Source organism: Streptomyces sp. NPDC020917 (assembly GCF_044333795.1).
In the GTDB taxonomy this organism is placed as follows: domain Bacteria; phylum Actinomycetota; class Actinomycetes; order Streptomycetales; family Streptomycetaceae; genus Actinacidiphila.
Map to the genome: position 1 here is coordinate 634,385 of NZ_JBIRRR010000003.1, position 57,671 is coordinate 692,055.

Sequence of the window (57,671 nt, forward strand, 5' to 3'; positions counted from 1 at the left end):
AAGTACAAGGGCGTGCCGGTCCTCGGCGGCCAGTACGTCGTCCGCATGACGAAGAAGGACGGCAGGCGCACCGTCACCGGCACCTCCGGCAACTACTTCACCCAGCTGAAACTGGACACGGTCACCCCGCAGGTGTCCGAGCAGACCGCGATCCAGCGTGCGATCACCGCCGTCGGCTCGCAGCTCGGCGCCGCCCCGCTGCACGTCCCGGCCAAGGGCGAGAAGCCCGGCAAGGCGGCGCTCACCGGCAAGGCCGTGGGCGTGACGATCCTTCCGCAGGGCACGGGCGTGCTCACCCGGCACATCACCGTCACGGGCACCGACCCGGCCGACGGCACACCGGTCGAGCAGGAGGTGTACGTCGACGCCCACTCCGGCTTCGCGGTGATGCAGTACAGCGGCATCCAGACGTTCGCGGCGACGGGCACCGCCACCGGTGGCACCGAGAGCTCGGCGACGGGCACGGACGACGCCTCCACCGATACCGCCCCGCCGTTCGTCGTGCAGGGTTCCGGCACCCGCTACAACGGCGAGAAGGCCGACCTCAACCTGTACAAGGGCTCCGACGGCTCCTACCAGATGATCGACTACGGCTTCCGGACCGCCGACACCCCGTACACCGGCCCGATGCTGAAGACCTACGACGCGCGAGGCCGTGACGTCTCCACCGCGTCCGGCGCCTGGCCCAGCGGCATCGACGTCTTCAAGTCGGCCACGCCCGACTTCGGCGCCGACGCCACCAACGCCGGTGCGGTCGACGCCCACTGGGCGGCCAACAAGGTGTACGCCTACTACAAGGACCACTTCGGCCGTAAGGGGCTCGACGACAAGGACGGGTTCATCTACTCGCTCGTCGGCGTCACCGCCAACGGCCAGCCGTACAACAACGCCTTCTGGGACGGCTCCAAGATGGTGTACGGCCAGGGCGGCGGCGACTACCGCACCTTCTCCGCCGACACCGACGTCGTCGGTCACGAGATGACGCACGGTGTCACCGAGCACACGGCGAACCTGGTCTACGCGGGCCAGTCCGGTGCGATCAACGAGGCGATATCCGACTACTTCGGCAACGCCATCGACCTCGAGGCCAGCGGGCAGTCGATGGACGACCCGGACTCGGGCCTGCTCGGTGAGGACCTGTGCACCACGCTGAGCCCGCGCGAGTGCGCGCTGCGCGACCTCGACAACGACTCGACCACGCAGAAGGACTTCGTGGGCGTCACCTACCGCGGTGACAACGGCGGCGTCCACCTCAACTCGCCGATCTTCTCCGGCTCCCTGTGGGACATGCGCCACGCCCTCGGCGGCGAGCTCTCCGACCAGATCGTCTACCGCGCCCTGACCGCGTACATGACGCCGCTGGACGGCTTCACCGAGGGCCGCGCGGCGGTCCTCGCCGCCGCCCAGGAACTCGGCGCCACCAAGGCCCAGGTCAAGGCCATCGAGGCCGCGTTCGCCAAGCACGGCGTCGTGCCCGGCTGGGAGACGAAGCTCGGCGTCGACACCGACACCCTGCTGCCCAAGGTCAACGTCGCCGGTACGGGCGTCAGCGCGGCGGGCGGCACCTACGCCGTCTCCCGCTCCAACGAGGACGGCAGCGAGCCGTACTCGGTGTGGACGGGCAGCACCGATGGCAAGGGCACCCCGCAGCAGCAGAGCCCGAACAACGGCAACTACAACGTCTACGCCAGCACGGACGGCAAGAACGTCGCCTGGGCCGAGTTCGCGTCGAGCGCCGTGTACTTCCACGTACGCCCGATCAGCGGCGGCGTCGACAAGGTCGTGGGCGGCACCGCCAGCAACGTCTCCGGGATCGTCCTGAACGGCGACATCCTCGCCTACACCGCGCCGGACCCGTACTACGGTCTCCCCCACGTCGTGTACATCAACATCAAGACCGGCGAGATCAAGCAGGTCAACAACAGCTACGCGGTGGCCACCGCGCTGCCGTCCGTACGGGACGGCAAGATCGCCTACGCGAAGATGTGGGCCGAGTCCGACGGCTACAAGCTGGGCGTCGAGGTGCTCGACACCGCCACGGGCACGACCACGCTGATGCCCGTCGACAAGAACACGACGAACGGCGTCGGCCAGACCGCCCTTTCCGACGACGGCGTGTACTGGATCGAGGACGGCGACGCCACCGACAGCGGCCAGGCCGCCGTCAAGCGCGCCGCGCTGGACGGCTCGGGCCTGACCACCGTCACACCGGAGTCCGGTGCCGGGTCCCTCTACGCCTACTCGCTGACCGCCTCCGACGACGCGGTCACCGTCACCACGCTGCCGCCGGCCACGTCGTGGGCCAACGAGACGCTGCCGAAGCTGTACCAGGTCGCGCCCGACGGCAAGGGCGGCGCGCAGCGCGTGTCCTGCAACCGCGGTGACCAGGTGTTCGCGGCGGCCGACACGGGCCGGCGCGTGCTGTGGCTGGACGGGACGACCGGCTACACGAACCTGGTGAAGCGGGACCGTCCGGCGGGCAGGTGCTGACCTGACACGCCCACAGCGAAGGCGGCCGGACTCCCCGAGGGGGGAGTCCGGCCGCCTTCGCTGTGGGCGAGGGCAACGATCAAGCGTGGTCAGACCCCGCCGGTGTCGGCGGCGCTCGCGTCCAGTGCTGCTAGCCGGTCCACGGCCCGGCGGGTGAACTCCTCGGACGGCAGCCCCGCGCACTCCTTCAGGTCGGCGCGGGCGCCGGAGTGGTCGCCGACCTGGTCACGGCAGGCGGATCGCTCGTCCGAGTCCAACGTCGGCGTCAGCTCGAACAGGGCCGCGATCGCCGCCGCCAGCTCCTGACGCGGGATCACCGCCTCGATCTGCTCCCACATCGTCAAGACGATCAAGCTCTTCGCGACCTGGCACGTCCTTCCCCACCTGCGGGAACGGGCCGATCGGAGGCACATCACACCGAGCGTCCGCGGCTTCGCAGCCGACCAGATCAAGCACGCGACCACCTTCCTGCAGTGGCTCAGCACTCGGGACAGCACCCTCTCGTCCTGCGGCCAGCTCGACATCGACGCCTGGTTCCCGGACATCCACACCCCCTGTCCATCCCGACTATGAAGATCTCCAGACGACCCGCTCTGAGCGAGGACGAACGCCTGGCCGCACTCGGCCGACTGCTGACCGACACAGACACCCCGATGCGCCTCCGTGTCGCCGGCGTCATCGTCCTCCTCTACGCGCAACCCCTGACCCGGATAGTCCAGTTGACGGTCGACGACGTGCTCCACGACGGAGGGACCACGCTTCTGCGGCTCGGGGAGCCCGCCTCTCCCATACCCGAACCAGTGGCGGCCCTGCTACTGGCATACATCGCAGACCGCGACAACATGAACGCCGCCACCAACCAGGCATCCCGCTGGCTCTTCCCCGGCCGCCGGGCCGGACGGCCGGCCCGTCCCGACCACATGTCCTCACGACTGCGCGAGATCGGCATCCCGGTCGCAGCCGCCCGCGGCGCCGCCATCCGGCAGCAACTCCTCGAACTGCCCGCCCCCGTCGTCGCGGACGCCTTCGGCTACCACGACAAGACCATCAGCCGCCTCCTCAGAGAAAGCGGCGGGACCTGGAGCCGACACGCCGCAGGCGACCACAGCCGGTCACCGTCCGGCCGGGCTCCCAAGGGAACCCGCGACAGTTGAATACAAGAGCCCACCAGTAAACCCCCGGTCAGGCCCCTACACCGTGGTGATCTTGCCGTCCCACTCGCCGCCCGCCGGGACGGACGCGTGCTGGTGGATCAGCTCCCAGCCGTTCTCTCGCCGTGCGAAGCAGTCGGTCTGCCGGGCCATGACGTGCTTCGTGGCACCGCTCTTAAGCACGATGTTCGTGCTCTGCACCGTGCACACGATGCCCATGTCCCCGTTGACTGTGGCGTCCAGTTCGAGGATGTCGACCTTGCAGGACTCGAAGTTGGCGAAGGTGTCGTCGAACAGCTTCCGCGCCGGCGCCACACCCCTGGACGCGAACGGGGGAATGTCGAACCACAGCACCTCCGACGCCCAGTGCCGCGTGCTCTGCTCCCCGGTCATCGACTCCGCCATCTCACGAACGATGGAGATGATGGCTTCCTTGTCTTGCTCTGCCGTCGTCATGACTCTGCTCCCTGGGAACGGCGGGTCCGGTCGACCGCCTCGAAACCAGCCTGCGAGGTGCCCTTCGGGGAGGTGCAACACCGCGCGCAGACGTGCACCTCCCCCAGGGGGAGGTGGGACAGTGACGGGTATGGACGCCACCCTGCCTATTGGGGACTTCGCCCGCGCCACGCACCTGAGCGTGAAGACGCTGCGGTACTACCACCGCGTGGGTCTGCTGGAGCCCAGCGAGGTGGACCGGCACACCGGCCACCGGCACTACACTACTGCCCAGATCCCGACCGCGCAGATCATCCGCCGCTTCCGCGCCCTGGACATGCCGGTCGAGCAGATCGCGCATGTGCTGGCCGCCCCCGACCTCGACACGCGCAACGCCCTGATCACCGCACACCTGAACCAGATGGAACAGCAACTCGCCCACGCCCAGAACGCCGTCACCTCGCTGCGCGACCTGCTCACAGGCCCGCAGGGCGGCACCCGGGCCGAGATCGGCCGTCGCAGCGTCCCGGCCACGCCCGCGGCCGCGGTCACCGAAACGGTGGACGTCGCCGAGGCGCTGACCTGGTACCAGGGCGCGCTCGGCGAAATCTATGCCATGCTCGACGCCCAGGGTCTCGCCTCCGACGGACCGGCCGGTGGGATCTTCAGCACCGACCTGTTCACCCACGAGCGCGGACCGGCGACGATCTTCGTGCCGTGCACCAGGCCGCCGCGCATGGGCCGGGTCGACGCGCTGGTCATCCCGCCGGTCGAGCTGGCCACGATCGTGCACCGCGGCCCGCACACAAACATCGACCTGGCCTACGGAACCCTCGGCGCCTACGTCGCAGACCACGCCCTCGCCGTCGACGGCCCGATCCGCGAGTACTACGTCGTCGCACGCCGCGAGAGCGCGGACCCGGCAGCGTGGCGCACCGAGATCTGCTGGCCGATCTTCCACACCGGACCGTTCCCCGGCGAACCCGCGACGCCCACTGATAGCGACGGCGGCCGGTAAAAGGGGCGTCCGGAACTGGCAACCTCGTGCGGCATTCGCATGACCGAGCCCCTCCCAGCCGCAGATCTGGCCACGACCGTGGCACCTCCTGTCCCAGGCTGAGGCTGCGCAAGAGCTAGGCGTAGGGTGCGGCTGGCGAGCCGTCGGTGGAGGTACTCCTCGATGCCGCTGCCGACGCCCTGGCCCGCACCGGGCAGCCGGGCACCAGCCATTCGCTGGCGGCCGAGCTGGAGCGGCGCGGCGATGAGGCCGTGTGGGAGACGGTGCAGCTGTGTCTAGGCCTGCTCGCGTCCCGACCGGTCTGGGGCCTGGAAGGGCGGCAGGCGAGCACGAGGTGGTTGAGGATCTGCGCCGCACCGCCCGCGCAGCGGATCCGGCAACCGCGGTGGTCCTGGACGTGCTCGCCACCCACCGAGAGCGGGGCGGCCAGGCGGCACGCCCGATCTGGGACCAGGCCGCCAGCGTCGTGCGCGAGATGGCACTCATGCAGCTGCTCCGGAGATCACCTACAGTCACCATCAGATTGATCACCACGGAGAACTGGCGACAGTTGAATATGCGAGCCCACCAGTATCAAGCCCCAACCCGTCGGGCATGCCCGTCTGGGGTACGCCCGTGCGTCCACTGCCCGGCAGTCCCTCGACTCCCAGGTCGACTCGCTCGCCGAAGCCGGGGTCACCCGGATCTTCTTCGAGAAGATTCTCCACCCGCGCCATCCAGCGCCCTGAACTGGACAAGGCCGTCGCCCACGCCAGCGAACTGCGCGCCTCCGGGGTTCGCGTCACGCTCGTCGTGCAGAGCACAAGCGGCTCGGCCGCGGCATCGAACCTGCGGCCCTGGCTGAGGAACTGAAGGCGGCTGACGTCGGCCTGGAGTTCCTCACCGGCGAACTCCAGGGCTCGCACGACCCGTCCGGCGTCGTGTTCACCGTGCTGGCCGCCCTGTCCGGCATGGAACGCGAGTACATTCGCGACCGCACTCTGGAAGGCCACGAACCCGCCCGCAAGCGCGGCAAGACCATCGGCGGAGCGGGCGTCACCGAGAACCACATGCTTTCCATGGCCCTTCACCTGCGCGAGCAGGAGATGAGCCTGCGCGACATCACCACGAAGAAGGGACAGCACCCCTCGCCCGCGACCGTCATGCGCATGCTGCGCGAGCACGACGAACGCACCACCGCGCCGTTCGCCTGGTAGGTAATTGGCTGCCCTCCACCTCCGGCGAGGGGGCAAGATCGTCCCTATGACCGCTGAACGAAAATTCGCCGACGCCGAAAGCCTGACCCCGGTGATGCGCGAGGTCTTCGGCACCGACCGCCGCATCGCCGCCGTCGACCGCCTGCTCAACGGCACCAAGAAGGGCGTCTACCGTGTCACGCTGGACGACACCACGAGCACGATCGTCTATGTCTGGAACGCCGACGAGGACTACTGGGACGGGCTTCTTCCGGACGGTCACGACGACCCGTCGAACCCGTTCGCCCACGCCTCCGGCATCGAGTTCTTCGAGGGTGCCACCCGTCGGCTGGAAGCGGTAGGAGCTCGTTCACCGCGGCTGTTGCTCGCCGACCGCAGCAGGAATCTCTACCCGGCCGACATCGCCGTCGCCGAGGACGTCCGCGGCGGAACGCTGGAGGCGCTGCTGGAACACGATCCGGACGCCGGCCGGCGAACGCTCGCGCAGCTCTCGGACATGCTCCGGCGCATGCACGCCTACCGCGCGCCGGCGTTCGGGCGGGTGGCGTGGATCGATGGTGGGGGTGCGCCGCCGGACATGACCTGCGAGCAGGCCTACCTGGAGCGCACGCTGGTCAACATCGCCACCGCCGTGCCCCGTGACGTCCGCGCGGCCGAAGGCGAGGCGATGCTGGAGGAGAAGCTCCGCGCTCTGCACGCCGCACTCGAACCGCGCGCAGAACTCGGCGTGGTTCACGGCGAACTCTGCGCGGAACACACCCTCGTCGGTCCGGACGGAGAGCCCGTCATCATCGACATCGAGGGCCTGATGTACACCGATGTCGAAGTGGACCACTGCTGGATGCGGATGCGCTTCGGCCCGCACTACGAGGCACTCCGCAACCCGGACCTCGACCCGCGACGCGTCAAGTACTACCAGTACGTCATGCATCTGGACCTGGTCGGCGGCCCGCTGCGCATCGCCGAGGGCGACTTCCCGAACCGCAAGTGGATGCTCGACGTCGCAGACTTCCATCTACAGAAGGCACTCGCCTACGAGGCATGATGCCGCCGTAGGTCTTCGGCCGATCGCGGCTTCCCACCGGCGCGGTGGGAAACAGCGCTCCGGGGGCCAGGCGGCCGGGCTCCGGCGCGGTGGCCCAACAGACGCCACCGCGCCTGGTGGCCTCACGGAGTGGGGGACAGGTCGGCATCCGGCGCTGCGGCGTGGGTGTCGGACAGTGCCGCCAGGTAGCGCTCGGCGTCCAGAGCTGCGGCGCAGCCGGTGCCGGCGGCGGTGATGGCCTGCCGGTAGGTGTGGTCGACGACGTCGCCCGCGGCGAAGACTCCGGGCAGGCTGGTGGCGGTCCTCGGGGCCTGGACCTTGATGTAGCCCTCGGCGTCGAGATCGAGTTGGCCGGTGAACAGCTCGGTGCGCGGGTCGTGGCCGATGGCGATGAACAGCCCCGTCACGTCCAAGCGGCGGGTCTCCTCGGTGAACACGTCGCGCAGGGTCACGCCGGAGAGCATGCCGCCGCTCTCGTGCAGTTCGGCGATCTCACTGTCGAAAGCGAAGGAGATTTTGTCGTCGGCGAAGGCGCGGTTCTGCATCACCTGCGAGGCGCGCAGGCGGCTGCGCCGGTGCACGATCGTCACCGAGCGGGCGAAGCGGGTGAGGAAGGTCGCTTCTTCCATGGCGGTGTCGCCGCCGCCGACCACGACGATGTCGCGTTCCTTGAAGAAGAAGCCGTCGCAGGTCGCGCACCAGGACACCCCGCGGCCGGACAGCTCCTCCTCGCGGGGCAGGCCGAGCTTGCGGTAGCCGGAGCCGGTGGCGATGATCACGGACCTGGCGCGGTGGACGGTGCCGGCGGAGTCGGTCAACTCCTTGATGTCACCGGTCAGGTCGACGGAGACGATGTCGTCGTCGATCATCTCGGCACCGAAGCGTTCGGCCTGGGCGCGCATGTTCGTCATCAGGTCGGGGCCGTCGATCCCGGCGGGGAAGCCGGGAAAGTTCTCGACCTCGGTCGTCGTGGTCAGGGATCCGCCGACGAAGATGGAGCTGCCGAACAGCAGCGGCTTGAGCTGGGCGCGGGCGGTGTACAGGGCCGCGGTGTATCCGGCGGGGCCAGAGCCGATGACGACGACCTCGCGCACCTTGTCGGTGGGGCTCATGCGGTCGGCTCGGGGGCGATCTCGGCGATCAGGCCCTCGATCAGAACCTTGATCTCGTCGCGGATCGGGCGGACGGCGTCGATGCCCTGGCCGGCCGGGTCGTCGAGCTTCCAGTCGAGGTAGCGCTTGCCGGGGAAGACCGGGCAGGTGTCGCCGCAGCCCATGGTGATGCACACGTCGGACTCGCGGACCGCGTCGATGGTGAGGACCTTCGGCACCTCGGCGGAGATGTCGATGCCGACCTCCCGCATCGCTTCGACGGCGGCGGGGTTGACCTGGTCGCCGGGCTGGGAGCCGGCGGATCGGACCTCGACGCGGTCGCCGGCCAGGTGGGTGAGCCAGGCGGCCGCCATCTGGGAGCGGCCGGCGTTGTGGACGCAGACGAACAGCACGGAGGGCTTGTCAGACACGGGATGTCGGTCTTTCTGCTCAGCGGAGAGGGGACGGTCAGTGGTCGGGCAGGAGTTCGGCCAGCAGGGCAGAGGTGCGGATGTCCAGGTCGTCGCGGACCTCGTAGACCTCCCGGCGGCCGGCACCGGACGGGTCGGGTACGGGCCAGTCCACAACGGCCAGGCGGGCGACCGCGGTCCGCAGACGATGGTCGGGGACAGCGGGCGGGGCGGGTGCGGGCATCGGGCCCTCCGGCAGGGGCAGGGCGGCCCCGGGCATGCGGGTGCCAGGAACCGGGCGGGGCTGGCATCAGCACCCACTGATGTGAAAGTATCACCCCATGCTGACGTCAGTCGACACTGATCTGATCCGGGTTCTGGGCGACCCCCTGCGCCTGCGGATCGTGACCCTCCTTGCCCGCGAGACCCTGTGCACCACGCACCTGGTGGAGGAGACCGGCGCCAGACAGACCAACCTGTCCAACCACCTGAAGGTGCTCCGCGAAGCCGGAGTGGTGGAGACCGAGCCGTGCGGCCGCTTCACGTACTACAAGCTGCGCCCCGAGGTGCTGGAATCCCTGGCCGGGTCCTTCACGGAACTGGCTGCCGCCGCGCGGCAGACCACCGAGAACAGCGTCAAGCGTTCCTGCCCGTGACCGGGCGTCCCGCGTAAAGCCCTGCCCTGTCCCCGAACCCCGCCTTTCTGGAGTCTTGTTGAGCGCCATCGACGCCGGCACCGCTGCCTCGCCGCAGCCCGCAACACCTCCCGCCGCAAAGCCGTCGTCCCAGCCCCAGCCCGCGCCCGGCGCAACGCCTCCGCGGGCGCCGCTGGCCGCACGGGCGGCAGCCGAGCTGGTCGGCACCGCAGCGCTCGTCACCATCGTGGTCGGTTCGGGTATCCAGGCCACCGGGCTCACGCACGACGTGGCACTGCAACTGCTGGCGAACTCCACCGCCACCGTCTTCGGCCTCGGCGTGCTGATCGCCTTGCTCGGACCTGTCTCCGGCGCCCACTTCAACCCCGTGGTCACCCTGGCCGAGTGGTGGACCGCACGCCGCGGCGGTCCCGGCGTCACCCTGCGGGAAACCGCGCTCTACGTGCCCGCACAGATAGCCGGCGCGATTGCCGGATCCATCCTGGCCGACGCGATGTTCGGCAAGGCGCTGGTGAAGTTCTCCACCCACGACCGCTCAGCGGGTCACCTGCTGCTCGGCGAGGTCGTCGCCACCGCCGGCCTGATCCTGCTGATCTTCGGTCTGGCCCGGACGAACCGGCTGCACATGGCGGCCGTTGCGGTCGCCTCCTACATCGGCGCCGCCTACTGGTTCACCTCCTCGACGTCCTTCGCCAATCCCGCGGTGACCATCGGCCGTGCGTTCACGGACACGTTCGCGGGTATTGCGCCGGGCTCGGTCGCGGGGTTCGTCGGCATGCAGCTCATCGGCGCGGTCGTCGGGCTGGCCCTGGTGGGGCTGATCTTCATGCCCGGACGGGCGGCCGAGGAACAGCCGACCGCATGACGAACGCCTCGCAGGTGGTGGTGATCGGCGGGGGCCAGTCCGGGCTCGCAGCCGGCTACCACCTGCGCCGTCTCGGCGTGGACTTCGTCATCCTGGATGCCCAGAGCGGGCCCGGCGGGGCCTGGCAGCACACCTGGGACTCCCTGCACCTGTTCTCGCCGGCGGCGTACTCCTCGCTGCCCGGGCGGTTCATGCCGCCGCAGACCGGCCGGACCTACCCCGGTGCGCAGCACGTCGTGGAGTACCTCAGCGACTACGAGAAGCGCTACGAGCTGCCCGTTCAGCGGCCGGTACGCGTCCAAGAGGTGCGCCGCGAGGGTGAAGTCCTCTGCGTGGAGACCGACTCGGGCGCCTGGCAGGCCCGCGCCGTGATCAGCGCGACCGGCACCTGGTGGCGCCCTTTCCTCCCCGCGGTCCCGGGGCGTGGGGACTTCGGCGGCCGGCAGTTGCACACCGTCGAATACCGGCGTCCGCAGGACTTCGCCGGGCGGCGGGTGATCGTGGTCGGCGGCGGCAACTCCGGTGCCCAGATCGCCGCGGACCTCGTCTACGACACAGAACTGACCTGGGTCACCCAGCGCCCACCGCGCTTCCTGGCCGACGACATCGACGGCCGTGCCCTGTTCGATGCGGCCACCGCTCGCCGCCGCGCCCTGGATGAAGGCCGCTCCGACACCGGAGGTGTCGCCTCACTCGGCGACATCGTCGCCGTCCCTCCCGTCCGCGAGGCCCGTGACCGCGGCCTTCTCAAGGCCGACCCGATGTTCACCCGGCTCCTGCCCGGTGGCGTCGAGTGGGCTGACGGCGCCCGCGCCGAGGCCGACGCCATCATCTGGTGCACCGGCTTCCGTCCAGCCCTCTCCCACCTCGCACCACTGCAACTGCGTGGTCAACGCGGTCGCATCGCCACCGTGGGCACGCGTGCGGCGGACGAGCCGCGGCTGCATCTGCTCGGCTACGGCGACTGGACCGGCCCCGCGTCTGCCACCCTCGTCGGCGTCGGGCGCCCCGCCCGTGAAGCAGCCCGAGAGATCGCCGCCGTGCTGACGTAGCGCGTGGTCAGGCTGCGGTCGATGCAGTGGTGAGCAACTGGCCCATCGCGGCGAGCACGGACGGCTCGACCCGGTAGTACACCCACGTGCCGCGCCGCTCGGAGGTGAGCAGGCCCGCTTCGCGGAGCTTCTTCAGGTGATGGGAGACCGTCGGCTGGGACACGCCGACGTCCTGGATGTCGCACACGCACGCCTCGCCGCCCGGATGCGAGGCGATGCGGGAGAACAGGCGCAGACGGACCGGATCGGACAGGGCCTTGAACATCGCCGCCATCTTCTCCGCGTCGGCCACCGACAGCTCCCCGGCGGTGATCGGCGGGCAGCACGGCACGACCTCGTCCTGCAGGACCGGCAGCTCGACCAACGGCGATGATGACTTCGACATGCTTCTATGTTGACACTCGTCGATGCGTGAGGCAACCTCGGAGACATCGACAAACATCGAAACAACGGCCGGGCTCACCACCCGGCCGCCTGGAGGAAGGGCACCGCCATGTCTGCTCACCCCACCGGCGACCTGCCGGTCGTCGTCATCGGCGCCGGCCCGGTCGGGCTCGCCGCCGCCGCGCACCTGGTCCAGCGCGGCCTGACCCCGCTGGTCCTGGAGGCCGGCCCGCAGGCCGCAGCCGCGGTGCGCGGGTGGGCACACGTGCGACTGTTCTCCACCTGGGCCGAACTGACCGACCCCGCCGCCGAGAAGCTGCTGGCCCCCGCCGGCTGGACCAAGCCCGACGCCGCCACCTACCCCACCGGCGCCGACTGGGCCGAGCAGTACCTGCAGCCGCTCGCCGACGTCCTCGGCGACACCGTGCGCTACGACGCCACCGTGACCGGGGTCTCCCGCGTCGGCCGCGACCGGATCGTGGACGCCAACCGCGAGAACCAGCCCTTCACCGTCGACTACACCACCGCCGACGGCCGTGAGCAGCGCGCCCTGGCCCGCGCCGTGATCGACGCCTCCGGCACCTGGACCCTGCCCTCTCCCGCGGGCGGAAACGGCCTGCCGGCCCTCGGCGAGCGTGCGGCAGCCGACCGCATCTCCTACCGCGTGCCCGACCTGACCGATCCGGTCGTGCGGACGCGGTACGCCGGAAAGCGCACCGCCGTCATCGGCTCCGGCGCCTCCGCCTTCACCGCACTGGCAGCCCTGGCAGAACTCGCCAAGGAAGCCGACGGCACGCACGCTCTGTGGGTGCTGCGCCGCGGCATCTCAGGCTCCACCTTCGGCGGCGGCACCGCCGACCAACTCCCCGCCCGCGGCGCCCTCGGGTTGGCCGCCAAGGCCGCCGTCGACAACGGGCACGCCGACGCCGTCACCGGCTTCCGCACCTCCGCGATCGAGTCCGACAGCAAGGGAAGCCTCGTCCTGGTCGGCGACGACGGCACCCGCCTGGACGCCGTTGACGAAGTGATCGTCCTGACGGGCCTGCGCCCGGACCTGTCGTTCCTGTCCGAGATCCGGCTGGGTCTGGACGAGCGCCTCCAGGCCCCGCCCGCGCTTGCCGAGGAGATCGACCCCAACCAGCACTCCTGCGGCAGCGTCAGCCCGCACGGCCACCGCGAACTCGCCCACCCCGAGGCCGACTTCTACCTGGTGGGCATGAAGTCCTACGGCCGCGCACCCACCTTCCTGGCCATGACCGGCTACGAGCAGGCCCGCTCGGTCGCCGCCGCCGTCGCCGGCGACATCGAGGCAGCCGACCGCGTCGAACTCACCCTCCCCGAGACCGGGGTATGCGGCGGCTCCGGCCTGTTCGACGACCCCAACGCCCAGGCCAGCGGCGGCTGCTGCGCCCCCACCCCACAGCTCGTCCAACTCGGCATCGGCTCCGCCGCCGCAATCGAGATCGACAACAACTCCAAGCCGTCCGGCGGCTGCTGCGGCTGACCGCTCATGTCCCGCACGGACCTCAGCGGGGCCGCGACCAGAAGCGGGGACTGGTCGCGGCCCCGCGCCGCCCTACCCGCCCTCTGCCTGACACAGATCGTCGGCTGGGGCACGGTCTACTACGCCTTCCCCGTCCTCAGCCCCGCCATCACCCAAGACACAGGCTGGCCCGCCACCGCCACCACCGCCGCGTTCTCCGCAGCCCTGCTCGTCTCGGCGATCGCCGGAATCGTCGTCGGCCGCACCCTGGACCACCGCGGTCCCCGCACCGTGATGACCGCCGGATCAGCCCTCGCCGTCGCCAGCCTCCTCATCGTCGCCGCAGCACCTGACCTGGCCGTCTTCACAGCCGGGTGGCTCCTGGCCGGAGCAGCCATGGCCGCGACCTTCTACCAGCCCGCTTTCGCAGCCCTCACCCGCTGGTACGGCCCCCACCGGGTCCGCGCCCTGACCACCCTCACCCTCGCCGGCGGCCTCGCCTCCACCGCCTTCGCGCCCCTGACCGCCACCCTCAACCAGCACCTGGGATGGCGCGGCACCTACCTCACCCTGGCCGCGATCCTCGCATTCCTCACCATCCCCACCCACGCTCTCGCGCTCAACGCACCATGGCCCAAGGCCCCACAGTCACCCGCCCCCATCGAGGAAACCACCGCCGCCTGCGTCGCACGGGGCCGCCCCTTCCTGCTCCTGGCCGCGGCACTGACCCTGTCAGCGTTCGCGATGTACGCCGTCGTCATCGCCCTCGTGCCCCTCCTGACCACCCGCGGCGCGACCACCACCCAAGCCGCCTGGGCCCTCGGACTCGGCGGCGCCGGACAAACCGCCGGCCGCACCCTCTACGCCGCCCTCGCCCGCCACACCCCACCCGCTGCCCGCACCGCCTGCCTCATCGCCGCCGGCGGCGCCACCACCACAGCCCTGGCCCTCACCTCCGGCCCCTACCCGCTGCTGATCGCGCTCGCCATCGCAGCAGGCATGGTCCGCGGCAACCTCACCCTCCTCCAAGCGACCGCCATCACCGACCGCTGGGGCACCACCCACTACGGGCACCTCTCCGCCCTGCTCGCCGCCCCCACCACCACCGCCAGCGCCCTCGCCCCATTCGCCGGAGCAGCCCTCGCCTCACCGCTCGGTGGCTACCCCCACCTCTTCCTCCTGCTCGCCACCCTCTCGGTCCTCGGCGCTGCTCTTGCCCTCACCACCAGTACCAGCGGCATCGGAACCCGGCGCAGCCGCCGCCATCCAGTGGCTCGTAGCCAACGCGGCAACTGACGCTGCAGTACGTGGATTTCCGCCTTGCGCCGACAGGTTCCACCGTGGTTCGAGCCCGAAATTCCGCGAACCCGTTCAGTTCGCCGCCGGATCTCCCCGGTGTCCCGGTCCACCCGTTCCAGGACCGCCCACACGTCGTCGGTCGGCGCGACGTTCCAGCTCCGTTCCCACGCCAGTTCCTCGAGCGGCGGGTCGGAATGGAACAACCGGGTGAGCTGCGCCGGGCTTCGCGTGGAGACGTATCGGCCGCACATGCTCCCCACCCTGCCACGCCCTATCTGCGACGGCCGGGCACCAAGACGGCTGACACACGTGTTCCTCCCCCACGTCGCCGGCCGTGGCCACCGGGCTGCAGCACGCGTGCCGCCCCGGGTGCGGGTCCTCTTCGGCGCTGATCTGCGGTCTCCAGGTGGTGCACACTCAACTCACCAGCCCACGACCCGGCCTCAGCAAGATCCCCACCCCCGACAGCACCAATGATCGACCTGCCCACCCGTCACGCCAAAGACCGTTGCAGTACCAGCCAGTGCTGTGACCGGGATAATCCACCGTGATCGGAAGGCGGCTCGCGGGACGAGCGCACGCACAATGGCTGGTATTACTGGGGCATGCAGGAAGAGACGGCACGCTCCGCGATCGACACGTTCATCTCCGCATTCAACGCCTCGGACGACAACTATGTGACTGACTTGCTCTCCCAGGCCCTGACCTCAGACGTGGTCTTCTGGGGGCCGTTGGGTCGCAGCGAAGGACTCGCGGCGGTCGAGCGGTTCGTGCTGGACATCCGGCGCCACCCGGCGGGGACCGGCACGATGGTGCGCTGCTCAGCGGTGGACATGCCTGACGAATGGGCCCGGTACCAGTGGGTCTTCACCACGCCGGATGGAGGCCCCCGCCTGGCGGGAACCGACGTCGTGCATCTGCGGCGGAGCCTCATCGACCAGATCATCGTCTTCGCGGGGGAGATCGAGCCGTCCGCCTCCTGAGAAGCCGTGATCAAAGCGATCCTGAGGCGTGGGGGTCGGACAGGGGTTCGGTTCTCGGTCCCGTCCGGGTGATCGCGTACCGGCCGGCGCATGGAGGAAGGGCCTCCTGCACAACCCGGAGATGTCGAGTCACCGGAGTGCGGACAGGCCCCGATGTCCCAGTCTGTCGCGTTCGCGGGGTCAGCGTCCAACTCCGTTGTGCCGGGCTGTGATTGCCTGGAACACCGGTTCGGCAACGCCGCCGACCGCAAGGACCGCGAGCGCTGCTGCCCGAGCGACCTCACCGACGCCGGGTGGGCCGTGGTACGCGACGCGCTGCCGCTGCCGCTGCTGGCTGGTGGGCCGGGGCCGCCGCCCGGAGGGCTACTGCCATCGCATGTGGTCGACGTGCGCACGCCGCCCGGCTTCACCGACGAGGAAGTGCGCGCCGCGCTGGTGATCCGACGCCAGTATCCGCGTACCGCCGTGCTCCTGCTGTCGCAGTACGTGGAGGAGCGGTACGCCGCCGATCTGCTCGCCGCCAACACCTCGGGCGTCGGCTATCTGCACAGCGATCCGCTCGACCGGCTGACACCGCGCGAGCGGGAGGTGCTGGAGCTGATGGCGGGCGGCCGGTCCGGCTTTCCCCACGATCGCTGAGCAGCGACGTCCACGCGCAGACGGGCGGCCGGTTGCTCAGCGGATGCTGGTGCCGGCGCGGGGGAGCTTGCCGGTGGCGAGGTCGTCTTCGAGGCGCCGGCCCTCGATGTCCGGGTCCGGGATGTGCCGGGAGAACCAGCGGGGGTGGTACCAGAGCCTGGCCCCGACGATCGCCATGACGGCCGGGACGAGGGTGAGACGGACGACGAAGGCGTCGAGGAAGACGCCGGCCGCGAAGCTGAAGCCGATCGCCTTGATGGTGGGGTCGTTGGTGAACATGAAGGCCACGAAGATGAAGAACATGATCAGTGCCGCGGCGGTGACCACGCGCGCCGAGACCCCGGTGCCGCGCTCGACCGCGCGGCGGGCGTTTCCGTTCTTGGTGTAGTCCTCCTTGACCCGGGAGACGACGAACACCTCGTAGTCGCTGGACAGTCCGAAGATGATCGCCAGCATGATGAGCGGCAGGAAGCTGATCGTCTCGGACGGGGTGATCCCGAAGATGTGGCGGCCCCAGCCCCACTGGAAGACCGCGACCGAGGCACCGAGGGCCGCGGCCATCGACAGCAGGAAGCCGAGGATCGACTTGATCGGCACCAGGATGGTGCGGAAGGCGAAGGTCAGCAGGATGAAGGCCAGGCCGACCACCACGACCAGGAAGACCGGAAGTGCGCTGGAGAGCTTGGCGGAGACGTCGATGTTGGACGCGGTGGTGCCGCCGACCAGGATGTGCGTGCCGGTGGTGCCCTCGATCGATGCGCGGTCGTGGCGCAGCCTGTGGACGAGCGAGGTGGTGGACGGGGCGTTCGGCCCGGATTTCGGGATCAGCCGGATCAGCGAGGTGCCGTTCATGGCGGCCACCGGCGTCACCTTCTCGACATCGGGCTCCTTGGCAAGGGCGCCGGCGACGCGCAGCGTGTCCGACGGCTGTCCGACGTTCTGGACGACGATCAGCAGCGCTCCGTTGAAGCCGGCGCCGAAGCCCTCGGTGGTCAGGTCGTACGCCTTGCGTTGGGTGTTGCTCGTCGGCTTCGACGCGCCGCTGGGCAGGCCGAGCCGGATGCTGAGGGCCGGGATCGCCAGTACCCCGAGCAGAGCGACGCCGCCGACGAGCACGAGGATCCGGCGGCGGACGGCGAAGCGGGCCCAGCGGGCGCCGGCGGGACTGCCCGGATCGGCGGCGGACTTGCGGGCGACCCGCTCGACATGCTTGCCCGGTGGCAGCCGGGTGAACGTGGCCACCTTGAGCCCGGCGAAGCCCAGCATCGCGGGCAGGAACGTCAGCGCGATGAGCAGGGCGACGGTGACGGAGGCCGCGGCGGCCAGGCCCATCACCGTCAGGAACGGGATGCCCACGACGGTCAGCCCGCACAGCGCGATGATCACGGTGAGGGCGGCGAAGACCACGGAGCTGCCCGCCGTGCCCATGGCCATCGGCACCGACTCCTCGGGCGTCATGCCGTTGAGCAGGTTGGTGCGGTGCCGGTACAGGATGAAGACGCCGTAGTCGATGCCGCAGGAGAGGCCGAGCATCAGTGCGACCGTGGTCGACGCGGAGGCGATCGTCACCACGGACGCGATGGCGGTGACGCCCATCAAGGTGGTGATCACGCCGATGATGGCGCCCAGAATGGGCATGCCGGCGGCCGCGAAGGCCCCGAAGGTGATCATGAGGATGATGAACGCGACGATCAGGCCGACCAGTTCGGGCAGCTCGGAGACCACCACCCGCCAGCCGGGATAGACACTGCCGTTGTACTCCACCTGGACGCCGGCGGCCTGTACCGGTTTCATCGCGTCCTTGACCAGGTCGAGGTTGGCGTCCTTGACGTCGGCGGGCTGCGCTGTCCACTGCACCTGCCCGAGCGCGATCTGGCCGCTCGGCGACACCAGTCCACTGCGGTACGGATCCAGGACGTTCGAGACCTGCGGCACGGTCCGGACCTTGCCGAGGCCCGTCTCGATCGCCGCCTTGAGCGCCGGGTCGGTGACCTTGGCACTGCCGTGAGTGGCGAACACGATCGTGGTCTGGCCGCCGCCGAAGGCCGGAAGCTCGGTCTTGAGAACGTTGGACGCGTTCTGCGCCTCGGTACCCGGGATGGTGAAGTTGTCGTTCGTCTTCCCGCCGCTTGCCCGGGCGACGGCGACAGCGGCGATGGCTGCTGCCAGCCACAGTACGAGGACGAGTCTCCGTCGCCGGAAAGCGAACTGAGCAAGTCGGTACAAATAGCTGGACATGGACATATTTTGCATCATTGCGGCGAAAGCAGGCAGAAGCCGGGCCCGAGGTGGCCTGCCGCGGCGGAGACGAAGCGTGGGAAGGAGCCCGGCGGCCCTTCTTGCTCGGGGCCGCCGGGCAACGCGTCCTCAGCCGGCGGGCGCCTTGGGCAGGATGCCGTTGTTCAACCACGCTCACGCGGCTCCCGCATCGTCGACGACGAGGTAGTCGGCACGACCATCACCGTTGACGTCGGCGACACCGAAGGCGATCTGCCCCTGGTACTGCCAGCCGAAGCCACCGTTGCCACCGGGAGCCGGCCTGGCCGACCCGCTCCAGCCGGCCCTGCGCGATCACCATCCCGTACGGCGCCGACTACCCGGACCTTAGGGCAACACTTGTATCTACAAGATGCCGTCCTGCGGCGGCCACCCGCGGTCCGGTCCGAGCCCCGGATTGAGCACGCCGGATCGGAACGCTGCGGTCTCCACGGCCCCTTCGTCGAATCCGGCCGCTGCCAGGACCCGGGGCAGGCCGGGCACGGCGGTGACCGCCGGGAGGGAATCCGCGGGTACCTCGATACGCGCCCGCCCTCGTCCCAGATCGCGGACGCGCAGATCAGTGACGGCGATGCCCGCGGCGGCCAGGGCCGCGCGGACCGCGGACTCGGCCCGGTCCACACGCGCCAGTCGCGGGCCGGAGATCGTCAGGCCGTAGGCGATCCGGCTGGCGAGGCAGGGCGTCGCCGGCTTGTCCCAAGTGGGCAGCGACCAGTGCCGGCTGAGCCGGCGGACGCGGGCCTTGGTCAGCCCGGCTCCACGCAACGGCGTGAGGACTCCCCGCTCCTGCCCTGCCCGGATGCCGGGGCGGAACGGATCGAGCGCGTCGTCGGCGTTGGTGCCGGTGGCGACGTTCGTCACGCCGCGCTCGGCGGCCAGCGCGGTGATGGCACCGAGCACCTCGGACTTGCAGAAGTAGCACCGGTCGGCGCCGTTGGCGCGGTATCCGGCCCGCTCCAACTCCCTGGTGTGCGGCGTGAGGTGCACGACGCCGAGTGACGCGGCAAGGTCCCGGGCAGGGCGGAGTTCCGTCGACGCGAGGCTTTCGGACACGGCGGTGACCGCGAGCACCCTGTCCGCCCCAAGAGCGCGCACCGCTGCCGCGAGGACGAGCGCGGAGTCCGCGCCGCCCGAGTAGGCGACGGCGAGCGAGCCGGTCCCGGCGAGCCGCGCGAGGAGCGCGGCGCCGTCGTCCTCTGCTTCGGTCCCGCTCCGCTGATTCCGCGTCATATCCGCTCCTCGGCATCCCGTGCGGCGTCGAGCGCGCGCTCCGCCACCGCCAGCAGGGGCAGTCCCAGCACCGCAGCGGCGGCCGCCACGTCGTCGTGTTCGGGTTTGGCTCGGTACGGGCCGTGCTTGACGCGGACGGCCGTGCCGCCGACGTCCACGGTCCCGGTACGCCGCGGCAGCGTGCCGCGGGTGGTGCCGATGCGGCGGACGCCGAGCGTGCCGGTCTCGGCGAAGATCAACTCCTGGAGGGCGTCGCGCCGTTCGTCATCGGTCAGGCAGTGGAGCACATGGCCGGGCCGGCCTTTCTTCATGATCGCGGGCGTCACCCAGACGTCCAGCGCTCCGGCTCCCCGCAGGGACGTCATGACGTGGGCGAGGGTCTCCCCCGTCACGTCGTCCAGATTGGTCTCCAGCACCGTGACGTGCTCCTCACATCCGTCCGCCCGGGCGGCCAGGGTGGCAGTGCAGACGTTGGGGCGGTCGTCCAGGACGCGGGTACCGGCGCCGTATCCGGTCCTGCCCAGCGCAACCGGCGGCATCCGCTGGTAGCGGGCTCCCGCCGCCACCAGCACGGCGGCCGCGGTCGGGGTGACGGTCTCGCCCGGCACGGTGGTGCCGGTCGCCTGGGCGCCTTCGAGCAGGGCGAGGGTGGCCGGCGCGGGCGCGGGGATGATGCCGTGCGCCGAGTGGCAACTCCCGGTGCCCAGCGGGAGAGGGGCGCACACCACGTCGCTGACATCGAGGTGATGGAGGGCGGCGCCGATGCCCACGATGTCGACGAGCGTGTCGTGGCCGCCGAGTTCGTGCAGGTGCACATCGTGCGGGGGCACGCCGTGGATGCGACCCTCGGCGGTGGCGATGGCGGACACGGCGGCGACCGCGAAGTCGGCGACCGGGCCGGGGGCAGCCCGGGAGGCCAACTCCAGCAGGTCGCCCGCGGAACGTTCGGCGGCCGGATCGGTGACCCGCACGTCGACACGAAGTGCGAACAGCCCGTGGCTGGTGACGCGGTCGACCGTCAGTTCCCAGCCGGTCATCCCGGTGGCGGCGACGGCGTCGCGGACGGCGTCCAGCGGGGCGCCCGCGTCGACGAGCGCGGCCAGGAGCATGTCTCCGGCCAGGCCGGCGAAGGGATTGATCCAGCAGATCACGAGCTCGCTCCCCGGGCCTGGGCGATCCGGTGCACGGCCATCGCGGCGCCGAAGCCCGAGTCGATGTTGACCACGGTGATGCCCGCGGCGCAGGACGCGTGCATCGCCAGAAGGGCGGTGACCCCGTTCAGCGATGCCCCGTAACCGGTGGACGTCGGCACGGCGATGACAGGGCACGCCACCATCCCGCCGATGACGGAGGCGAGCGCGCCCTCCATGCCGGCGATGACGATCACCGCGTCCTGCGCCCGCAGGAACTCCTTCACGGCCAGCACCCGGTCCAGGCCCGCCACTCCGACGTCGTGGACGGCGCTGACGGCCAGTCCCGTGCTCGTGGCGACGGCGTACGCCTCCGCCGCGACGGGCCGGTCGGAGGTGCCGGCGGCCACCACGGCCACGGTGAACCTGCCGCGTTCCGCCGGCCGCCAGGTCATCAGGCGGGCTTCGCGCTCGACAAGCGCTCCCGGCACGGCGTCGGCCACGGCCTCGGCCTGTGCAGGCTCGACGCGGGTCGCCAGCACCGGGCCGGTGTTGTGTTCCAGCAGGGCGGCGACGATGCCGGAGATCTGCTCGGCGGTCTTCCCCGGGGCGTAGACGACTTCGGCGAGCCCTTGCCGGGATTCCCGGTCGACGTCGGGGCGGGCGTAGTCCAGGTCGACGGAGTGCGGGTTGTGCATGGTGGCCTCGTTCGTTTCGGGTCCGGTCACGGCGCGGCTGTCGGTGACGACCGCGCCGACGGCACCGGTGCCAGATAGGGGATCGTCTGCGGGCCTTCGGGCAGGACGCACAATCGTGCTTGCGGGCCGGCCGCGGCGAGAGCGCGGGCGACGGTGCCGGAGATGTCGTGGGTCTGCCGCAGGTGCGCCGTGGCGAGCTCGTCGTCGCCGAGGTGGTTGGTGTGCATCACCACGTCGGTGCGGGCCTGGATGCGTGCCTGGATCTGGACCTGCCACTGGTCGGGCACGGTTTCGGCGGCAGACCGGGCCTCGATGACGTCGAGCAGGTGCTGGGGTGAGGGTGCGGAAGCCAGGACCGACCGGTAGGAGCCGTGGTCGGGGAATCCGTCGCGGCACTCGGCGGCGCACACGATCGTGCCTCCGGGGCGTGTGACCTGGAAGGCGGCCGACATGCCCTTGACCGACTGGTAGAGGTTCTGGTCCAGCGGGAAGCCGGCGTTGGTGGTCACCACGACGTCGAACGGCCGCGGCACCGGCCGCATCGACAGGCGTTTGGCGACGGCGGTCGCCGCGGCGTGCATGGGGAGCAGGTCCCCACCGAACGCGGTCACGATGTCCTGGTCCCGGTTGAGGATGACGTCCACCGCGTAGGTGACGCCGGTGGCCTGGGCGATGGCGCGCACGTCGTCGTGGACGGGATTGCCGTGGGTGATGCCCCAGGTCGCCCGGGGGCTGGCTATGCGGGCGGCGTCATGGAGGACCAGCACGGTCTCCAGCGCGGCCAGTCCCGGGGCCACGAGCTTGGGGCCGCCGGAGAAGCCGGCGAAGAAGTGGGGTTCGACGAAGCCGGTGGTGATCCGCACATCCGCCCGCACCCAAGCGGTGTTCAGCCAGACCGGTACGCCGCTGCCGACGGTGCCCATCCAGGTCAGCTCGTCGCGGTTGCGCGCGTCGTGGTTGACGATCCGCACATGGTCGACGATCTCGTCGCCGAACATCTGCCGGAGTTCGGCATCGGTGTTGCCGCGGTGGGTGCCGGTGGCGACCAGGATGACGACGTCCTCCGGGCGGACGAGGCCGTCGAGTTCGGCGAGGATCGCGGGGACCATCAGGTGCCTCGGCTGGGGGCGCGTGCCGTCGCACACCGAGATCGCCACGGTCTGGCCCGGGCGGACGCGCTCGCGCAGCGGCGGGCCGGCGACCGGGTCCCGCAGCGCGGCGCCGACGGCGGCCACCTGGTCCGGCGCCGCATGGTGGTGGACGGGGCGCACGACAGTGGTCACGGACGGATCGACGTCGATGTCCAGGCCGCTTGCGCCGTAGGCGAGGTGAACGATCATGACCTGCGTTCCTCGATGCGGTGGATGCGGAGGCCCTGCCGCCGAAGGCGTCTTCCCGCTCGGCCGGGCGCCCGCGGGACCCCGGCCGCCGCCGGAAGGTCCGGAGCGGGCTCCTGCGCCGCCGGCCGGAGCCGGACGGCGACGGAAAGCGGTGGAGAGCGGCGGATCAGTCGAGCGCGGCCGCGGTCCGGTCCCGCCCGTCGGCGTTCAAGTGGTCGCGCAACCACCGGTCCGTGGTGTTCACGTGCATCAGTGCGGCCGCCTGCGCGAGCGCGGCGTCGCCTGCGGCAAGCGCGCTGTAGATCGCCCGGTGCTCGGCGATCGTCCGCTCCCCCGCATTGTCGTCGAGCAGACCGCGCCAGACCCGGACCCGCACGGTTCTGCTGGAGATGCCGTCCAGCAAGGTGGCCAGCGTGGCGTTCCCGGTGGCGGCGATCACCGCCCGGTGGAAGGCGGCGTCGTACTCGTTGAGGCGCTCCACGTCGTCGCGTGCCTGGACCATCGCGTCGAGATGGCGCTTGACCTCGGCCAGTCCGTCCTTTGAGATCCGGCTCGCGGCAAGACCGGTCGCCGCCGGCTCGAACAGCCGGCGTACCTCGGTCAGTTCCAGCGTCGTGTCGCCGCGCAGCAGTTCCACGGCCGAGCCGAGCCCCTCGAGGAGGAGGGCCGGCTCCAGACTGGTGACGTACGTGCCGTCGCCGCGCCGGATCTCCAGGACACGCGCCACGACCAGGGCCTTGACCGCCTCGCGCGTCAGGTTGCGCGACATGCCCAGTTCGGCGGCGAGTTGCGGCTCGGGCGGCAACCTGCTGCCCGGCTCCAGTTCACCGTCCTGGATCAGCTCCCTGATGCGGGCAATCGCCCTGTCGGTCAGTGACATCGGTCGGACCACGCTCCCTTGCTCGTCCAGCGGACCCTAGCAGGACATCCCATGTCTGGGAACCCATGGGGGGTGAGTTCACGCATCGCAGACCTCCACCGCCGCGCAAGAGCATGCGCCCCACCGGGACATTCTTAGAAATGCCGCACGCACCTCTGGACAGTCGCCAACCCAGCCCCCTATAAATCCATCCCATGTAAGCGCGGGCTCCCGTGCGGCTCCCCCAGGGCCGGCAACGGCGTCGAGGCCGTCCGGGCCCTGGCCGGCTGGTCGTACATCCCTCGCCGTCGACGGCCACGTGAGCGGTCTGCCAGTACGTCCCTGGGCCGCCTGGATCCCGAGTGGCGCCTGTACCGGTCTCCCCATCCACCTTTGACATCGGAGTGCTCAGGATGAACCTCCCCGATCCCCCCCTCGACCGCAGGCGGTTCCTCGCCACCGCGGCGCTCACCGTGGGCGCCGCCGCGCTCCCCGGCACCGTGTTCGCCACGAGGTCGGCCGCGTCGGTACCGTCCGGGGTCGCCCTTCCGCAGCGGGGGATCTTCGACGGCGCGCCCGCCTCGACGTGGACCGACGGGTTCCTCAGTGGCAACGGGGAGTTCGGCGCCGTGTACCACGGAGCGCCGGCACTGGAGAAGGTGGTCCTCAACCACCACCGCTTCGTCCTGCCGAACGGCACCCGAGGCGTGACGCCCCCGCAGAACGCAGCGCAGCTGAAGGCGGCACAGGACAAGGCGCTGGCCGGTGACTACGCGGGCGCCGCGTCGACGTTCGACAACGGCTGGAACCTGCTGTGGACGCAGACCTTCCACCCCGGCTACGAACTCCAGATCAGCAACACCGGCGGGACGACCAGCGCGGCCAACTACGCCCGGGTCACCGACTTCCGCACCGGCGAGGTCACCCACACCTGGAGCGACACCTACGGCGGCTGGCGGCGCCACGCCTTCGTCTCCCGCGCGGACCGGGCCGTCGTCCACGAGCTGCTGCCCGCGCCGGGGCGGACCGTGAACGTCACGATCGGCGCCGACACCGCCCTCGACGGTGTCCCGTCGGACGTCTCCTTCACCACCACGGCCACCGTGACCGGCCACAACGGCTACCTCGACGTGCGCGGCGTCTACCCCTCAGGAGGGGCCTACGGCTTCGAGGGGGTCACCCGTGTCGTGGTCACCGGAAAGGGAGCCTCGGTGAGCGCGAGCGGGCAGACGCTGGTGGTCACCAAGGCCACCAAGGTCCTGCTGCTGACCAAGCTGGACCGCTACGAGACCGCCACCGGCTGGAACGCCAAACCGTTGCAGACCGCACTCGCCTCCCTGACCGCCGACTACGCCACCTTGCTCGGCCGCCACGCCCCGCTGCACCAAGCCATGTACGACCGGTCCACCATCGACCTGAACGTCTCCGCCGCGGACCGCCAGATGTCCACGAGCGATCTGATCTCCCGTCAGAACGCCCACGCCTCGACGATCGACCTCGCCCTGCTGGAGCGGATGTACGACTCCGGCCGCTATCTGTTCGTCAGCTCCAGCGGCGTCCTGCCGCCCCGCCTGACCGGACTCTGGGCCGGCAGCTGGAACGCCTCCTGGGCCGACGACCTGACCACCGACGCCAACGTCAACCTCCAGGTCGCCGGCGGCAACATCCTGGACCTCGGCGATGCCATGCAGGGCTACTTCGACCTCGTCACCGGGCAGTTGGCCGACTGGCGGGACAACGCCACCCACCTCTACGGCGCCCGCGGGTTCCTCGCCCCCACCCGCACAGACGGTGAGCACGGCCACATGCTCCACTTCAACGCCGGGAGCTTCCCCGGCCAATGCTGGACCGGTGGCGCCGACTGGTTGCTGTACCCGTTGCTGGAGCACTACCAGGTCACCGGCGACGCCGAGTTCCTCAAGAACACCCTCGGCCCCGCACTGATGGAACTCGCGCTGTTCTACGAGGACTTCCTCACCCGCACCGACGCGAACGGCAGAGCGGTCTTCGTGCCCTCCTTCTCCGTGGAGAACTCCCCGTCCAGCACCGGTCAGTGCCTGTCGATCAACGCCACCGGCGACGTCATGGCCGGCAGGCACGCGCTGCACGCCGCGATCGATGCGGCCAACGCCCTCGGCGTCGAGCAGGGCGCGGGGCAGGGTGTTGCGCGATGGAGCGCGCTGCTGGCCAAAATGCCCGACTACACGGTCAACGGCGACGGCGCCCTTGCCGAATGGTCCTGGCCGGACCTGACCGATCGCTACGACCACCGCCACGTCCAACACATGTACGGCGCCTGGCCGCTGCACGAGATCAACCCCGAGGACGAACCCGACCTCGTCGGCTACGCACGCCGGGCCCTGGACCTGCGCGGCGACGAGAACTATTCGGCCCACGGCAGCCTGCATCGCGCGCTGGCCCGCGCCCGGCTCAAGGACGGCTCCGGCGTCTACGCCAACCTGCTGAAGATCCTGGGCAACAACATGGTCTGGCGGTCGCTGATGACCTCCCACAACCCCGACCTGACCACCTACAACTGCGACGCCGCCAACACCATCCCCGCCGTCCTCGCCGAGGCCGTCCTCTACACCCGGCCCGGCGTCCTGGAGATCCTTCCCGCACTGCCCGACGAGTTGGCCAAGGGCACCATCACGGGCGTCCGCGGCCGCAACCAGGTCACCGTCTCCACGTTCCGCTGGGACACCGCGGCACGGACCGCCGCCGTGACGCTGACCTCTGCCGTCGGCCAGGACATCACCCTGATCAGCCGCCGGGGCATCACCTCCATCTCCACCGGGGTCCCGGTTGCGGCCTCCCCACTGGGCAGCCACGCCCGGGTGGTCTCCCTGACCGCCGGCACGAGCACGACGATCGCCGTCGGCCTACTGACGGGCACCTTCAAGGTGGTCAACCGCGCCTCGGGCAAGGTCATGGACGTGTCCGGCGGCTCGACCGGCGACGGCGGCGCTGTCATCCAGTGGCCCTGGAGCGGGGCCGCCAACCAGCAGTGGACGCTGCTGCCCGAGTACGACGGCTCGCTCCGCCTGTCGAATGTCAACAGCGGCAAGGTCCTCGACAGCCCGGGCGGCTCGTCCCAGGGCGCCGCCCTCGACCAGTGGAGCGACACCGGCAGTGCCAACCAGTGGTGGAAGCTCGTTCCCTCGACCACCAGCGGCTACTACCACCTCGTCAATGACCGCAACGGGTGGTACGCAGGGGCCCAGAACGCCTCCGGTGCCGACGGCACCCCGATCGTCCAGGGGGCCGCGTCCGGAGGCGCCGAACAGGAGTGGCAGATCGTCCCGGTGTGAACGGTACACGCCGCCCGGGCCGCCGTCAGTCCTTGAGCGCGGTCAGCACGCCGGCAAGCTGATGAAGCGGCTCCGGGCCGACGACGCGCAGGACGACGGTGTCCGCGCCCGCGGAGGCGAGTTCGCGCACGTGGGCTGCGGCCTGCGGGGCAGCGCCGGAGACGGTGAAGACCGCCTCGGCGGGGCGGCCCAGCCAGGCGGCCTGGGACTGCGTGATCGGGCCCAGCTCGTGCGCGACGTTCTCGCCGTCCTCCCCCACGCAGCAGAAGGCGAACACCGTCACGCTGTGCCCGGCCCTCCGTCCCTTCTCCTGGGCCAGGCGGTGGACGCGTTCCACGTCCTGCGGGCCGTGGCCCTCGGCGATCAGCGTTCCGTCGGCGACCCGGCTCGACAACTCGAGTGACCGGGGCCGCACGACACCCGCGACCACGGGGGGCGGCTCAGCGGGCGGGTGCACCAACTGGATCCCGGTCAGCTGTACCTCACGCCCCTGCATGTCCACCCGCTCCCCGCGCAGCAGGGCGCGCACCGAGACGATCGTCTCCTCCAGCAGAGCCATTGGCGACCGGGCGGAGACGCCCGCCATGGCCATCCACTCGGGAACGCCGTGCCCGATGCCCGCCACCAACCGGCCGGGAAACGTGCGGGCCAGCGTCGCCAGCTCCATCGCCACCAGCGCCGGACTCCGCAGCGGCGCGGGCATGATGCCGATGCCCACTCGCAACCGCTGCGTCGCCCCGAGCGCCACCGCGGCAGCGGAGACACCGCCGTTCCAGCCGAGGTCCTCGACCACCCACAGGTCGTCGACCCCCAGCGCCTCGGCCTCCTGCGCGAAGCCCGGAAGCCCTTCGGGAGCCCAGTCACGGTCGTAGATGACACCCACGCGCATGTTCACTTGTTCCTCACGTCCAGTCAGTCCGATGCTTCGAGCAGATAGATACCCGCCTCGATCGCGAGGAAGGTCAGCAGCCGCCCGTCCTCGCCTCGCCCAGTCGAGGGCACCTCCTGTCCCTTCTCCTGCGAGATGAGGGCCAGCCGTCCGGATCCCGCCGCAACCGCGAGTACCAGTTCCTTCAACGGGCGCCGCACGACGATCCGGCAGCGCGTCAGGTACCCGTCGCTCCACTCCAGGTCGGCGCTGATGCCGCCCGCTGCCCGCAGTCCCCGGACAGAGCCGGCGGGCCAGTGTGCGGGCAGGGCCGGCAGGAAGCGAAGGATCCCGTTGTGCGACTGCAGCAGCATCTCGGCGATCGCCGCCGTGACGCCGAAGTTCGCGTCGATCTGGAACAGTTGAGGCGGGTGCAGGCCGAACAGGTTCGGAGCGACGGAAGTGACGAGCAGCCGGCCGACGGCCTCGCCTGCGAGGTCGGCGTCGCCGAGACGCGCAGCCAGAGCGGCCACCCAGGCCAGGCTCCAGCCGGTACCGCCGCCGCCGTATTCCAGCCGGCGGTCCAGGGCCTTGCGGGCCGGGGCGAGGTAGGCGGTGTCGCCGAGCGGGTCGATCGAGGAGCCCGGGTAGAGCCCGTACAAATGGGACAGGTGGCGGTGGCCGGGCTCCTCCTCCGTCACGTCCTCCCACCACTCCAGCAGGCGTCCGTCACCGGCGACGCCCGGCTGGCGCAGTCGGGGGAGTGCGGCCTCCAGTTCGGCGGCGAGCTCCGCGTCGCGGCCGAGCAGGCGGGCGGCCCGGCCGGTGGCGGTGAACAGCTCGGTGGTGAGCCAGAAGTCCATCGTGCAGCCGGCGGACACCGCCGCCGCGCCGCCGTCCGGCAGGCGGAAGCGGTGCTCGGGCGAGGTGGACGGGCAGGTGACCAGATGACCGTCGCCGTCGTCGACCAGGAGGTCGAGGACGAACTCCGCCGCCCCACGCATCGCCGGATAGGCGCGCTTCTCCAGGAACTCCCGGTCACCCGTGAACCGGTAGTGCTCCCACAGGTGGGTGACGAGCCACGGTCCTGCCATGGGCCAGGTGGCCCAGACCGGGTCTCCGGCCACGGGGTTGGTCGCGCGCCACAGGTCGACGTTGTGGTGGCAGCACCAGCCGCGGGCCCGGTAGTGCGCGGCGGCCGTCCGGGTGCCGGCCTCGGCAAGATCGGTGACGAGGTCGAACAGCGGCTCCTGGCAGTCGGCGAGGCCGGTGGTCACGGCCGGCCAGTAGTTCATCTGGGTGTTGATGTTGACGGTCCAGTTGGCGTTCCAGGGCGGCGCCACGTCCCGGTTCCACACGCCCTGCAGATTCGCCGGCTGGGTGCCCGGCCGGGAGGAGGCGATGAGCAGGTAACGGCCGTATGCGAAGAGCAGCGCGGCCAGGCCCGGGTCGCGGTCCCCGGCCACCGCCGCGGCCACGCGCTCGTCGGTCGGCAGTGTGCTGCCGCCGCCGGCCGGCTCGAGGTCGAGTGCCGCAGTGTCGTACAGGCGCCGGTGGTCGCGAACATGGTCGGCACGCAGCACGTCGAACGGCAACTCGGCCGCGGTCTGGATCCGTTCGAGCACCTCGCGCACCGCATCCGCGGGGCCGGCGGGTTCGTGCCGCCAGCCGCGATACCCGGTGGCGAGGGCGAGGAGGACCGTCGCCTCGTCGGCGCCCGTCACGGTGATCTCGTCGGCGCCCACCTCGATCCGGCCGGTGCCGGCCCGCACGGTGATGCCGGCCGCGAAGCCCATGCCGGCATCGGGGCGGTAGGTGGCGGGGTCCTGCTCCTCGAAGGCGATGTGGGACGGCGCGCGCCCGCTGTGCACCAGCGCTGTGCCGTCGACAGCGGTCCGGGCACCCGGATGAGCGGGGGCGAACCGCACGGTGAACGTGAGCGCCGATGCTGCTGCGGCGCTCAGGTGGACCACCAGGACGTCCGCTGGGGCGGAGACGAACGCCTCCCGCCGGACGGCGACGCCGCTCGTGCGATAGACGACGGTGTGAACCGCGTTGCGCAGGTCCAGCGCCCGCTGGTAGCCGACGACATCGGCCGCAGTGCCGAAGTCCAACTCAAGTGTGGCCAGCGGCTGGTATGCCTCGGTGAAGACACTCTGCATGCTCTTGGCGGTGGCGTCCGCGCTCGCGTGGTCGTGGTGGCGCAGCACGCTGTCACGCAGTGCGGGCAGGTGGGTCGCGGCGTCCGGCGTGTCACGGCTGCCGGGGCCGCCCGACCAGAGCGTGTCCGCGTTCAGTTCGATTCTCTCGGTGCTGGTGCCGCCGTACACCATCGCCCCGAGCCGGCCGTTGCCCAGCGGCAACGCCTCCAGGAAGGTCGAGGCCGGCGTCCGGTACCACAGGCGGTGCTCGCCACCACTGGCGGTGCGAGCCGCGGTCACTTACCGATCCCGACGGTCATGCCCTGGATGATCCTGGTGCCGAGCCAGGAGAACAAGGCGAGCATCGGGGCGAGGATGATGCAGATGCCTGCGAACATCGTGCCGTAGTCCAGGCCGTTGATCTGCTGGGTGGCGAGGAACCCCTTCAGCGCCACCGGCAGCGTGATCTTGTCCTGGCTCTGGGTGAGGACCAGGGCGAACAGGGTCTCGTTCCACGCTCCGATGAACTGCAGGAGGAACGCGGTGATTAGGCCGCCGCGGGCGACGGGGACGATGACCTGCACGAAGGTCCGCACCGCGCCGGCGCCGTCGATGACCGCGGCCTCTTCGAGTACCTCGGGAACGCCGGCGAAGAAGCCCGTCAGCAGGTAGACGGTGAACGGCATGGCAAGACCGGTGTAGACGAGGATCAGGCCGGTGTGGGTGTCCACCAGGTTGGCCTTGGCCAGACCGACGAACATCGGCACGATCAGGACCTGGCCGGGGACGCCGAGACCCATGGCGAAGGTCATGGTCAGGGCACTGGAAGTGCGGGTGCGGCGGCGGGCCAGGACGTAGGCGCACGGCGCCGCCAGGGCGATGGCCAGGCCCGAGGAGACGGTGGCGTTGATGAGGCTGTTGACGGCGGCCTGCCCGAAGCCGCCGTCCCCGAACGCCTTGGCGTAGTTGCCGAACCTCGGGTGGCTGGGCAGTCCGAAGGGGTGGTGGAGGATGTCGGAGCTGCCGCGCAGCGAGGTGAGGGCGACCCACAGCAGCAGCACGATGTCGGCGGCCACGACGGCCCACACGACGCCCGTGCCGATCCGCATCGCCGGGCCCGCGGTGTTGCGTCCGGTACGCATGGTTCTGCGTCCCTTTCTTGTTCGGTGGGGCTCAGAACTGGATGGCGTCGCGGCGCATGAGCCGCCGCAGCACCAGGGTGATGAGGCCGACCATGATCAGGCTGACGATGGATGCGGCGGTGGCCATGCCCAGCGCGGGGGTGCTCTGCGGTGGGAAGGCTTCCTCGTAGACGTACATGGCGGTGTTCCACGACTGCGCGGGCGGTGCCTGCCCTGAGCTGTCGCCGCCGAAGACGAGGATGAGTTCGAAGATCTTCACCGAACTCACCGTCCAGAGCACGGCGCAGACGCTGATGACGTCCCAGGCGAGCGGCAACGTGATGTGCCGGAAGCGCTGGAAGGCGTTGGCACCGTCGAGTTCGGCGGCCTCGTACAGGTAGGACGGGATCTGGTCGACGGCGGCCATGATGATCGCGGTGTAGTAGCCCGTGGCCGTCCAGACCAGGGTTCCGACGATCATCGGGAAGAGGTTGTCGGTCGACAGCCACTTCGGTGGGGTGGACATGCCCAGGCCGTGCAGGATCCGGTTGACTGGGCCGTCGGGCGAGAAGAGGAAGCCGGCCAGGACGCCGAACACCATCGCGTTGACCAGGCAGGGGAAGAAGATCACGGAGCGGGCGAAGAGCCTGCCCCACATCTCGCGCAGCACCAGCGTCAGCGCGAAGCTGATGACGAAGGTGCACGCGCCGCCGATGAAGAGGATCTCCAGGGTGTTGGTCATCGAGGACCGGAAGAACGGGTCCTCGAACAGCAGCCGGTAGTTCTTCAGCCCGCGCCACTGCTTGGTGCCCATCCCGTCCCACTTGTACAGGCTGGTCCAGGCGGCGTAGCCGATCGGTACGAGGAAGATGACGGTGTAGGTGATCAGGGCGGGCGCCGCGAACGGCCAGAACATGCGGCGCCGCTGTCGCTCCATCGGAGCCTGGGAGGTGCGCTGGGGTCGGGGGGATTCCCCCCCGGTCCTTGTGGCCCGGGGGGACTCCGTCATGAGGTCGGTCATCGCGGCGTCAGCCCTGCGACTTCCAGTAGGCGGCCTGGTCGGACTTCATCTTGGCCACGAACTGCTCCGCGGTGATCTTCCCGTGCCACAGGTCGAGGAAGTGCGGGTTGAAGACCTTGTCCATCAGGGCGCCGGCCTGCCCGTCGTAGGTGAGTCGTACCGCGTTGGCGTCGAGCGCTTTCTGCACGTCGGCGAGGTCGGCCGGGGCGGGGACGTCGGCGCGGGTGGTGATGCTGTCGGCGGTCGACGCCAGGCTCTGCATGGTCTTCTTCTGGAGGAAGTAGGCGATGAACTTCTCGGCGGCCTCGGGGTTCTTCGCCCGCTTCGGGATGGAGAAGCCGAAGGTGATCGAGTCGGGGGCGGTAACCCCGGGCGGGAGCATCGCGCCGAACTTCCAGTTCGGGCCGACCTCCTTGCCGGTCTCCGAAGTGGCCCAGCTGCCGGTCATCCAGAACGCGTCCTTGCCCGACGCCCAGGCGGTCTCCTGGGCCGGCGCCTTGGTCGCGTCGTAGCCCGGGACGATGTAGCCGCCCTTGACCAGTTGCTCGGTCTGCTGGGCCGCCTTGAGCACCGCGGGGTTGTCCCACGCCTTGCCGCTCTTGTCGTTGGTGAGGTCGGCGAAGCTTATGCCCTGGGCGTTGAGCTGGTAGTCGAACTGGAGCCCGTTGGTCCACGCGTCCTCGCCCTCGGAGGCCAGGCAGGGCTTCTTCTTCGCCTTCAGGGCGTCGCAGATCTTGATGAAGTCGGCCCAGGTGGCCGGGGGCGTGGTCATCGCGGCCCGGATGTCGGGGTCGGCGGCGTTGTAGAACAGCTCCGCGGAGTCGACGATGTAGGGGATCACATAGTTCTGGACGCCGGACGGGTCCTTGGGCAGGACCTTGGTGTACTTGGCCGGGATGACGTCGCCGACCGTCTTGCCCTCGCCGGGCACCGCCATGGACAGCACGCCGGTCAGGTCCCGGGCCTGGCCCGCGGACGCGGTCTGGCCGTAGATGACGTCGGAGCCCTGGTCCCACAGGTCGGGGGCGCGGTTGGCGGCGATCGCCGGGCCGATGCTGGCGCGGACGTCGCGGCCGACGAATTTGACGTTCACCTTGATGCCGGTGGCGGCGGTGAACTGGTCGATCGCCGTCTTGATCGCCTTGCCCTGCGGCTCGTCGGCCCGCCACATCGACCAGTAGGTGAAGCTGCTGCCGCTCTTGGTGCCGCTGCCGGCGGAGTTGCCGCCGCATGCGGTCAGGCCGAGCGCGAAGGTGGCCGCGGTGGCGACCGCCAGGGCGGTTCGGGTGCGTCTCGCGGAGCGGGTCCGTCGCATGGTGCCGGTCATCTTTCGGGCCTTTCGATCCGTGATCGTCGCGCTGTCGTCGTAGGGAGGAGCGCGTGATCGGGTGAGGTTGAAGGTGTGAGGGTGCGAAGGTGCGTGGGTCTGGGGCGAGTGGGCGCCGTGCGCTCAGTCCACGGAGAACTGCACGGTGAACTGCGCGGCCACGGCGTACAGGGAGTGCGGGGCGGGGAGGTCCGGGCCGCAGGCGCCGCTGCCGATTCCGTGGTGTGCGTGGTCAAGGTGGAGGTGGACGCGGCCGTCGGGGCGCAGGTCGTGGGTATGCTCCGCGGCCGCGAGGGCGGCCGTGCTCCAGGGCCGCGCGGTGAGGTCGAGGTGGGGGAATCCGGCGATCTCCAGCCCGGGCAGCCCGGGGACGGTGATCCGGGCCTGCCGGACGTGGCGGCGGTTGCCGTTCTCCTGCGGCAGGACGTACGGGGTCTGCATCGCGGAGACCGAGCTGCGGTACCAGCCGAGCCGGGCGGCTTCCTGCGAGTCCCGGTAGGCCTCCCCCGGTCCGAGCCCGAGCCATTCGACGTCGGCGTCGTCGCCGGGCAGCGACATGGCCACGCCCAGCCTCGGCAGCGGAACCGTCCACGGGCCCTCGGGTGTGACCGTCACCTGCAGCCTCAGCAGCTGCCGTTGCGTCCCCTCGCCGGCCTCGGGCGCCGTCCAGCGGTAGACGACGCGGAGCGCGCTCCCCGAACCGGCCGCGGCCAGGCGGGCGGTGACCACCAGGCCGTCGCCGCCCGGCACGACACGCAGCGTGCGATGGCGCATACGGTCGAGTCCGGCGATGCGCCAGGCGGTGATCTGGGGTTCACCGCCCGCGCTGACCAGGTCGTTGTCGAGGGGCGCGCGCCAGATGTCCAGGGTCGGCCCGTGGAGTTCGAGGTCGCCGAGCCGGTGGAGCAGGCCGGAGCGCGGATCGAACCGGCCGGGGCCCAGAGCGACGGCGCCGTCCCGGACAGTGGGGGTTGCGGGGGCGAAGGGTTCGGGAGTGCGCCCGCTGGTCACCGGGCTCTGCGCCCAGGCGACCTCGTGTCCGGCGCCGGCCCAGCTCTCGTCCTCGGCCAGGCGGGCGGAGACCGTGAGCCACGCCTCGCAGCCGGAGTCGGCCTTGACCGCCGCGTCGACCGCGGAGGCCAGGTCGGGCGGCCAGGGCAGCGTCGAGCGGTCGCCGGCCTGCAGTGCCACGCCCACGTCGGCGCTGCAGACCGGCCGGCCGTCCTCCTCCAGCGACCAGGAGAAGCGCAGGTGCCCGGTGTCCCGGGCGTGGTACTGGTTGTGGATCTCGATCATCCGGCGGGCCGCGTCGATGCGGATGCGGACGGGCTCGATGACCTTCTTGAACTCGACCAGTCCAGGTGACGGCGTCCGGTCGGGGAACAGCAGCCCGTCGCACACGAAGTTGGCGTCGTGGATCTCCTCGCCGAAGTCACCGCCGTACGCGTAGTACGGCGTGCCGTCCGGCGCGGTGCGGGAGATCCCGTGGTCGATCCACTCCCACACGAAGCCGCCGGCCAGGCGCGGGTGCGTCTCGATGACGTCCTGGTAGTCGGCCAGGCCCCCGGGGCCGTTGCCCATCGCGTGGGCGTACTCGCAGAGGACGAAGGGCAGTCGGCGCCGGTGGGCGTCGTCGGCCGGGTCCCGGGTGGGCGGTTCCCGGCGGCGCCCGATGCGCTCCAGCTCCTCCAAGCCGATGTACATCTTGCTGTACAGGTCGGTGTAGGAGCAGCTTTCGTGGTCGCCCTCGTAGTGGATCAGCCGGGTGTCGTCGCGTTGGCGGACCCAGGCGGCCGCGGCGGCCAGGTTGGCGCCGGTACCGGACTCGTTGCCGAGGGACCAGACGACGACGCAGGGGTGGTTCTTGTCCCGCTCGACGAGGCGCCGGGTGCGGTCCAGGAAGGCGGGAAGCCAGGTCGGGTCGTCGCTGGGGTTGCCGCGCCATCCACCCGGTTCGAAGCCGTGGGTCTCCAGGTCTCCTTCGGCCACCACCCACAGCCCGTACTCGTCGCACAGGTCCAGGAAGCGCCGGTCGGGCGGGTAGTGGCTGGTGCGCACGGCATTGACGTTGTGCCGCTTCATCAGCAGTACGTCGTCCAGCAGGGCCTGTTCAGACAGGGTCCGGCCGGTCAGCGGGTGCCACTCGTGCCGGTTGACGCCGTGGAAGACCAGCGGCCGTCCGTTCGCGGTCAGCACCCCATCGACGACGCAGACGGTGCGGAACCCGATCCGCAGCGGTATGCGCTCGCCGTCCTCGGTGACCAACTCACCTGCGTACAGCCGGGGTTGATCGGCCGACCAGGGGGTGACGCCGTCGACGGCGTGCGGACCGGCCGGGTCCACGCCGGAGAGTCCCAGTTCGGGCACCGTCAGGCGCACCGTGCCGGACCCGGTGGTCGTGACCGTCAGGGTGCCGCGGCCCGTGGCGTGGTCGTAGCCGGCCCGGACGCAGTAGTCCTCCAGGCCGCGGGCGATCACCGAGACGGGCCGGAAGATGCCGGACAACCACCACATGTCCTGGTCTTCCAGGTAGCTGCCGGACGACCACTGGTGGACCCGTACCGCCAGCACGTTGGTGCCGGGCCGCAGTGCGGTGGAGGCGTCGAACTCGGTTGGCAGCCGGCTGCCCTTGCCGTCGCCGAGCCGGACGCCGTTGAGCCACACGGCGAACGCCGAGTCGACACCCTCGAACCGCAGGACCACGCGCGCGACCGGGAAGTCCTCCGGGACGTCGAAGCGATGGCGGTACTCCCCTGTCGGGTTCGGCTCCGGTGTTCGGGGAGGGTCCACCGGGAACGGGAACGCGATGTTGGTGTAGGCGGGGGCTCCGTAGCGCGGCGTGCCGGGCAGGCCCGCCATCTGCCAGCACGACGGGACGTCGAGCGTGTCCCACGTGGCGTCGTCGAACCCCGGCGCGGCGAATCCCTCGGTCAGGTCGTCCAGGTCCGCCGCCAGCCGGAACCGCCACGCGGCGTCGAGTGCGATGGTGGGTGCGTCGGAGGTGAACGCGGCACGCGGCCGCAACCGCCCGGTGCCGGGTGAAGGGTCGTCGACGTACGCCGTCGAGTCGGGAGCGCTCATGATGCGGGAGCCTTCTTTGCGGGCCGTCCATGACAGGGGACGGCGAAGGGCAGGGCGGCGCCGGGTGGCAGGAGCGACGCCGGGCCGCCCGGACGTGGGGACGGCAAGGAGAGGGGACGTCGGGGCCCGGGAGGAGGGGAAGCGCGGGCTTGTTGGCGGCGGGCGGCGGGGCGCCGGCCGTGACAGGCTGCGGGAGGACGGGGTCGCCGTCTGTCTCCGGCAGTTGAAGGGTGAGGAAGGTCAGGCGGTCGGGCGGGGCGGGGCGCTGCTGCCCCGGACGAGCAGGGTGGGCCGCAGCAGGGAGATGGCGTTGACGGGGGGCTTGTCGGCTTCGACGGCGCGCAGCAGCAACTCGACCGCTTGCTGGGCCATCTCGCGTTTGGGGAAGGCGACCGTGGTCAGGGTCGGCTCGACGTGCCCGACCTGGGCGATGTCGTCGAAGCCGACGACGCTGACGTCCTCGGGCACCCGGCGTCCTGCCCGGGTCACGGCTTCGAGGGCGCCGATCGCGAGGATGTCGTGGGTGGCGAAGATCGCCGTCAGGTCCGGGTCCTCGGCCAGTGCGGCGGTGGCCGCGGCGTAACCGCCCTCGGCGTCGTCGCTGATCCGGCTGAACACCATGCGGTCGTCGACGGTCAGGCCGTCGACCGCGAACGCCCGGCGCAGTCCGGCGAGTCGGGGGGCGTGCGAGGGGAGGTCGGCGACCACGGCGATCTTCGTGTGGCCGAGCTCGCGCAGGTGGCGTCCGGCCAGGTAGCCGGCGTTCTCGTAGTCGATGGACACCACCGGCAGCGAGTGCGGCGGATCCAGCTCCCACGCGAACAGGGCGACGGGGAAGGTCGCCTCGGCCAGCATGTCGAGCTGCTGTGCCACCCCTGCGTCGCCTGCGACGAGCAGGGCGTCGACGGAGCGGGCGGTGAGGTTCTCCAGGTGCTTGCGGGTGTACTCGGGGTCGTCCCGTGTGGTGGCCAGCAGCAGGTTGTAGCCGTGGTGCACCAGGACGTTCTCCACCTCCTCGACCACCTCGGAGTAGAAGGGGTTGGCGACGGAGGGAACGAACAGCCCGACGGTCTTGGTGGCGCCGGTGCGCAGCGATCGGGCGAGCAGGTTCGGCTTGTAGCCGAGCTCCTTGATCGCCGCGTGCACCTTGGCAGCCGTCTCCGGACGCACCGACTTGCCGGCCAGCACGTTGGAGACGCTCTGCTTGGTGACCCCCGCGAGAGCGGCCACCTCCGCCATCGTCGCCACGGACACCCTCCTGCGTTTATCGATCCACGTTCTTGGTGGGCGTCACACTAGGGTCGGCGGCAAGCCCCCACAAGCCGATGCCTCATTCTCGTAACCCACCCGTTACCAAGGGAGGCGGTGGCGCTGCTACGCCGCGGCGTACTTCACCAACTTGGCGCAGGTCAGATGGCCTTCGCTCGATTCGGTGGGTAACTCGCCTTGTAACAAGCATTGACGCGTTCCGTCAGGCGTCCCTAGCATCCGGCCTACGCCGAGCGGCGTGGACCGATCAAACACGTCCGCTGCCGGTGTTCGATCGCCCACCCACGATGCCGGAGCCGCTCCCCCATGGCGGCTCCGTCGATCCGCGGAGGAGTGGCTCATGCCGTATCTGCACATGCTTCGAAGAAGGGGGCCGGCCAGGCGCCTCGCCGTTCTGGTGGCGGCGGTCGTGGTGGCCGGCTCCATCGCCGCCGCCATCCGTCCGGGTCACGGCGGCACATCGTCCAGGGCGTCCACGGCGAGCGACGTCCTGCACCGCGCGCCGGCACCGGGCAGCCTGCACCTGGTGGCGTTCCTGGCGACGCAACCGGACACCGCCGACACGCCGTCGCGCGCCCAGGCCGTCGCGCTCAAGAGCCTTCAGGAGCAGTACGGCCGCAAGGGCCTGACGATCGAGATCGTCGACGAGAGTGGCGCCGGAGAGGACGCCCTCGTCAACACCACCTACGACTGGCAACTCGGTGCGATCCGGCTGGCCGCGGACCCCGGAGGCGCGCTGGCCCGGCGCTCCGGCGTGCACACGCTGCCGACCGTCGTGCTCCGCGACGCAGCCGGAGCCCTGGTCAAGCGCTGGGACTCCGCCGTCCTCACCGTCCAGGCGGCCCAGGTCATCTCCGGCCGGCTCGCCGCCGGCTGATACCCGGCTCTCCTCGACTCCCACCCCGTCGCGCCGGTCGTCCCCGCCGGCGCCCCCCATCCCGTACCCCATCTCCCTACCTTCCCCTGCCCAAAAGGAGCCGCACATGTCCTCCGCACCTCCGCTGCACGCCCGATGGCGCAGACGCCTCACAACGCTCGCCGCAGCCCTGGCGATCCCGGTGTCGTGGCTGTCCCTCGCCGCGGCGGCACCGGCGCACGCCGCGCCCGCCGCATCCTCGTCGGCGCACTACGTCGACTGCTCGAAGTCGCGCAACGGCAGCGGCAGCCAGTCCAGCCCCTGGAACGCGCTGGCCACGGTCAACGCCACGACCTTCCGCGCGGGCGACCAGATCCTGTTCGCCCGCGGCACCACCTGCAACGGGACCCTCGCCCCCAAGGGGTCCGGCGTGTCCGGCTCCCCCATCGTCGTCGACACGTACGGGACCGGTGCCAAGCCGCTCATCGCCGGCGGCGGCGCGTCGGACGCCGTGCTGCTGACCAACCAGCAGTACTGGGAGATCCGCAACCTGGAGGTGACCAACCACGGGGCGACCGCCGGCAACCGCCGCGGTGTCCACATCGTGCTGCAGGACTACGGCACGGGCAGCCACTACCGGATCACCAACCTGACGGTGCACGACGTCAACGGCGACGGCGTCAAGGATCTCGGCGGCAGCGCCGGAATCCAGTTCGACGTGTTCGGCACCAGCGTCAAGACGAAGTTCAACGACGTGGTCGTGGACGGCAACGACGTCTACTCCGTCGATCGCTCCGGCATCAACATGTCGACGGCCTGGAAGTGCCGGGCCTCGATCGGCTACCCGTCGCCCTGCCAGTACGGCGTGGACACGTACTACCCGTGGACCGGGTTCGTCGTGCAGAACAACACCGTTCACGACATCGGCGGCGACGGCATCGTCATGCAGTACACCCAGAACGGTCTGGCACAGAACAACGTCGCCTACGACACGGCCGCGCGCTGGTACGGCTCCAACGCCGCCATCTGGGACTGGAACGCCGACAACGTCACCTTCCAATACAACGAGGCGTACCGGACCCACAAGCTGCCCGACAACGGCGACGGCATGGCCTGGGACGCCGACTACGGGACCGACGGCACCGTCTACCAGTACAACTACAGCCACGACAACGAAGGCGGCATGGCGATGTTCTGCGGCTGCGGCGGCGGATCCACGTCCACCACCAACGCGGTCTTCCGCTACAACGTCAGCCAGAACGACGCCGGCCAGGTGCTGCGCGACGCGGGCGAGTCCAACGGCTGGTTCTACAACAACACCATCTATGAGCCCGAAGGGGCCACGGCGCCCATCCTGACCAGCGGCCGGTCGTCGCTCACCTTCGCCAACAACCTCATCGTCAACCACGGTTCGGGCGGCTACCAGTACAGCGGTACGTCCTTCACCAACAACCTCATCAGCGGCAACACCTCCAACGCGCCCGGCGGCCAGATCCTCGCAGACCCGAAGCTGAAGTCGCCCGGCAGCGCCGGTACCGGCATCGGCACTGTGGGCGGGTACCAGCTGACGGCCGGCTCCCCGGCCATCGGCGCCGGCCGGGTCATCCCCGGCGGGAACGGCGGCCGGGACTTCTGGGGCGACCCGGTACCGTCCGTGTGCGCACCCGACATCGGCGCGGACCAGCTGTCCACGCCCGACGACGCCTCGTGCGGCGTGGTGGGCAACGGCGGCTTCGAGTCCGGCGCGCTCGCCCCCTGGTACGGGTGGAACTCCGCCTCGGTGGTCAGCGGCAACGCCCACTCGGGCTCGTACGCCCTCCAGGTCGGCGCCTCGCCGTCCTCCGCCGAACAGATCGTCGCCCTGGCGCCGAACACCACCTATCAGCTGGCGGGGTGGGCCGAGGCGGCCACCGCCGGGGAGCAGGTGCAGATCGGCGTCAAGGACTACGGCGGCGCCGAGGTGTCCTCCGCGACGAGCAGCACCTCGTACACCAAGGCCGCGTTGATCTTCCGCACCGGCGCGTCCGACCACCAGGCCACGGTCTACTGCTACAAGGCGTCGGGCGGCGGCAACGGGTACTGCGACGACCTCGCGGTGACTGTCGCCACGGTGCCGACCGGCACCGTCAGCGGTGTGCCGAGCGGCCGCTGCGTCGACGTGCCCAACTCGGACGCCTCGGACGGCACGCAGCTCGACCTGTGGGACTGCAACGGCGGCGCCAACCAGCTCTTCGCCGACTTCGGCGACGGCACCCTGCGCACCCTCGGCAAGTGCCTGACGGCGGCCTCCTACGCGCCGGGGTCCCCGGTCACCGTGGCCACCTGCGGCGCCTTGCCGGGGCAGAGCTGGACGTACGACGCGTCCGCCCGCACGTTCAGCCCCTCCAGCGGCGTCTGCCTGGATGCGAGCGGCGCCGGGACCGGCAACGGCACCCCGCTGATCGTCTACGGGTGCAGCAGCGCCGACAACCAGAAGTGGGCGCGGACGCAGGTCAGTTCCTAGCCCCGGCCAGCCCGGCGCGAGCCCTCGGCTCCGCCGGGCCATCCCCTTCCGCCGCGCCATGCCTCCGGTGACGCGGCGTTCCTCCCCCCAACCCTCGCAAGGAGCCCCCATGTCCCGCAGTCCGGCAAGAGCCCGCCATCGGCGGTCAGCCGCACTCTCCGTCCTCGCCCTGGTCGTCGGCCTGCTCACCGGCATGACCACCGGTCCCGCGCACGCCGAGACCACCACCTCGATCACCGTGGACGGCACCAAGCCCGGCCTCACCTTCGACGGCATCGGCGCGATATCGGGCGGCGGCGGCAACAGCCGGCTGCTCGTCGACTACCCCGAGCCGCAGCGCAGCCAGATACTCGACTACCTGTTCAAGCCCGGCTACGGCGCCTCGCTGCAGATCCTCAAGATCGAGGTCGGCGGCGACAGCAACTCCACCGACGGCGCCGAGGCCAGCCACGAGCACGCCCGCGGCACCATCGACTGCAACCAGGGCTACGAGTGGTGGCTCGCCGCCCAGGCCAAGGCCCGCAACCCGCACATCAAGATCGCGGCGCTGTCCTGGGCCGCGCCCGGGTGGGTCGGCGGCGGCTCCAACACCTTCTACACCGACGACGCCGTCACCTACCTGATGGACTGGATGGGCTGCGCGGCCCAGCACAACCTCACCGTCGACTACCTCGGCGGCTGGAACGAGCGCTACAACGGCTACGCGGGTGACAACAGCTCCGGTGCCAGGCCGTGGTTCGTCAAGCTGAAGAACGCGCTTGTCGCGCATGGCTACGCCACCAAGGTCGTGGCCGGCGACGACGGCTGGTCTGTGGCCGACGACATGGCCTCCGACTCGGCGTTCGACGCCGCCGTGGACGTCGTCGGCGTCCACTACCCGTGCGGCTACCTGGCGTCCGCCCAGTACTGCCCGAGCACCGGGACCGCGCAGGGCCTGGGCAAGCCGCTGTGGGCCTCGGAGAACGGCTCGCAGGACGCCACCGACGGCGCCGCCGCCACCGCGCGGGCCATCAACCGCGACTACACCGACGGCCGCATGACCGGCTACATCAACTGGCCGCTCGTCGCGGGCATCTACCCGAACCTGCACTTCTCCACCGACGGGCTGGTGGTCGCCCAGCAGCCGTGGTCGGGCAGCTACCAGGTCGGCCCGACGACGTGGGCGATGGCGCACACCGGGCAGTTCACCGCGCCGGGCTGGCGCTACATCGACTCGGCGAGCGGCGCGCTCGGCGGCTGGTCGGGCAATGGCACCTACGTGACGCTGAAGTCGCCGGACAGCAACGACTACAGCACCGTCATCGAGACGATGGACGCGTCCGGCGCCCAGACCGCGCAGTTCAGCGTCACCGGCGGCCTGTCCACCGGCACCGTCCACGTGTGGGCCACCGACCTCAGGTCCGCGGACGACGCCACCCACTTCGTGCACCAGGCGGACATCACCCCGTCCGCCGGCACGTACAGCCTCACCCTCCAGCCCGGCTACGTGTACACGGTCACCACCACGACCACCGTGCCGGGCACCGGAGCCGCCCAGGGCAAGGGCGCCACCACCCGGCAGCTCCCCAAGCCGCTGGCGCTCCCCTACCGCGACGGCTTCGACACAGCGGCGACCACCACCTCGCCGAAGTACTTCACCGACATGAACGGCGCCTTCGCCACCGTCCCGTGCGCGGGCTCCCACAAGGGGACCTGCCTGCAGCAGATGGCGCCCGCGGCCCCGGTCCACTGGACCGGCGAGAGCTACGCCGACCCGTACACCTTCATGGGGGACATCTCCTGGAGCGACTACACCGTCAGCACGGACACCGACCTGACCCAGTCCGGCAGTGTGGAACTGCTCGGCCGCGTCAACGATCAGGGCCGCAACAACAACGGCCTGAACGCATACCACCTTCGGGTCTCCAACACCGGGGCGTGGTCGATCCTGCGCAGTGACACCAGCTGGAACTTCACCACGCTGGCCTCCGGCACGGTGAAGGCGCTGGGCACGAACGCCTGGCACAACGTCGCGCTGACCATGCAGGGCAGCATCCTGACCGCGAAGATCGACGGCAGGGCGGTCGGCAGCACGAACGACTCCACCTTCTCCCAGGGCATGGCGGGCCTCGGCGTCGTCGGCTACCAGACCGACCAGTTCGACAACTTCTCGGTTGCCGCGGCCGGCAGCGCCGCAACCTCGCACATCGGCCCGATCAACTCCGTCCTCGACTCGTCCAAGTGCGTCGACGCCGACCGGGACTCCGGGGCGAACGGCACGGTGGTGCAGCTGTGGGGCTGCAACGGCGGCGCCTCCCAGGCATGGACGTACACGAACGGGAGCCTCCTCCTCAACGGCAAGTGCCTGGACGTCGGCAACCAGAGCACGGCGAACGGCACCCCCGTCGCCCTGTGGGAGTGCAACGGCGGCGCCAACCAGAAGTGGTACGCCAAGCCGGACGGTTCGCTGGTCAGCGGGATGTCCGACGGGATCTGCCTCGACGACCCCGCGGCGGCCACCGCCGACGGGACCCCGCTGGAGATCTGGTCCTGCAACGGCGGCGCCAACCAGAAGTGGCGACTCCCCTGACCCGACCGCCCGGCCCCGCGGCACCCCGCGGGGCCGGGCCCGGGCCCGAACCCCCATCCCTGCCCGATTCGCTCCCGCCGACACCCGGAGGACCCGTGCTCCCACCCCTGTCCCGCCGCTCCCTGCTGACCGGTGCCGCCGCCCTCGTCCTCTCCGCCGGACCTCTGTCGACCTCCGCCAGGGGCGCCGCGGGGAAGACTCCGAAGGTTCTGGTCATCGGCCTCGACGGCGCTCTCCTCAGCCGCGTGGCCGCCGCCGACGCCCCGAACCTCAAAGCCCTGATGGCAGCCGGTCTCACGGCGACCAGCAGCATCTACGCGGCCCCCCTGGCACCCACGCTGTCCGGTCCGGGATGGTCCACGATCCTCACCGGGGTCTGGCCCGACAAGCACCACGTGACGGACAACGCCTTCACCGGGCAGGACTTCGCGCGGTACCCGGACTTCCTGACGCGGATCGAGACGGCCAGGCCCGCCCTGACCACGTACGCGGTCGCCTCTTGGGCGCCGATCACCGACACCGTCCTCTCCGCCGCCGTCGACACCCGGGTTTCGACACCCAGCGAGGAGTACGACGCGGGCACCACCGTCCGCCTCGTCGAGCAACTGCGCAACGGCGACCCCGACGCGGCCTTCGTACAACTGGACGGCGTCGACGAGGCCGGGCACGCCTACGGAGCGGCCAGCCAGCAGTACCTGGACGCCATCCACGTCGTCGACACCCAGGTCGGCCAGTTCGTCGCCGCGGTACGGGGCCGGCCGAGGTACTCCGCGGAGGACTGGCTGATCATGGTCACCGCCGACCACGGCCACACGAACGCCGGCGGACATGGCGGATCGAGTCTGCAGGAGCGGCAGACCTTCCTGGTCGCCACCGGGCCGACGATCACCGGCGGCTCGACCCGCCACGACGTCAAGATGCCTGACATCGCGGCAAGCGTGCTCGCCCACCTGGGCATCCAGATCCTGGCCGCGTGGGGGCTCGACGGGCGCCCCCTCCAACAGCCGCGCCCCGACGACTTCGCCGCCCTGCGCGGCGCACTCCGCACCAGAGCCGACGAGACCGGTATCGCCCCGGCGATCGTCGGCTGGACGCACACTCCGCCGGCCGGCTGGTCGGTGGACAACTCCCTGATGGGTACCGGCGGCGTCACCGAATGGCGGGGCTGGTCCTTCGCCACCGACGAGTTCTGGACCTCGGCGGAAGCCGACCAGCAACGCGAGGCGAACGTCCGCGCGCGTGACGTCTTCGCCGTGGCGGACGGCGACGAGTGGTCCGACGAACCGGTCTCCGGCACCTTCGACTCCACGTTGACCAGCAGGACGTTCCCGGTGACCGGCGGCGCCACCGCCGTCCTGACCTACACGACCTTCTACCGCCAGGAGTCACCCCAGCAGGGCGAGGTGCTGGTCTCGTTCGACGGGGCGGCGCCGGTCCCGGTGCGGACCTACACCGCCGACGTCCCCTCGCGCGAGGAGGCGATCAGCCTGGAGGTTCCCCTCGGTGCCACCGGAGTCCGCGTCCTCTTCCACTACACGGGCGGCAACAACTGGTACTGGACGGTGAGCCAGGTCGCGGTCGGCGACGCCGGACCGCTGGGCCCCGCGGGGCCGCCGCCGGTGTGCCGGTTCGTCAACCGGCAGAGTGGCAAGGTCATCGACGTGCCGGCCGGCTCCACCGCCACCGGCACGGCACTGATCCAATACGCCCCCAACGACGGGGACAACCAGCGTTGGCAGGTGACGGCTGCCGCAACCGACGTGTGGGAGTTCACCAACGTCAACTCCGGTCTGGCGATGGATGTCCAGGGCGGGTCCACGGCCGCCGGCGCGCCCGTCATCCAGTGGACGCCCACTCACGCGACCAACCAGCAGTGGCGGTTGGCCGACGCGGGCGCCGGCCACGTGAAGATCGTCAGCGCGCGCAGCGGCCTGGTACTCGGCATCTCCGACGGTTCCACAGCGGACGGGGCCGCCGTTCGACAACAGACCGACACCGGCAGTGCCGCCCAGCATTGGAGGGTGCAGGCGTCCTGACCCGCAGCGTCGTAGGGAACGGGCGGGTTCCCGTCCTGGACGGGCCGCCACATTCGCGTGGGCGGCGGTCCGGCGAGGGGCCCGGCCCCGGTGTTTCGGCGCCGTCGTGGGCGGCGACGGCGCCGCGATCGTGCAGTAGCCAGGCAACGGCGGCAGCAACCAGGTGTGGAGCCTCGTCCCGCCTTCGTGACCGGCCCCCGCTCCTCCGCCCCCATCCCACTCAGCCGCGAGACTTCCAGGGAGTCACAGATGGAGCAACCCGCAAGCACAGCCAGCGACGGCATCAGCCGCCGCAGCGCGATCAGGATCCTCGGCGCCGGGACCGCGGCGCTCGCCGTCCCCTTCGCCGGAGGTCTGCTGTGGCCCTCCCGGGCCGGCGCGGCCACCGCCGGAACCATAGGAGCACCGGTCACGCTGACGAACGTGCACAGCGGCTGCGTGCTGGACGTCTACGGCCGCAGTACCGACGACGGTGCCCAGGTGGTCCAGTGGACGCCCACCGGGAACGACAATCAGCAGTGGACCCTGCTCGACCAGGGCGACGGGTGGGTGGGGATCAGCCCCATGCACTCGGGCAAGATGCTCGACGTCTCCGGGGGGTCGGGCAGCGACGGCACCCCGGTGATCCAGTGGTACGCGAACGGCGGCCTCAACCAGGAGTGGCGATTGGACGACGCGGGCCGGGGGCACGTGAAGATCGTCAGCCGGTCCAGCGGGAAGCTGCTGAGCGTCTCCGGAGACTCGGCCGATGCCGGGGCCACGGTCGAGATCCGCAGCGACTCCAACGACCCGAGCCAGTGGTGGACCGCCACCGTGGCGCCGTACGTGCTGAACACCGGCGCCACCGAGGCGCGAACCGACGACGCGCTGGCCAACGAGGGCGGTGCCGGCGGCGGAGTCGCCTACGGGGTGACCCGCAACGGATGGTCTCGAAACGGAGCCGCCTGGTATCCCGTGAGCGGCGAGTTCCACTACGTCCGCTACTCCGAAACCCGTTGGGACCGCGAGCTGGGCAAGTTGCGCGCCGCCGGTGTCGGCATCGTGTCGACGTACGTGTTCTGGAACCACCACGAGCAGCTGGAGGGCACCTGGGACTGGTCGGGCCGCCGGAACCTCCGAGCTTTCCTCGCCGCGGCCCAGCGGCAGGGACTGCTGGTCTGGCTGCGGGTTGGCCCCTACATTAACGCCGAGACGAACAACGGCGGCATTCCCGACTTCGCCCTGCCCGGTGCGCGGACGAACGACCCGGGGTACCTGGCCAAGGTCGACATGTACTTCGCCCAGATCGCCGCACAGGCGAACAGCCTGTTCGTGAAGGACGGCGGCCCGATCGTCGGCATCAATTGGAGAACGAGTACGCCTCGGGAGACCCCGCACACATCACCACGCTGCGCCAGATGGTCACCGCCCGCGGCATGGTGGCGCCGTACTACTCCGTCACAGCCAACTCCGTGTTCGAGAAGGACACCGCCATCCCGCTGCAGGGTTCCTACTGCTACCGCGGCTGGGAGACCGGAGCCGGCACCGAGCCGGTGTCCGGCTTCATCTACGGCAGCGACGAGTGGACCGCCAACACCGACACCGGCGGCGCCATGTACGACACGCTGGACTACCCTCGCGGCTTCTGCGAGTTGGGCACGGGCAGCCCGATGCGCGGCAGGGACAGGTTCCTGGTCGAGCGCCGCTTCGTGGTGGCGCAGGCCTACGACAGCGTCGGGCGGGGTGCGAACTACCTCGGCTACTACATGTTCCACGGCGGCACCCAGGTGGCAGACCTGTCCGGGAGCTGGCCACTGACCTACGACTTCCAAGCGCCCCTCGGCGAGTTCGGCCGGACCAGGGACTCCTACCGGCACTACCGGCGGCTGCACACCTTCGTCACCACCTGTTCCGCCGAACTCGTCCGCACCCGGATCAGCCGCGACCCCGGACAGCTCATGGACCCGGGACAGACCCGGCGCCTGCGCTACATCGGCCGGTTCGACGCCGCCGGCCGCGGCTTCGTCTTCGTCAACAACACCCAGCGCAACGTCACCATGCCGGCCAGGAGCGACGTCCAGGTCCAGATCAAAACCGCCGGCGGCACCGTCACCCTGCCGGCCGCGCCGCTGACCATGCCGCCGGACCGCTCCAACGTCTTCCCGGTCATGACGGACCTGAACGGAGTCGACCTGCGCTGGGCCACCGTCGAGCCGCTGGCGAGACTGGCTGGCGACGACCTGCCCACCTGGGTCTACTGGGCACCGGACTGGACCGACCGCAGCCTGGCCTTCGGCAAGTCCGTCACCCTGACGAACGAATGGGGATCAGCTACCCAGAAGGTCGTAGGGAACGAGTTGATCGCGACCGCCCCGGCGGGACAGCGCACCTCATTGCTCGTACGCCCGTCCGGCAGCAAAACACCGTGCGCGCGGATCATCGTCCTGACCGAGGCGGAGTCACTCAACGCGGCGGTCGTACCGCTGAACGGCAACGACCGGCTGATCATCGCGGCAACCGGCCAGGTGACGGGCGTGCAGCCGGCCGTGCGCTTCACCGCCCCCGCGGGTGCGCAGATCACCGCCGACATCTTCCCGACCGGAGGACTTGCCCCGGGTACAGGATGGAAGGCGGTCGCGGCAGGCATGCCGTTCGGGCGCTACAGCTACCAGCTCGCGGCAGGGCCGGCCGCCCCGCAGATCACCGGGGCCGCAGGCGGCCGGTGGCGGATCGACGGCGGAGACCCGGCCCGGCTCGCCGACCTGGCCGAGGCCCAGGTCGTCCTCGACTACCGCGGCGGCGACGCCACGCTGCTCGCCGGCGGGACGGCCGTGAGCAACGACCTCTACCACGGCGAGACGTGGACCATCGACTTGAAGAACCTCGACCGCTCCGCGCTCGCCGACCTCACCCTCCAGGTGTCGGCCTGGGACAGCGCGATCACGGGCGTCACCCCGCCCGCAGGGCCCACCCCCAACCTCGCCGGCTGGACCTGGAACCCCGTGCGGGAGGCCGCATGGGCCTGACGCCCGCCGCCGCAGTGAACGCTGAGCGCGCTGCGGGGGACCGGGACCGCTCGATTCGTCGCGTCATATGCTGCCGACGGCGTTCACAGTCCATCCTGGTCGTGCCAGTGTTCCTGCCAGCGCTGGTCGATCGGGTCCGCCGCGGCCTGGTAGCGGAGATCGGTGGAGAGACGGAAGAGCCCGTCCGGATCGGCGTTGTCGAGCGAGGCGTGGATGATGTGGGCGTTGTGGACGATCAGGTCCCCGGCTGCGAAGTCCGTGATCAGCCAACGGCTGTCGTACGCGTCGGCCAGTCGCGGCAGATCGGCCGTCATCGAGGCAGCGGGCCGTTTGAGTCTTCCTGCGGCCTCCTCCCGGAGCACGTGGTGGTGGCTGCGTTCCAGGTAGATCAGCGGGCCGCGCGCGATCGGGATGTCGCCGAGGGGAATCCAGGAGGAGATCACGCGGTCGGTGCCTTCGCGGAGGTAGACCAGGTCGTAGTGTGCCTGGGTGGCGGTGCCGATACCGGTCTCCCCCGGGCCGATGTGCCGGATGATCTTCCGCCGGTGCAAGTGGACGTTGCCGGTACCGAGGAACCACCGGTGGAACGCCACCAGCCGCGGGTGCCTGCACAGGGCCTCGTACTCAGGGCCGGGCACCAGATCGTTGTAGAGGATCTGGCGCATGGCGGCGCGATCGAACCGGTCGGCGGTGCCGGCGACACCTTCTCGGGGGTCGGTACCGGGACGGGTGAGCCCGCTGGGAGCCAGCCGGGCGAAGTAGTGCCGGCGGAACTCCAGAGCGGTCTTGGCCTCGAAGAAGCCGCGGAACAACAGGTAGCCGTCGCGGCGGAACCGCTCATGGAGGGCACCGAGGTCGTTGCGCTCCTCCTCGGGGACGGGCATCAGGCTACCGAGCCGGCCAGGGCTCTGGTCGAGGACGTAGCCGTTCGAGGTCAGGACTCCCGTCGACCGGGAGGCGTCGCTAGTGTGCATACCTGAGATGCTGCTGGCTGCGGTGTCGCGAGGACCATGCAGTATTGCCGGCGGTACTTGGACATTTGTCGACGGGAGATCCGTGGTCAGCCCCGTTCTGCCCTGCAGTTGCTATCTGACCCCGCCGCTGGAGGTCCGGGCACTGGGCTTGGCACTCACCGGAGTCGGCTGGATCCCCGAGCAGCGCCGGACCTGGTCACGTCGCGCCCTGACCACGTACGCCGGAGTCCTTGTCACCGCGGGCGCGGGCCGGCTGTCCTTCCAGGGCTCGCCGGGCTTTCAGGAAGTGACGCACGGCACCCTCTTCTGGCTTCCGCCCGGCATCCCCCACCACTACGGGCCCCTGCCGGGTACAGCCTGGTCCGAGTACTGGGTCCTCTTCGAGGGGCCAGCGACGTCCGGATACGAGGAGCTGGGCTTTCTCGGTTCCCGATCCCATCGCGTCGATGCAACCGGCGCCGAGTCGATCCGGGCCACCTTCGTGGAACTGCTCGACACCGCCGGACGACCGGAGTCGGTGCCCACGCACGTCCGTGCCGCAGCGCTGCTGCACACCCTGATCGCTGCGGCCGGCGCTTCACCGAATGCCGAGGACTCTCCAGCAACCGGCACCATCGGCCGGCGCGCCTTGGACATCCTGGCCCGCGACGCCCATCTGCCGGTCCGAATCTCGGCAGTCGCAGCCGAACTGGCCGTCTCCCGGGACACCCTGGCCACCGAGGTACGCCGCTGCACCGGCTCCACGCCCAGCGAGTACCTCACGCGGTACCGCATCACCAGGGCCAAGGCACTGCTGGCCGGCAGCGACCAGTCGATCGCGGCCATCGCCCGGGCCGTCGGCTACGCCGACCCGGCGTACTTCTCCCGCGTGTTCACCCGCACCACGGGCGTCGCCCCGAGCCGGTTCCGACGGCAACAGCACGCACAACCTGACATCACCGCGACGCTGTGACCATCCTCGCCGGAGTCCGGCGGCGGGCGGCCGCCGAGAGGGCCGCAGCCCAGGTGCGGCGGATCATCGGCCCAGCCAGCCGCCGTCGACCGGCAGGACGACACCGTGGAGGTATTCGGCTGCCGGGGAGGGGCCGAACGCGGACAGCAGACGTCCCACACCGGCTGGATGTCGGCAGTCGTCCACCGCTGGTGGTCGGCCTCGGTGACGAGTCCGGACACCTTGCAGGTCATCTGCTGGTGGGTGGCCGGCTTCCGGAGCCGGCGCTCCCAGTCGCTCATGTCACCGCCGGCGAGCGGGGCTTCCCGGCACGGTCGAGGACCAGCCGCAGTTCGGGGTGGCGCTCCGCGAGGCGGACCGCCTGGCGGAACTCGTGGCTGCGGATCAGCACGTCGTAGCCCAGGCCGCATCGGGCCACCGTCTGCAACCCCCGGTCGACGTCGGGGCGTTGCAACCAGGCCGGGTCGGACTCGCCCTGGACCACGTGCCCCAGCGACCGCAGGTACGGCCCGCCCGGGCCGGCAAGCAGGTCATCGAGGACGTCGCCCAGCCCGGGGGAGGCCCGGTCCGCCCAGCCGACGACGGCGTCGATCAGCCGGTCCCGGTCGGCCAGCGCCAGCAGATCCCGGGTCTCGGGCTCCGAGGTGCGGCACTGCACGACCACAGCGGTCTCCAGCGAACGCCCGGCGATCGTCGCCGTGGCCGAGGCACGCAGGTCCTGGACGTCGAAGGTCCGCCGGTTCGGCTCATGGGCCCGGCTCGGCCAGCCACGGCTGGGCGCGGCGGGCGAGGTCCCAGAGGTGGTGGGTGTCCACCAGCCCCGCGGAGGCGGGCCGGGCTGGTGGGGTCATGGGGGGCGCGGGGCGGTCAGACACGTGCCGACCAGACCGGGCCGTCGGGGAAGGAGTACTCCTTGAGCGAGACCGGGTGCATCTGCGCGCTCAACCCGGGTGCCGTGGGCGCGAGATAGCGGCCGTCGCGGAGGCGCACTGGGGTCACGAAGTGCTCGTGCAGGTGGTCGACGTACTCGATGACGCGGTTCTCCAGAGTCCCGGAGACGGCGACGTAGTCGAACATCGACAGGTGCTGCACCATCTCGCACAGGCCGACGCCGCCGGCGTGCGGGCAGACCGGGACGCCGAACTTGGCGGCCAGCAGCAGGATCGCGATGTTCTCGTTGACGCCGCCCACCCGGGCCGCGTCGATCTGCACGATGTCCACGGCGCCTGACTGCAACAGCTGCTTGAACACCACGCGGTTGGCGACGTGTTCACCGGTGGCGACTTTGACGGGGGCGACCGCCTCGTGCACGGTGAGGTGCCCGAGGATGTCGTCGGGGGAGGTCGGCTCCTCGATCCAGTACGGCCGGTAGGGGGCGAGTTCGCGCATCCAGTCGATGGCCACGCCCACGTCCCAGCGCTGGTTGGCGTCCACGGCCACCCGCACGTCGGGGCCCACCGCCTCGCGGGCGGCCCGCATGCGCCTCACGTCGTCCTCGAGCGAGGCGCCGACCTTCAGTTTGATCTGGGTGAACCCGTCGGCGACGGCCTGCCGTGCGAGTCGGGTCAGCTTCTCGTCGGAGTAGCCCAGCCAGCCCGGGGTCGTGGTGTAGGCGGGGTAACCGGCCTCGAGGAGGCGGCCGATGCGCTCCGTGCGGCCGGGCTCGGCCGCACGCAGGATGTCCAGTGCCTCCTGCGGGGTGAGGGCGTCGCTGAGCCAGCGGAAGTCGACCTGGGCCACGATCTCCTCGGGTGACATCTCGCCCAGGAACCGCCACACGGGCTTGCCTGCGCGTTTGGCGGCCAGGTCCCAGGCGGCGTTGACGAGGGCGCCGGCGGCCATGTGGACGACGCCCTTCTCCGGTCCCAGCCAGCGCAGTTGCGAGTCGTGCACGAGCGAGCGAGCGAACGCTCCCAGGTCGGCGCAGATCTCCTCGACCTCCCGGCCCACGACGTAGGGGGCCAGTGCCGCGATCGCCGCCGCCTGCACGTCGTTGCCCCGGCCGGTCGTGAACGCGAGCGCGTGGCCCTCGTGGCCGTCCGCCGCGTCCGTGCGCAGCACCACGTATGCGGCGGAGTAGTCCGGCTCGGGGTTCATGGCGTCCGAGCCGTCCAGCTCCTCGGAGGTGGGGAACCGGACGTCCAGGACGTCCAATGCGGTGATGCGGGCAGCAGGCATGGTGAGTGCTCCAGAGGGGAGGGCGCCGGACCGAACGCGGCGTGCATCCCATGTATAGAGAAAGGTGGGATGTATTGTCCAGGGAGGGGGAGGGGTCACGCGATGGTTGCCCCGTTTTGCGAGCTACATCGCCGAGATTGAGGGGACCAATGATGGGTGTCGCGACCCCTCCGGGCACGCGACCCTCGATTAATGGGATGTATCGAGCGGAGCGCCGGGGTACAGGATGGACGTGTCCTCGTCGTCGATCAGCGGGAAGCCGTTGCGGAAGGCGGTTGTCGGACCGGCGGCGGCGATCATCTGCCGGGCCCTGTCGGGCCAGTTGCCGTCCGGGACGACGACGGCGGAGGCCGTCGCGTCGTCGCGTACGCCGGAGAGCACGGTCATACCCCGGTAGGAGCAGAAGTCCTTGATCCGCAGGCCGTGCGTCGCGATGGGGCGCATCTTGGCGAAGTCGCCCGCGCTCTTCGCGGGCAGCTCGTACATGGTCCCGTGGCAGTTGAACACATCACGCTCGGTGCTGACCTCGCGGTCCAGGCGCTCCGGGCCGAGCGGGCCGCCCTGGTCGAAGGCCACTCCGAACCTCGGCAGCCGCCAGCGCCGCCCGTCGTCCCGGATACCAGCACCGAGGCGGCGTCGACCGTGAACTTCCCGGCCGCGATGCACTCCCCCGAGTGGCGCGTGCCATGCCCTTGTGTGCGGCCGTGTATGCCTGGCTGAGAGCGCTGGGGCAAGTTCTGGGACTGGCTTTTCGGCGGGCGTGGGGCAACGCGTGACGGCGCGAAAGATCTGATCATTCAGCCTTATCGGTGATGGTAGGCGTCATTTGCCGGATGGGTAGTCCGACGGCATGGATGATCTTGGAAGAAGTGCCTTCCGCCTGGTGCATTGTTCCAGCTCCGGGCGGCGTCTTTGCTGATCCTGGAGGATCCATGCCACACCCTGTCTTCCGTCTGCGTACGCGCGCGCTGGTCGTCGGGCTCGCACTGGCGGCGTCCGCGCTTGTCCCGTCGGTTTCCGCCCGTGCGGCCGACCAATACGAGTGGGCCGCGCTGGGCGACTCGTACACCGCCGGCGGGTTCGTCGGAGACCCACAGCCCGCGCTCGGTGACCCGTCGAGGGACGGCTGCGACCGGACCACCAACGCCTACCCCGATGTTGTCGCCCAGGAGCTCGAAGAGTTCCCGCCGGGCAAGCCCGTCCACCTGACCAATGTCAGCTGCGGCAACGCCACCATCGCCAACATCGCCAAGGACAAGCAGAAGCCGATCAGCCCGGTCCAGCCTCCGGCCGACGGCTGGCCCGAGGTGGCCCCGCAGATCAAGCGGGCCAACCTCAACGACAACACCGACATCGTCACGATCGGCGTCGGCGGCAACAGCCTCCCCTTCGGCGGCATGCTCCTCAAGTGCCTCGAAGACGGCGCGACCGGGAAGTCCTGCCGCGAGCACTACACCAATCCCCCCGAGGGAGAGGAGAGCATCACCGACAAGCTCGCCCGGGTCCAGGACGAGTACATCGAGATGCTGGCCGAGGTGCACCAGGCTGCGCCCAACGCCAAGGTGATCACGGTCGGCTACCCCGCGGTCCTGCCGGAGGCGGGCAGTGAATGCAACCGCCTGTCCCTCTCCGAACTCGGTCCGATCACGCACGCCGACATCGACTGGCTCCGCGACGACGTCCTCAAGCAGTTGAACAGCACGATCCAGCGGGTCACGAACTTCTTCGGTGACCGCTACGTCGACGTGTACTCCTCCAGCGTGGGCCACGACGCCTGCCAGCCCGCAGCCACCAAGTGGGTCGAGGGCACCTGCGGCAACGCCGAGGACTACTGGCCGACCAGCCTCCCCGGCACCCTGCTGAACTGCGGCCTCATCAACAAGCGCATCACCCTGGTCCACCCCAACGCCGCGGGCTACGCCAACACCGCCGCCCACGTCGAACGAGCCATCCGCATCGCCCTCCTCGAACGCTGACCAACCGCCCCGAACCCCAACAGCGCAGCCCCGGCACCCCGCACACAACCTCGGCGGTGTTGTCCAGCGTCTGGACGAGTCCGCGCTCGGGCATGTCGGCCCCCGCGCGGTGCCAGGTTGGTCCTTGCTGGCCGTGGGCGACGGTGTCCCTGCCCGCGCGGGCCGGTCCGGCTGGACCGGGCGAGCAGGGGTCCTGGGGGCCCCGCAGGAGCCCCTGAAGGCGGATGCGCCCGGTCGCGCACGCTCAGCTCCACCACGGCGTCCCCCGGGCCCTGCGCAACGTCGTCGCACCGCGGCGGCGCGGGATGCCAGGCGGCGGTGTCGACGGTGTGCCCGGACGGCCGCAACCGGCGACCCGGCACTCGCGGTGGTGCACAGACCGGGCGGGTCGAGATCACAGCTCGTCCTCTACGCTTCCCCCTGTATGTGATGTCCAGTCAACAGCGAGCGGGGGGCCTCGTTGAGTTCAGAGACAGCACCGATGCGGGTGATCGCTGGCCGCTATCGGCTTCTCGTGCCCCTTGGGTCCGGCGGGATGGGTCGGGTCTGGAGGGCCCACGACCAGCAACTGGGCGTGGACGTCGCCGTCAAGGAGGTGTTCCGCCGGCCCGGCATCCCTGACGACCATTGGAACGAGCTGCTCGTCCGGGCAAAGCGCGAGGCCCGGCACGGGGCCCGGCTTCGGGACCACGCCAACATCGTCGCCGTCTTCGACGTAGTGATCGAGGACGGGATTCCCTGGACGGTGATGCGCCTGGTGAAGGGCACATCCCTCGAAGCACGCCTGGGCCGGGGAAGACTGTCGGCCGACGAGACCGCCAAGGTCGCCGTCGCGGTGCTCGGCGCCCTGCGGGCGGCCCACGAAGCGGGAATCATCCACCGGGACGTGAAACCCGCCAACATCATGCTCGCCGACGACGGTGGCATCCTGCTCACCGACTTCGGCATCGCGGTCAGCGAGGTCGACACCAAGCTCACGCAGGACGGCGGCATCATCGGATCAATGGCCTACATCGCCCCCGAACGCGCCGACGGCGAGCAGGGCAGCGAGGCCAGCGACCTGTTCTCGCTGGGCGTCACGCTCTACGAGGCCACCGAGGGCAAGTCCCCGTTCCAACGCGACACCCTGACCGCAACCCTACGGGCGGTCGCCGTCCACGAGCCTCCGCCTCCGGCGCACGCAGGCCACCTGACGGCCCTCATCACCGCCCTCCTGCGCAAAGAACCTGGCGCCCGCCCCACCGTCGCCGAGGCACTCGCCATGATGAGGCCCGACATGGCGACCGTGCCGAAGAAGCAGAAGAAGACCTCGCCTTCGTTCGCCCAGAAGCCGACCATCACGTCCGGCCGGGGCACGGCCACCAAGCCGGCGGGGAAGAACGGGAGTACCCGCGCCGAATCGCCGGCCGCCCAGATGATGCCGCACAGCGGGCCCGAGCAGCCGGCCGGTCGTTCCCTGTGGGTGAAGATCGTCGCAGGCATCGTCACTGTGACAGCCGCCGCGACGGCCGGGTTCCTCGTCTACGAGCGGTCACGGCCGGGACCGCCTGAACCGCACGCCAAAGACCTGCTGCAACAGATCCAGGTCGCGAGGTTCCTTGGGGTGCAAACCAGCGAGCTCACCGAATCGGACTCAGACCCGGCGAACTGGCAGGGCAAGGCGGGCCCTCGAGGCGGCGACTCAGAACACGAGTGGGGGGATGGACCGGATTACCGGGCCTTCAACGGCTGGGGCCTACTCGTGGACGTCTACCACTACAGCTCGGCGGACGAAGCGTCCATGAACTCCACCACATTCATCGCCGAGGACCAACACAGCAGTGCCACCATCCCCGGGTACTCGTATCACGCCGTGACAGCACCACCCGGGATGACCGCCGTGGCCACGACTGCCTACCACGCCAAGGGCCTGCCAACCTACACGGAACAAGATCTGGAAATCGTCGACGGGGCGTATCGGATTCACCTGGAAACCCGCCAAGACGACGCATCCGGCAGGCCACGCCAGGACGTCAGCCAACTTGCCAAGCTGATCTTCCCTCGCATGCCCGCACCGCCCGGCAAGGCCAAGTGAATGACACATCGTCACCGCACCAGCCTTTCGAGAACGTCTCCTTGTACTGGTCGATGTAGGCGACCTTCATCGCAGTGGACGGTGCAGCTCTGCTGCGAGGAAAGCCGAGGCGGACGTTGATGTCGCGCTCGCCCGCCTCAGCTCCCTCACCTCCCGCTCCGGCTCCGCGATCCGAGCCGCCTCCGCGCTGGTGGTGCCGGGCACGACGCCCTCCCGGTTCACCTTTGTCGGTCGGGCGCCTGCCTCCGCTCAACCAGCTCTGCTCAACCAGCGAGCCCTTGCCTATGCCGGGAACCAGCCGGCGGGTGGCTCGGGGTCGGTGAGCGCGGAGTCGTCGTCGGGGTCGGGTGGCGGCCCCGGGGCCGATGGCTGGTCCTTCGGCTCCGGGGTTTCTGAGGGGTTACTGGGTACGGTCACGGTCGCGCAGGAAGATGTCCTGAAGTCCGGTGAGGTCCTCGCTGTGCACGAGGTTGGACGCGTAGCTCCCGAAGGCGAGGTAGCGACCGTCGGCGCTGAGCACGGGCGCGGAGGAGACCGAATCCCCGACTTTGCCGTCGCTGGCGGAACGACCGATACCGCCACTCAGGAATGTCCGATACCGGGCAGCAGTCCATCGCCCAGGGCTTCGGCGTAGTCGCATGACGTCCGGTTCGCGACCGGGTGACCGCGCTGAACCCG

Annotated in this window: 44 protein-coding genes and 3 pseudogenes (1 of these 47 cut by a window edge); 22 read left to right on the forward strand and 25 right to left on the reverse strand. The window is 70.4% G+C overall.

Annotated elements, in window-relative coordinates:
- Nucleotides 1-2,490, forward strand: the 3' portion of a protein-coding gene (locus ACH4TG_RS09605; protein ID WP_398241610.1) for a M4 family metallopeptidase. It extends 354 nt beyond the left edge of the window; the window shows 2,490 of its 2,844 coding nt (coding positions 355-2,844); the start codon falls outside the window, past its left edge; it ends in the stop codon at nt 2,488-2,490.
- A gap of 89 nt (nt 2,491-2,579) precedes the next feature.
- On the opposite strand, the gene ACH4TG_RS09610 is transcribed toward ACH4TG_RS09605, so the two are convergent.
- Complete coding sequence (locus ACH4TG_RS09610) at nt 2,580-2,828, reverse strand: hypothetical protein (protein WP_398241611.1); 249 nt, start codon at nt 2,826-2,828, stop codon at nt 2,580-2,582.
- A 231-nt stretch (nt 2,829-3,059) separates the two neighbouring features.
- On the opposite strand from ACH4TG_RS09610, the gene ACH4TG_RS09615 reads away from it, so the two are divergent.
- Nucleotides 3,060-3,644 (forward strand): hypothetical protein, encoded by a 585-nt coding sequence (locus ACH4TG_RS09615; RefSeq protein WP_398241612.1) that lies wholly within the window; start codon nt 3,060-3,062, stop codon nt 3,642-3,644.
- A 36-nt stretch (nt 3,645-3,680) separates the two neighbouring features.
- Here the strand turns inward: ACH4TG_RS09615 and ACH4TG_RS09620 are convergent, their stop codons facing one another.
- The gene (locus ACH4TG_RS09620; protein ID WP_398241613.1) at nt 3,681-4,097 is read right to left on the reverse strand and encodes a YybH family protein; all 417 of its coding nucleotides are present in this window, start codon (nt 4,095-4,097) and stop codon (nt 3,681-3,683) included.
- 130 nt (nt 4,098-4,227) lie between these two features.
- Here ACH4TG_RS09620 and ACH4TG_RS09625 point away from each other — a divergent pair, with 130 nt between their 5' ends.
- On the forward strand, nt 4,228-5,094 hold the full coding sequence (locus ACH4TG_RS09625) for a MerR family transcriptional regulator (protein WP_398241614.1): 867 nt from the start codon (nt 4,228-4,230) through the stop codon (nt 5,092-5,094).
- A gap of 527 nt (nt 5,095-5,621) precedes the next feature.
- On the opposite strand, the gene ACH4TG_RS09630 is transcribed toward ACH4TG_RS09625, so the two are convergent.
- Complete coding sequence (locus ACH4TG_RS09630) at nt 5,622-5,999, reverse strand: hypothetical protein (protein WP_398241615.1); 378 nt, start codon at nt 5,997-5,999, stop codon at nt 5,622-5,624.
- On the opposite strand from ACH4TG_RS09630, the gene ACH4TG_RS09635 reads away from it, so the two are divergent.
- Together ACH4TG_RS09635 and ACH4TG_RS09640 are read left to right on the forward strand one after the other, a co-directional pair.
- Nucleotides 5,943-6,290, forward strand: a complete 348-nt coding sequence (locus tag ACH4TG_RS09635; protein ID WP_398241693.1) for a recombinase family protein — start codon at nt 5,943-5,945, stop codon at nt 6,288-6,290. The genes ACH4TG_RS09630 and ACH4TG_RS09635 overlap by 57 nt on opposite strands.
- Nucleotides 6,291-6,336: 46 nt before the next feature.
- On the forward strand, nt 6,337-7,335 hold the full coding sequence (locus tag ACH4TG_RS09640) for an aminoglycoside phosphotransferase family protein (RefSeq protein WP_398241616.1): 999 nt from the start codon (nt 6,337-6,339) through the stop codon (nt 7,333-7,335).
- A 122-nt stretch (nt 7,336-7,457) separates the two neighbouring features.
- On the opposite strand, the gene trxB is transcribed toward ACH4TG_RS09640, so the two are convergent.
- From trxB to ACH4TG_RS09655, 3 genes are read right to left on the reverse strand one after another with little or no spacing between them, the layout of a single operon-like run.
- Nucleotides 7,458-8,447, reverse strand: a complete 990-nt coding sequence (gene trxB, locus ACH4TG_RS09645) for a thioredoxin-disulfide reductase (protein WP_398241617.1) — start codon at nt 8,445-8,447, stop codon at nt 7,458-7,460.
- Nucleotides 8,444-8,857 (reverse strand): arsenate reductase ArsC, encoded by a 414-nt coding sequence (locus ACH4TG_RS09650; RefSeq protein ID WP_398241618.1) that lies wholly within the window; start codon nt 8,855-8,857, stop codon nt 8,444-8,446. The genes trxB and ACH4TG_RS09650 overlap by 4 nt, the downstream gene beginning before the upstream one ends.
- Nucleotides 8,858-8,894: 37 nt before the next feature.
- Entirely contained in the window at nt 8,895-9,080 is a 186-nt protein-coding gene (locus tag ACH4TG_RS09655) for a hypothetical protein (protein WP_398241619.1), read from the reverse strand.
- 97 nt (nt 9,081-9,177) lie between these two features.
- On the opposite strand from ACH4TG_RS09655, the gene ACH4TG_RS09660 reads away from it, so the two are divergent.
- The 3 genes from ACH4TG_RS09660 (at nt 9,178) to ACH4TG_RS09670 (ending at nt 11,409) form a co-directional block, all read left to right on the forward strand.
- Nucleotides 9,178-9,492, forward strand: a complete 315-nt coding sequence (locus ACH4TG_RS09660) for an ArsR/SmtB family transcription factor (RefSeq protein WP_398241620.1) — start codon at nt 9,178-9,180, stop codon at nt 9,490-9,492.
- 67 nt (nt 9,493-9,559) lie between these two features.
- Nucleotides 9,560-10,357 carry an aquaporin gene (locus tag ACH4TG_RS09665; RefSeq protein WP_398241694.1) on the forward strand — a complete coding sequence of 266 codons (798 nt, stop codon included), beginning with the start codon at nt 9,560-9,562 and terminating at the stop codon, nt 10,355-10,357.
- Entirely contained in the window at nt 10,354-11,409 is a 1,056-nt protein-coding gene (locus tag ACH4TG_RS09670) for an ArsO family NAD(P)H-dependent flavin-containing monooxygenase (protein ID WP_398241621.1), read from the forward strand. The genes ACH4TG_RS09665 and ACH4TG_RS09670 overlap by 4 nt, the downstream gene beginning before the upstream one ends.
- 7 nt (nt 11,410-11,416) lie before the next feature.
- Here the strand turns inward: ACH4TG_RS09670 and ACH4TG_RS09675 are convergent, their stop codons facing one another.
- Nucleotides 11,417-11,794, reverse strand: a complete 378-nt coding sequence (locus tag ACH4TG_RS09675; RefSeq protein ID WP_398241622.1) for an ArsR/SmtB family transcription factor — start codon at nt 11,792-11,794, stop codon at nt 11,417-11,419.
- Nucleotides 11,795-11,902: 108 nt separating this feature from the next.
- Here ACH4TG_RS09675 and ACH4TG_RS09680 point away from each other — a divergent pair, with 108 nt between their 5' ends.
- Together ACH4TG_RS09680 and ACH4TG_RS09685 are read left to right on the forward strand one after the other, a co-directional pair.
- Nucleotides 11,903-13,297 (forward strand): NAD(P)-binding domain-containing protein, encoded by a 1,395-nt coding sequence (locus ACH4TG_RS09680; protein ID WP_398241623.1) that lies wholly within the window; start codon nt 11,903-11,905, stop codon nt 13,295-13,297.
- Nucleotides 13,298-13,303: 6 nt separating this feature from the next.
- Complete coding sequence (locus ACH4TG_RS09685) at nt 13,304-14,572, forward strand: MFS transporter (RefSeq protein WP_398241624.1); 1,269 nt, start codon at nt 13,304-13,306, stop codon at nt 14,570-14,572.
- 119 nt (nt 14,573-14,691) lie between these two features.
- On the opposite strand, the pseudogene ACH4TG_RS09690 reads toward ACH4TG_RS09685, so the two are convergent.
- A pseudogene (locus tag ACH4TG_RS09690) lies at nt 14,692-14,826 on the reverse strand (SOS response-associated peptidase family protein); the annotation flags it as partial.
- 354 nt (nt 14,827-15,180) lie between these two features.
- Between ACH4TG_RS09690 and ACH4TG_RS09695 the strand changes: the two are divergent.
- The gene (locus ACH4TG_RS09695; RefSeq protein ID WP_398241625.1) at nt 15,181-15,558 is read left to right on the forward strand and encodes a nuclear transport factor 2 family protein; all 378 of its coding nucleotides are present in this window, start codon (nt 15,181-15,183) and stop codon (nt 15,556-15,558) included.
- A gap of 321 nt (nt 15,559-15,879) precedes the next feature.
- Nucleotides 15,880-16,176 (forward strand): annotated as a pseudogene (locus ACH4TG_RS09700) (hypothetical protein); the annotation flags it as partial.
- A 57-nt stretch (nt 16,177-16,233) separates the two neighbouring features.
- On the opposite strand, the gene ACH4TG_RS09705 reads toward ACH4TG_RS09700, so the two are convergent.
- From ACH4TG_RS09705 to ACH4TG_RS09730, 6 genes are all read right to left on the reverse strand, one after another.
- The gene (locus tag ACH4TG_RS09705; RefSeq protein WP_398241626.1) at nt 16,234-18,435 is read right to left on the reverse strand and encodes an MMPL family transporter; all 2,202 of its coding nucleotides are present in this window, start codon (nt 18,433-18,435) and stop codon (nt 16,234-16,236) included.
- A gap of 384 nt (nt 18,436-18,819) precedes the next feature.
- A complete protein-coding gene (locus ACH4TG_RS09710) occupies nt 18,820-19,704 on the reverse strand; it encodes an ExsB family transcriptional regulator (protein WP_398241627.1) in 885 nt (294 codons plus the stop codon).
- Complete coding sequence (gene larC / locus ACH4TG_RS09715) at nt 19,701-20,855, reverse strand: nickel pincer cofactor biosynthesis protein LarC (RefSeq protein WP_398241628.1); 1,155 nt, start codon at nt 20,853-20,855, stop codon at nt 19,701-19,703. The genes ACH4TG_RS09710 and larC overlap by 4 nt, the downstream gene beginning before the upstream one ends.
- On the reverse strand, nt 20,852-21,562 hold the full coding sequence (larB, locus tag ACH4TG_RS09720) for a nickel pincer cofactor biosynthesis protein LarB (RefSeq protein WP_398241629.1): 711 nt from the start codon (nt 21,560-21,562) through the stop codon (nt 20,852-20,854). Before larB ends, larC begins: the two co-directional genes overlap by 4 nt.
- Nucleotides 21,559-22,872, reverse strand: a complete 1,314-nt coding sequence (gene larA / locus ACH4TG_RS09725; protein ID WP_398241630.1) for a nickel-dependent lactate racemase — start codon at nt 22,870-22,872, stop codon at nt 21,559-21,561. The genes larB and larA overlap by 4 nt, the downstream gene beginning before the upstream one ends.
- Before the next feature lie 166 nt (nt 22,873-23,038).
- Nucleotides 23,039-23,752, reverse strand: a complete 714-nt coding sequence (locus ACH4TG_RS09730) for a FadR/GntR family transcriptional regulator (RefSeq protein WP_398241631.1) — start codon at nt 23,750-23,752, stop codon at nt 23,039-23,041.
- Nucleotides 23,753-24,144: 392 nt separating this feature from the next.
- Here ACH4TG_RS09730 and ACH4TG_RS09735 point away from each other — a divergent pair, with 392 nt between their 5' ends.
- Entirely contained in the window at nt 24,145-27,042 is a 2,898-nt protein-coding gene (locus ACH4TG_RS09735) for a glycosyl hydrolase family 95 catalytic domain-containing protein (RefSeq protein ID WP_398241632.1), read from the forward strand.
- A gap of 25 nt (nt 27,043-27,067) precedes the next feature.
- Here the strand turns inward: ACH4TG_RS09735 and ACH4TG_RS09740 are convergent, their stop codons facing one another.
- From ACH4TG_RS09740 to ACH4TG_RS09770, 7 genes are all read right to left on the reverse strand, one after another.
- A complete protein-coding gene (locus tag ACH4TG_RS09740; protein WP_398241633.1) occupies nt 27,068-27,931 on the reverse strand; it encodes an LLM class flavin-dependent oxidoreductase in 864 nt (287 codons plus the stop codon).
- Between the two features lie 23 nt (nt 27,932-27,954).
- Nucleotides 27,955-30,351: a glycosyl hydrolase family 95 catalytic domain-containing protein gene (locus tag ACH4TG_RS09745; protein WP_398241634.1), complete on the reverse strand. Its 2,397-nt coding sequence runs from the start codon at nt 30,349-30,351 to the stop codon at nt 27,955-27,957.
- Nucleotides 30,348-31,193 carry a carbohydrate ABC transporter permease gene (locus ACH4TG_RS09750; protein ID WP_398241635.1) on the reverse strand — a complete coding sequence of 282 codons (846 nt, stop codon included), beginning with the start codon at nt 31,191-31,193 and terminating at the stop codon, nt 30,348-30,350. The genes ACH4TG_RS09745 and ACH4TG_RS09750 overlap by 4 nt, the downstream gene beginning before the upstream one ends.
- Before the next feature lie 31 nt (nt 31,194-31,224).
- Nucleotides 31,225-32,109, reverse strand: coding sequence for a carbohydrate ABC transporter permease (locus ACH4TG_RS09755; RefSeq protein ID WP_398241636.1), 885 nt, complete (start codon nt 32,107-32,109; stop codon nt 31,225-31,227).
- A gap of 91 nt (nt 32,110-32,200) precedes the next feature.
- Nucleotides 32,201-33,508 (reverse strand): ABC transporter substrate-binding protein, encoded by a 1,308-nt coding sequence (locus tag ACH4TG_RS09760; protein ID WP_398241637.1) that lies wholly within the window; start codon nt 33,506-33,508, stop codon nt 32,201-32,203.
- A gap of 135 nt (nt 33,509-33,643) precedes the next feature.
- Nucleotides 33,644-36,601, reverse strand: coding sequence for a glycoside hydrolase family 2 TIM barrel-domain containing protein (locus ACH4TG_RS09765; protein WP_398241638.1), 2,958 nt, complete (start codon nt 36,599-36,601; stop codon nt 33,644-33,646).
- A gap of 240 nt (nt 36,602-36,841) precedes the next feature.
- Nucleotides 36,842-37,840 (reverse strand): LacI family DNA-binding transcriptional regulator, encoded by a 999-nt coding sequence (locus ACH4TG_RS09770; RefSeq protein WP_398241695.1) that lies wholly within the window; start codon nt 37,838-37,840, stop codon nt 36,842-36,844.
- Nucleotides 37,841-38,210: 370 nt separating this feature from the next.
- Here ACH4TG_RS09770 and ACH4TG_RS09775 point away from each other — a divergent pair, with 370 nt between their 5' ends.
- From ACH4TG_RS09775 to ACH4TG_RS09800, 6 genes and pseudogenes are all read left to right on the forward strand, one after another.
- The gene (locus tag ACH4TG_RS09775; RefSeq protein ID WP_398241639.1) at nt 38,211-38,747 is read left to right on the forward strand and encodes a hypothetical protein; all 537 of its coding nucleotides are present in this window, start codon (nt 38,211-38,213) and stop codon (nt 38,745-38,747) included.
- 106 nt (nt 38,748-38,853) lie between these two features.
- Complete coding sequence (locus tag ACH4TG_RS09780) at nt 38,854-41,229, forward strand: ricin-type beta-trefoil lectin domain protein (protein ID WP_398241640.1); 2,376 nt, start codon at nt 38,854-38,856, stop codon at nt 41,227-41,229.
- Between the two features lie 109 nt (nt 41,230-41,338).
- Entirely contained in the window at nt 41,339-43,798 is a 2,460-nt protein-coding gene (locus ACH4TG_RS09785) for a ricin-type beta-trefoil lectin domain protein (protein ID WP_398241641.1), read from the forward strand.
- A gap of 95 nt (nt 43,799-43,893) precedes the next feature.
- Nucleotides 43,894-45,834, forward strand: coding sequence for an RICIN domain-containing protein (locus ACH4TG_RS09790; protein ID WP_398241642.1), 1,941 nt, complete (start codon nt 43,894-43,896; stop codon nt 45,832-45,834).
- Between the two features lie 249 nt (nt 45,835-46,083).
- Nucleotides 46,084-47,157 (forward strand): annotated as a pseudogene (locus ACH4TG_RS09795) (beta-galactosidase); the annotation flags it as partial.
- A 20-nt stretch (nt 47,158-47,177) separates the two neighbouring features.
- Nucleotides 47,178-48,839 carry a beta-galactosidase gene (locus tag ACH4TG_RS09800; protein WP_398241643.1) on the forward strand — a complete coding sequence of 554 codons (1,662 nt, stop codon included), beginning with the start codon at nt 47,178-47,180 and terminating at the stop codon, nt 48,837-48,839.
- A gap of 83 nt (nt 48,840-48,922) precedes the next feature.
- On the opposite strand, the gene ACH4TG_RS09805 is transcribed toward ACH4TG_RS09800, so the two are convergent.
- On the reverse strand, nt 48,923-49,813 hold the full coding sequence (locus ACH4TG_RS09805; RefSeq protein WP_398241644.1) for a phytanoyl-CoA dioxygenase family protein: 891 nt from the start codon (nt 49,811-49,813) through the stop codon (nt 48,923-48,925).
- A gap of 82 nt (nt 49,814-49,895) precedes the next feature.
- On the opposite strand from ACH4TG_RS09805, the gene ACH4TG_RS09810 reads away from it, so the two are divergent.
- Nucleotides 49,896-50,765 carry a helix-turn-helix domain-containing protein gene (locus ACH4TG_RS09810; protein ID WP_398241645.1) on the forward strand — a complete coding sequence of 290 codons (870 nt, stop codon included), beginning with the start codon at nt 49,896-49,898 and terminating at the stop codon, nt 50,763-50,765.
- A gap of 277 nt (nt 50,766-51,042) precedes the next feature.
- Here the strand turns inward: ACH4TG_RS09810 and ACH4TG_RS09815 are convergent, their stop codons facing one another.
- The 3 genes from ACH4TG_RS09815 to ACH4TG_RS09825 form a co-directional block, all read right to left on the reverse strand.
- Nucleotides 51,043-51,480: an amidohydrolase family protein gene (locus ACH4TG_RS09815; protein ID WP_398241696.1), complete on the reverse strand. Its 438-nt coding sequence runs from the start codon at nt 51,478-51,480 to the stop codon at nt 51,043-51,045.
- Nucleotides 51,481-51,632: 152 nt separating this feature from the next.
- Nucleotides 51,633-52,943, reverse strand: a complete 1,311-nt coding sequence (locus ACH4TG_RS09820) for an L-fuconate dehydratase (protein WP_398241646.1) — start codon at nt 52,941-52,943, stop codon at nt 51,633-51,635.
- Between the two features lie 189 nt (nt 52,944-53,132).
- A complete protein-coding gene (locus tag ACH4TG_RS09825) occupies nt 53,133-53,519 on the reverse strand; it encodes a hypothetical protein (protein ID WP_398241647.1) in 387 nt (128 codons plus the stop codon).
- A 356-nt stretch (nt 53,520-53,875) separates the two neighbouring features.
- On the opposite strand from ACH4TG_RS09825, the gene ACH4TG_RS09830 reads away from it, so the two are divergent.
- Both ACH4TG_RS09830 and ACH4TG_RS09835 read left to right on the forward strand, forming a co-directional pair.
- Nucleotides 53,876-54,919: an SGNH/GDSL hydrolase family protein gene (locus tag ACH4TG_RS09830; protein WP_398241648.1), complete on the forward strand. Its 1,044-nt coding sequence runs from the start codon at nt 53,876-53,878 to the stop codon at nt 54,917-54,919.
- 481 nt (nt 54,920-55,400) lie between these two features.
- The gene (locus ACH4TG_RS09835; RefSeq protein ID WP_398241649.1) at nt 55,401-56,993 is read left to right on the forward strand and encodes a serine/threonine-protein kinase; all 1,593 of its coding nucleotides are present in this window, start codon (nt 55,401-55,403) and stop codon (nt 56,991-56,993) included.
- Nucleotides 56,994-57,671: the final 678 nt, after the last annotated feature.

Coding starts and splice junctions, on each gene's coding strand:
- ACH4TG_RS09660 (WP_398241620.1), top strand. CDS start 9,178: ATGCTGACGTCAGTCGACACTGATCTGATCCGGGTTCTGGGCGACCCC.
- ACH4TG_RS09625 (WP_398241614.1), top strand. CDS start 4,228: ATGGACGCCACCCTGCCTATTGGGGACTTCGCCCGCGCCACGCACCTG.
- trxB (WP_398241617.1), bottom strand. CDS start 8,447: ATGAGCCCCACCGACAAGGTGCGCGAGGTCGTCGTCATCGGCTCTGGC.
- ACH4TG_RS09750 (WP_398241635.1), bottom strand. CDS start 31,193: ATGCGTACCGGACGCAACACCGCGGGCCCGGCGATGCGGATCGGCACG.
- ACH4TG_RS09670 (WP_398241621.1), top strand. CDS start 10,354: ATGACGAACGCCTCGCAGGTGGTGGTGATCGGCGGGGGCCAGTCCGGG.
- ACH4TG_RS09710 (WP_398241627.1), bottom strand. CDS start 19,704: ATGACGCGGAATCAGCGGAGCGGGACCGAAGCAGAGGACGACGGCGCC.
- ACH4TG_RS09685 (WP_398241624.1), top strand. CDS start 13,304: ATGTCCCGCACGGACCTCAGCGGGGCCGCGACCAGAAGCGGGGACTGG.
- ACH4TG_RS09830 (WP_398241648.1), top strand. CDS start 53,876: ATGCCACACCCTGTCTTCCGTCTGCGTACGCGCGCGCTGGTCGTCGGG.
- ACH4TG_RS09655 (WP_398241619.1), bottom strand. CDS start 9,080: ATGCCCGCACCCGCCCCGCCCGCTGTCCCCGACCATCGTCTGCGGACC.
- ACH4TG_RS09755 (WP_398241636.1), bottom strand. CDS start 32,109: ATGGAGCGACAGCGGCGCCGCATGTTCTGGCCGTTCGCGGCGCCCGCC.
- ACH4TG_RS09785 (WP_398241641.1), top strand. CDS start 41,339: ATGTCCCGCAGTCCGGCAAGAGCCCGCCATCGGCGGTCAGCCGCACTC.
- ACH4TG_RS09705 (WP_398241626.1), bottom strand. CDS start 18,435: ATGTCCAGCTATTTGTACCGACTTGCTCAGTTCGCTTTCCGGCGACGG.
- ACH4TG_RS09780 (WP_398241640.1), top strand. CDS start 38,854: ATGTCCTCCGCACCTCCGCTGCACGCCCGATGGCGCAGACGCCTCACA.
- ACH4TG_RS09610 (WP_398241611.1), bottom strand. CDS start 2,828: ATGTGGGAGCAGATCGAGGCGGTGATCCCGCGTCAGGAGCTGGCGGCG.
- ACH4TG_RS09835 (WP_398241649.1), top strand. CDS start 55,401: ATGCGGGTGATCGCTGGCCGCTATCGGCTTCTCGTGCCCCTTGGGTCC.
- ACH4TG_RS09695 (WP_398241625.1), top strand. CDS start 15,181: ATGCAGGAAGAGACGGCACGCTCCGCGATCGACACGTTCATCTCCGCA.
- ACH4TG_RS09805 (WP_398241644.1), bottom strand. CDS start 49,813: ATGCACACTAGCGACGCCTCCCGGTCGACGGGAGTCCTGACCTCGAAC.
- ACH4TG_RS09735 (WP_398241632.1), top strand. CDS start 24,145: ATGAACCTCCCCGATCCCCCCCTCGACCGCAGGCGGTTCCTCGCCACC.
- ACH4TG_RS09680 (WP_398241623.1), top strand. CDS start 11,903: ATGTCTGCTCACCCCACCGGCGACCTGCCGGTCGTCGTCATCGGCGCC.
- ACH4TG_RS09770 (WP_398241695.1), bottom strand. CDS start 37,840: ATGGCGGAGGTGGCCGCTCTCGCGGGGGTCACCAAGCAGAGCGTCTCC.
- ACH4TG_RS09615 (WP_398241612.1), top strand. CDS start 3,060: ATGAAGATCTCCAGACGACCCGCTCTGAGCGAGGACGAACGCCTGGCC.
- ACH4TG_RS09820 (WP_398241646.1), bottom strand. CDS start 52,943: ATGCCTGCTGCCCGCATCACCGCATTGGACGTCCTGGACGTCCGGTTC.
- ACH4TG_RS09640 (WP_398241616.1), top strand. CDS start 6,337: ATGACCGCTGAACGAAAATTCGCCGACGCCGAAAGCCTGACCCCGGTG.
- ACH4TG_RS09620 (WP_398241613.1), bottom strand. CDS start 4,097: ATGACGACGGCAGAGCAAGACAAGGAAGCCATCATCTCCATCGTTCGT.
- ACH4TG_RS09675 (WP_398241622.1), bottom strand. CDS start 11,794: ATGTCGAAGTCATCATCGCCGTTGGTCGAGCTGCCGGTCCTGCAGGAC.
- ACH4TG_RS09765 (WP_398241638.1), bottom strand. CDS start 36,601: ATGAGCGCTCCCGACTCGACGGCGTACGTCGACGACCCTTCACCCGGC.
- ACH4TG_RS09775 (WP_398241639.1), top strand. CDS start 38,211: ATGCCGTATCTGCACATGCTTCGAAGAAGGGGGCCGGCCAGGCGCCTC.
- ACH4TG_RS09760 (WP_398241637.1), bottom strand. CDS start 33,508: ATGCGACGGACCCGCTCCGCGAGACGCACCCGAACCGCCCTGGCGGTC.
- ACH4TG_RS09730 (WP_398241631.1), bottom strand. CDS start 23,752: ATGTCACTGACCGACAGGGCGATTGCCCGCATCAGGGAGCTGATCCAG.
- larA (WP_398241630.1), bottom strand. CDS start 22,872: ATGATCGTTCACCTCGCCTACGGCGCAAGCGGCCTGGACATCGACGTC.
- ACH4TG_RS09740 (WP_398241633.1), bottom strand. CDS start 27,931: ATGCGCGTGGGTGTCATCTACGACCGTGACTGGGCTCCCGAAGGGCTT.